A 56,693-nucleotide genomic window follows, 5' to 3' on the forward strand; every position below is an offset into this window, starting at 1 on the left:
CAAGGGCATCGGCGGCACGCGCGCGGGCGTCATCAAGACGACCTTCACCGAGGAGACCGAGACCGACCTCTTCGGCGAGCAGGCCGTGCTGTGCGGCGGTACGGCCGCGCTGGTGAAGGCGGGCTTCGAGACGCTGACCGAGGCCGGCTACCAGCCGGAGATCGCGTACTTCGAGTGCCTGCACGAGCTGAAGCTGATCGTGGACCTCATGTACGAGGGCGGCCTGGAGAAGATGCGCTGGTCGATCTCCGAGACCGCCGAGTGGGGCGACTACGTCACCGGCCCGCGCATCATCACGGACGCCACCAAGGCCGAGATGAAGAAGGTCCTCGCGGAGATCCAGGACGGCACCTTCGCCCGTGAGTGGATGGCCGAGTACCACGGCGGTCTGAAGAAGTACAACGAGTACAAGACGCGGGACTCCGAGCACCTGCTGGAGACCACCGGCAAGCAGCTGCGCAAGCTGATGAGCTGGGTGAACGAGGAGGCGTAGACCTCCGACGGACGGGGCCGGAGCGGACTGCTCCGGCCCCTTTGTCCAACCCGTCGCATCACGGACGGGTGATCCTTCCGCGGAGGCGCAGGACGACCACCGCCGCGCCACTACACTGCCGTACTACATACGCGTCAGGCCCACAGCGTCGTGCGTCTTCCACGCGGCCCAGCGACACCGAGGAATCGCGAGCTACACCCGCCCTTCCCCGGCGCCGCTTCCCTCCACCGCCTGCGGCCGTCGGGACGGCCGTCCGCAATGGACTTGTGAGGACTCACGTGAGCTCGAAACCCGTCGTACTCATCGCCGAAGAGCTGTCGCCCGCCACCGTGGACGCGCTCGGCCCCGACTTCGAGATCCGGCACTGCAACGGAGCGGACCGAGCCGAACTGCTCCCGGCCATCGCCGACGTCGACGCCATCCTGATCCGCTCGGCCACCAAGGTCGACGCCGAGGCGATCGCCGCCGCCCGCAAGCTCAAGGTCGTCGCGCGAGCCGGCGTCGGCCTGGACAACGTCGACGTCTCCGCCGCCACCAAGGCCGGCGTGATGGTCGTCAACGCGCCGACCTCCAACATCGTGACCGCCGCCGAGCTCGCCTGCGGTCTCCTCATCGCCACCGCCCGCCACATCCCGCAGGCCAACGCCGCGCTGAAGAACGGCGAGTGGAAGCGCAGCAAGTACACGGGTGTGGAGCTCGCCGAGAAGACGCTCGGCGTCGTGGGCCTGGGCCGCATCGGCGCGCTCGTCGCCCAGCGCATGTCCGCCTTCGGCATGAAGGTCGTCGCCTACGACCCCTACATCCAGCCCGCGCGCGCCGCGCAGATGGGCGTGAAGGTGCTGTCGCTGGACGAGCTGCTCGAGGTCTCCGACTTCATCACCGTCCACCTGCCCAAGACCCCCGAGACCCTCGGCCTCATCGGCGAGGAGGCGCTGCGCAAGGTCAAGCCGAGCGTGCGCATCGTCAACGCCGCGCGCGGCGGGATCGTCGACGAGGAGGCGCTGTACTCGGCGCTGAAGGAGGGCCGCGTCGCCGGCGCCGGCCTGGACGTGTACGCCAAGGAGCCGTGCACGGACTCGCCGCTGTTCGAGTTCGACCAGGTCGTCTCCACCCCGCACCTCGGTGCCTCGACGGACGAGGCGCAGGAGAAGGCCGGTATCGCGGTGGCCCGGTCGGTGCGCCTCGCCCTCGCCGGTGAGCTGGTGCCGGACGCGGTGAACGTCCAGGGCGGCGTCATCGCCCAGGACGTCAAGCCGGGCCTGCCCCTCGCCGAGCGCCTCGGCCGGATCTTCACCGCGCTCGCGGGCGAGGTCGCGGCCCGCCTCGACGTCGAGGTGTACGGCGAGATCACCCAGCACGACGTGAAGGTGCTGGAGCTGTCCGCCCTCAAGGGCGTCTTCGAGGACGTCGTCGACGAGACGGTGTCGTACGTCAACGCCCCGCTGTTCGCGCAGGAGCGCGGCGTCGAGGTGCGGCTGACCACCAGCTCGGAGGCCACCGACCACCGCAACGTCGTCACCGTGCGCGGCACGCTCACCGACGGCGAGGAGGTGTCGGTCTCCGGCACGCTGGCCGGACCGAAGCACCTCCAGAAGATCGTGGCCGTGGGCGAGTACGACGTCGACCTGGCGCTCGCCGAGCACATGGTGGTGCTGCGGTACGAGGACCGCCCCGGTGTCGTCGGTACGGTGGGCCGCGTCTTCGGCGAGGCGGGCATCAACATCGCCGGTATGCAGGTCGCCCGTGCGGCGGCGGGCGGGGAGGCGCTGGCGATTCTCACCGTCGACGACACGGTGGCCTCCGGCGTGCTGGCCGAGGTCGCCGAGGAGATCGGGGCGACGTTCGCCCGCTCGGTCAACCTCGTCTGACACCGCGAAGAACGACACGCCGGACGGGCTGAAACAGCTCGTCCGGCGTTCGCCCGTGCCGCTACGTGTCGGCGACGTGGATCCCCCGCAGCGACCGCGCCGCCAGCAGCGCCGCTCCTGCGAGGAGTACCGCCCCCGCGATCGCCGCACCCCGCATGCCGCTGGTGAAGGCCTCGCGGGCCGCGGTGACCAGGGCGTCTCCCGTGCGCCCCGGGAGGTGGCCGGCGACGGCGAGGGCGCCGCCCAGGGTCTCGCGGGCCGCGTCCGGGGCCGTGGAGGGCATGTCGTGGCGGTAGACCGCCGTGCCGATCGAGCCGAGGACCGCCATGCCCAGGGCGCCGCCGAACTCCGCGCCGGTCTCCATCAGGGAGGCCGCGGAACCGGCCCGCTCGACGGGGGCGCTGCTCAGGGCGAGGTCGGTGATCTGGGAGATGACCACGACGATGCCGGAGGCGAGGACGCCGCACGCGGCCAGGACCAGCCAGAGGGCGTCGGTGTCCGCGAGGGCCAGCATCGCGTAGCCGGCGGCGGCGATCGTGAAGCCCGCCGTGACGACGTGGGCGCGGCCCACGCCCCCGCGGACCAGCGCGGTGGCCGCCGGGGCGGCCATGCCGATCGGCACCGAGGGGAGCAGCGCCCACAGGGCCGCCTCCATCGCGCTCTTGCCGAGCACCGACTGCAGGTACTGCGTGGTGAAGAAGGCGGAGCCCAGCATGCCGAACGAGGCGACGAGGTTGAGGACCACCGAGGGGGCGAAGCCGCGGCCGCGGAACAGCGCCGGGTCGATCATCGGTGAGGCGGTGGTGCGCTGGCGGTGGACGAAGAGGGCCGCGAAGAGCAGGCCGACGGTGATCGAGACGACGTACAGCGCGTGCCAGCCCTCGGACGGGATCTCCTTGAGGCCGTAGACGACGGGCAGTACGGCGGCCATCGACAGCGGGACGCTCGGCCAGTCGAAGCGGCCCGGGCGCGGGTCCCTGGACTCGGGGAGCAGGAACGGGCCCAGGAGCAGCAGCAGTGCCATCGCGGGCAGGTTGACCAGGAAGACCGAGCCCCACCAGAAGTACTGGACCAGGACGCCGCTCATGACCGAGCCGAGCGCGATGCCGGCCGTCATCACGCCGGACCACAGGCCGATCGCCTTCGCGCGCTGGCCGGGGTCGGTGAACATCGTGCGGAGCAGCGCCATCGTCGACGGCATCAGGGTCGCGCCACCGATGCCGAGCACCGCGCGGGCCGCTATCAGCGTCCCGGCGCTGTTCGCGTAGGCGGCGACCAGGGAGGCGGTGCCGAACGCGGCGGCGCCGGCCAGGAGCAGCCGGCGGCGTCCGACGCGGTCGCCGAGCGAGCCCATCGTCATCAGCAGGCCGGCCAGGACGAAGGCGTAGATGTCGAAGATCCACAGCTGCTGGGTGCCGCTGGGCGCCAGGTCCGCGCTGATCGCCGGGATGGCGAAGTACAGGACCGAGACGTCCATCGAGACCAGCAGCAGCGGGAGCATCAGCACGCCCAGTGCGGTCCATTCGCGGCGCCCGGCGAGCCGGGCCGGGGCGGTGGTGGTGCGCGTCGGGTTCGTCATGCCAGTGACTGTACGAGCGTATTAAACACTTGTCTAGAACGATCGTATAAGTCATGCGTATAGGACGGCTGTATGGATCGGCGGTAGGGTGGCGGCCATGGGACACCGTGAGGATCTGCTCGAGGGCGCCAGGCGCTGCCTGCTTCAGAAGGGGTTCGTGCGGACGACCGCGCGGGACATCGTCAAGGAGTCGGGGACGAACCTGGCCTCCATCGGCTACCACTACGGGTCGAAGGACGCGCTGCTGGTGCAGGCCTACGTCTCGCTGATCGAGGGGCTCGGCGACAGCTTCGACCCGGGCCGGGGCGGCACGGAGGGCGGGGCGACGGCCCCGCCCGGATCGCTGGAGCGCTTCCAGGAGGTGTGGGCGAACATCATCCGCTCGGTCCCGGCCTCCCGGGGCATCTGGCTGCTGAGCTTCGAACTCATCCTGCAGGGCGACCGGTTGCCCGAGGTGCGCAAGCTGCTGGCCGCGGCCCAGGAGGAGGGGCGCTCGGGCATCGTGCCGCTGTTCAACGGCGTGCCCGAGGAGGAGCTGGACAAGGACACCGTCGACACGGAAGGCCGCTTCTACCAGACCCTGCTCAACGGGCTGATGGTCCAGTGGCTCTTCGACCCCGGCACCGCGACCGACGCGGCGCAGCTCACCGAGGGGCTGCGCCGCGTGATCGAGGGCGCCGGGAACGGCTGACGGTCAGGCGCGGGCGGCCCGCCGGTCGCCCAGCACCGGCGCCAGCGCGCCCAGCATCAGGACCGCGGTCACCGCGAAGGCCCACGGGTAGCCGGTCAGGCCGGCGAGGACGCCGAAGCCCGCCGCGCCGGCGCCCATGCCGCCGTCGTAGGCGAGGTTCCACAGGGCGCTCACGGTGCCGTAGGAGGAGGCGGAGACCCGGGCGTACATCAGGGTCAGGGTGGCGTTCTGGGCGATGCCGAAGCCGGCGCCGAAGAGGGCGGTGCCCGCGACGACGGCGGTCGCGCTGCCCGTCGCGGCGATGACCAGGACGCCCGCCGCCGACAGGAGCAGGCCGGGCAGGACGAGGCGGGCGCTGCCGTGCCGGTCGCCGTGGCGGCCCGCGATCCAGCGGAACACGGTCGAGGCGGCGGGCTGCACGAACAGGGCCACCGTCACGACGCCGGCCGAGGCGTGCGGCACGGCCAGCGGCAGGAACGTGACCAGGATGCCCGCCGCGGTCGCGGTGGCGGCGAACACGATCACCGGGCGCAGGAGGGCGCCGGTGCGCAGCCCGCGGACGACGCCCACCGGTTCCTTCGCCCCTGTCTCGCGCTCCGGCAGCCCGAGCACCGAGACGATCGCGGCCAGGGCCGCCGCGCCGCCGGTCACGGCCACCGGCCCGTACCCGACGTGCCCCACCAGCCACAGCCCCAGCGGCAGCGCGATCAGCGACGGCACCCCGGAGACGACGCCCACGACCGCCAGGCCCTCGCCCCTGCGCCGTGCCGGGATCAGGGACGCCGTCAGGGCGCCGCCCGCGACGATCGTCAGCGCGAAGCCCAGCCCGCGCACCAGGCACATCGCCACGATCCACGCCACGTTCCCGGAGACCGTCAGCACCACGGCCGGGGCGCCGAGCAGGAACAGGCCCGCCATCAGCGTCGCCCGGTAGCCGAAGCGGCCGACCAGCCGGGGCGTGATCAGCTCGCCGAGGACCGTGGCCAGCATCAGCGAGCCGGTCGCGAGGCCCGCGCCGCCCTTGCCGCCGGACTCGGCCGCGTAGGCGGGCACCACCGACAGCAGCAGGAAGAAGCTGACGCTCGCGCCGATCATGCTCACGAAGCGGAGCAGCAGGGGCCGGGTCAGCAGCGGGGGAGCCGGGGCGATCACCTGGGGAGGGCACGGGGCCGAAGTCGTCATACCGAAGACGTTAGGGATCGACCGGCTCCCCGCTAAGCTCCAATTCCATGCCAGTGCAGTGGGCCGGTTTGTCACCCGAGCTGCTCCTGACCGTCGACCGGGACAGCGGGGAGCGCCTGTGCGCCCAGCTGGAGGGGCAGCTGCGCGACGCGATCCGCTCGGGCCGCGTGCAGGCCGGCGAGCGCCTCCCGTCCTCCCGCGAGCTCGCCCGCATCCTGGGCCTGTCCCGCGGTCTCGTCCAGGACTGCTACGCGCAGCTCCAGGCCGAGGGCTACCTGGTCACCCGCGTCGGCTCCGCCACCCGGGTCGCGGCCTGCGCACCGGTGGAGCCGGTCCCCGCGGCACCCCGGCCACCGACCCGGCCCCGGACGGTCGCCGACTTCCGGCACGGCGTGCCGGACCTGGCCTCCTTCCCGGTCGCCGACTGGCTGTGGGCGACCCGGGAGGCGGCCCGCACCCTCCCGACCGCCGACCTCGACTACGGCGATCCGCGCGGCAGTCCGGCCCTGCGCGAGGTGGTGGCCGGATACCTGCGCCGGGTGCGCGGAGCCGCCGCCGACCCCGCCCGCACCGTCGTCTGCTCCGGCTACGCGCAGGGCCTGAACCTCGCGCTGCGCGCCCTCGCGGGCACGGGCGTGCGGGTCGTGGCGTACGAGGACCCGGGCGGCCCGGGGACCGCCCGTGCGGCCGCGCGGGCGTCGGGCCTCACGGCCGTACCGGTACCGGTCGACGCGTCCGGCGTCGACGTGCGGGCGCTGGACGCCACCGGAGCCCGCGCGGTGATCGTCACGCCCGCCCACCAGTGGCCGACGGGCGTGGTGCTGGCACCCGACCGCCGCCACGCGCTGACCGAGTGGGCGCGGCGCCGGGACGCGTACGTCGTCGAGGACGACTACGACGCCGAGTTCCGCTACGACCGCGAACCGGTGGGCTCCCTGCAGGGGCTCGCGGCCGACCGGGTGATCTGCGTCGGCACGGTCAGCAAGTCCCTCGCCCCGGCCCTGCGGCTGGGCTGGCTGGTCTGCCCGCCCGCGCTCGCCGGACCGCTCGCCGACCTCAAACGCATCGCCGACCGCGGCTCACCGGCCCTCGACCAGCTCGCCCTCGCCCGCCTGATCGAATCCGGCCGCTACGACCGCCATCTGCGCCGCATGCGCACCACGTACGCCGGCCGGCGCACCACACTCGTCGCGGCCCTCGCCCAACACGCCCCGGCGGTGGGGCTGTCGGGGCTCGCGGCGGGCTTCCACGCGGTGGCGCACCTGCCCGCCGGCGTCGAGGAGCAGGCGGTCGTGGCGGCGGCGCGCGAGCGCGGGGTGGGGCTGTACGGCATGAGCGAGTGCCGTACCTCGAAGGCCACGACTCCGCCTCAACTGGTGCTGGGCTTCGGCAATGTGACGGAGCATGCGATCACCGAGGGGATCGGCAGGGTGGCGGAACTCCTGGACGGGGGGCGGTAGTCACAGCCGCGCCCCCTTCAGGGCCATGTGCAGCAGCAGCCGGTCCTCGCCGTCGTCCAGGTCGAGGCCCGTGAGCTGCTCCACGCGGGAGAGGCGGTAGTAGAGGGTCTGGCGGTGGATGCCCAGTTCGGCGGCGGTGCGGCCGGCCTGGCCCGCGCGGTCGAGGTAGATCTCGGCGGTGCGCGCGAGTTCGCGGTGGGCGGGGGAGAGGAGGGCACCGACCGCCGGGTCGTGGGCCACCTCCGGGGGCAGCGAGGTCAGCAGGCGGAAGGGGCCGATGTGCGACCACTCCGCGACCGGGCCGAGCCGCGGTTCCGCGAGCGCGGCCCGGGCCGCCGCCGAGGCCTGCCGCCAGGCCGTCGCCAGCTCCCCGAGGCCGGTACGTGCCGGGGCGACGCCGGCCGCGGCGGCGGCCCCCGGCTCCAGCTGCCGCGTCCGCTCCAGCATCCGCCCGGCCGCCGAGGTCGCCGGGGCCAGGACGTCCGCCGAGCGCAGCCGTACCAGCAGGGCCAGGGACACGGACGCCGTCGCCCACGGCACCGTGCACAGGGCCGTCGCGCCCGGCACCGTACGGACCGAGGGCACGTCGTCCGGGTCCGCGGACGGCCAGGGGGTCACACAGACCACCGTGTGCGGGGCGTCCGCGCGTGGGCCCAGCGCCGCGCGCAGCTCGGCCACCGCCATGTCCTGCTGCCAGCCGTGCTCGGCGACCAGCACGGCGTGCAGTTCCCGGCTCAGATCCGCCCCGTGCTGGGCCTCGTCCGCCAGCAGGGCGCCGATGCGCAGCGTCACGTCCATGGCCGCGGCCAGTTGCCGCTCGCTCGGGCCGGGGTCGGAGTCCAGCAGCCAGACGTAGCCGAGGACGACACCCCGATGGCGTACCGGAAGGCAGATGCGTCCCCGGTACACGCCCGCCTCGGGGGTCGGCGGGATGCGCACCGGGCCCGTCGCCCGGGTGATGCCGAAGCCCTCGAACCAGGAGCGGACGGCGGACGTGGAGCGGCGCGTCAGGATCGAGCGGGTGCGGACCGGGTCCAGCGCCGAGGCGTCCAGATCGCCCTCGCTGTCGTAGGCACCGAAGGCGATCAGCTCGAAGTCCCGGCTCTCCAGGGTCGCGGGGGCGCCGAGGAGCTCCGAGATCTCGTCGACCAGCTCCTGGTAGTCACCTTTGTAGTCCGCCGTCACTCGGGCATTCTCCCGCATTTCCTCAGGCGTCTCATACATCTGTCTGAGATCTGCGGCACGGATGCGTGACAGCTGTCGATGGCCGACGATCGGAGGAATCCTTAGGTTTCACGGTGGTTCTATCTGCTGGTTTGTGGAGGTGCCCCGTGCTGGGTCCCGTGATTCTTGCCGCGTCGCGCAGCGACCGGATGCGACGCCTGATCTCGGCGGCCCCGGTGACCAAGCAGGTCGTCGACCGCTTCATCCCCGGCGAGTCCGTCGACGACGTCGTGCCGATCATCGAGGACCTCACCGGCCGGGGCCTGGAGCTGACGATGGACGTCGTCGGCGAGGACATCACCACCGCCGAGCAGTCCCACGCCGCCCGCGACGCCTACCTCGCGCTCATCTACCGGCTGGGGGAGCTGGAGCTGGGCGAGCGGGTCGAGATGTCGGTGAAGCTGTCCATGTTCGGTCAGGCCCTCCCCGACGGCCACGAACTCGCGCTCGCGAACGTCCGGCCCGTCGTCGAGGCGGCCGCCGCCATCGGCACCACGGTCACCCTCGACGCCGAGGACCACACCACCCTCGACTCGATGTTCGCCATCCACGAGGAACTGCGGAAGGACTTCCCGCAGACCGGCTGCGTCATCCAGGCCTACCTCTTCCGCACCGAGGCCGACGCCCGCCGGCTCGCCGCGGCCGGCAGCCGGGTGCGGCTGGTGAAGGGGGCGTACAAGGAGCCCGCCGAGGTCGCGTACCAGAACAAGCACGAGATCGACAAGGCGTACGTCCGCGTCCTGAGGATCCTCATGGACGGCGAGGGGTACCCGATGATCGGCTCCCACGACCCGCGCCTGATCTCCATCGCCCAGGAACTCGCCCACCGGGCCGGCCGAAAGCCCGACGAGTACGAGTTCCAGATGCTGTACGGCATCCGCGGCGACGAGCACCTGCGGCTGGCCGCCGAGGGCCACCGCATGCGCGTCTACACGGCCTACGGCACCGACTGGTACGGCTACTTCATGCGCAGGCTCGCGGAGAAGCCGGCGAACCTGCGGTTCTTCGCCCGCAGCATGATCAGCAAAGGCTGAGCCCGAACACCCGCTCACGTACAAGGAGTTACGGATCTCATGGACGCTGTGACCCAGGTCCCCACCCCCGTCAACGAGCCGGTGCACGGCTACGCCCCCGGCTCGCCCGAGCGCGCCCGGCTGGAGGCCAGGCTCAAGGAGCTGGCCGAGAACCCGGTCGACCTGCCGATGACCATCGGCGGCGAGAAGCGCCTCGGCGGCGGCGAACCCTTCCAGGTGGTCCAGCCGCACCACCACAAGTCCGTCCTCGGCACCGGCCGGCACGCCACCCGGCAGGACGCGCGGGACGCGATCGACGCGGCCCTCGCCGCCGCGCCCGCCTGGCGCGCGATGTCCTTCGACGACCGCGCCGCGATCATCCTGCGCGCCGCCGAGCTGCTGTCCGGCCCGTGGCGCGAGACCATCGCCGCGTCCACCATGCTCGGCCAGTCGAAGACGGCCCAGCAGGCCGAGATCGACAGCCCCTGCGAGCTGATCGACTTCTGGCGCTTCAACGTCCACTACGCCCGCAACATCCTGGCCGAGCAGCCGCCGGCCAACTCCCCGGGCGTCTGGAACCGCATGGACCACCGCCCGCTGGAGGGCTTCGTCTACGCGATCACGCCGTTCAACTTCAGCGCGATCGCGGGCAACCTGCCCACCGCCCCCGCGCTCATGGGCAACGTGGTGGTCTGGAAGCCGTCCCCGACGCAGACCCACGCCGCCGTGCTGCTGATGCAGCTCCTGGAGGAGGCGGGCCTGCCCAAGGGCGTCATCAACCTCGTCACCGGCGACGGCATCGAGGTCTCCGAGGTCGCCCTGGAGCACCGGGACCTCGCGGGCATCCACTTCACCGGCTCGACCAAGACCTTCCAGTACCTGTGGAAGACGGTCGGCAACAACATCGAGAAGTACCGCACCTACCCGCGCCTGGTCGGCGAGACCGGCGGCAAGGACTTCCTGGTCGCGCATCCGAGCGCCGACCGCGCGGTGCTGAAGACCGCCCTGACCCGCGGTGCCTTCGAGTACCAGGGCCAGAAGTGCTCGGCGACCTCCCGCGCCTACATCCCGGCGTCCATCTGGAACTCCGGCTTCAAGGAGGAGTTCGCGGCCGAGGTCGACTACCTGACCATGGGCGACGTCACGGACCTGTCGAACTTCATCGGCGCCGTGATCGACGACCGCGCCTTCGCCAAGAACAAGGCCGCGATCGACCGCGCCAAGTCCGACCCGGCCTGCACGATCGTCGCGGGCGGCTCCTACGACGACTCGGTGGGCTACTTCGTCCGCCCGACCGTCGTCGAGTGCACCGACCCGGAGAACGAGGTCTTCCGCACCGAGTACTTCGGCCCGTTCCTCGCCGTGCACGTCTACGAGGACGACGCGTACGACGCGATGCTGACGCAGATGGAGTCGGTCTCCGACTACGCGCTCACCGGCTCGGTCATCTCCAACGACCGTGCGGCGGCGGCGTACACGATGGAGAAGCTGCGCTACGCGGCGGGCAACTTCTACATCAACGACAAGTCGACCGGCGCCGTCGTCGGCCAGCAGCCCTTCGGCGGCGGCCGTGCCTCCGGCACCGACGACAAGGCCGGCGCCCCGCAGAACCTGCTGCGCTGGACGCTGACCCGCGCCATCAAGGAGACGCTGGTCCCGCCGACCGACTACGCGTACCCGCACATGGGCTGACGCCCGCGGACACCCGCACGGGCCGGGTCCCACGACCCGGCCCGTGCGTCCGCTCAGCCGGGCATCTCCGTCCGCTCCCACCACTCGTACACGGGCAGCTGGCCCTCGGGCGTCTCCGCGTGCCGCGCCGTCTGCCGGAAGTGCTCGTAGCCGTTGCGCAGTTCGATCTTCAGGTCCACCTCGGGGGCCGTGATCGGGACGATCCGTTCGGGCAGGTCCTGCGGGCCGCCCTCCAGCAGTGCCTTCGCCGTGTCCTTCATGGCCTCTCCATCTCCTTCGGTCGGTCCGGGATCAGTCCGGCAGGACCAGCACGAGCCTGCCCTTCGCGTGGCCCGCCTCGCCCAGCTCGTGCGCCTTGGCGGCCTCCTCGAAGGGGAGCGCCGCCTCCACGTGGACGCGGATGCGGTGGTTCGCGAGCAGAGCCGCCGCCCTGGCCAGCGTCTGCCCGGAGGGTTCCGTCCGCACGGCGACGAAGCGCATGCCGCGGGCCTCCACCTCCTCCGGCGCGAGACCGGGGTCGCCGGGGACGGCCGAGATCAGCAGGCCGCCCGGCCGCAGGGTGCCGAGTGTGCGGGGGCCGTAGTCGCCGCCGATCAGGTCCAGGGCGGCGTCGATGGCGTGCACGGCCTCGGTGAAGTCGGTGACCGTGTAGTCGATCAGCTCGTCCGCGCCGAGGTCGCGCAGGAAGCCGTGCCGGTCGGCGCGGGCGGTCGCGACGACGTGGGCGCCCTCCGCCTTGGCGAGCTGCACCGCCACATGGCCGACGCCGCCGGCCGCCGCGTGGATCAGGACGCGGGTGCCGGGGCCGGCCTGCGCCACGTCGATCAGGGCCTGCCAGGCGGTGAGCACGGCCGTGGGCGCCGCGGCGGCATGGACGTGGTCGAGCGTGGCGGGCTTCGGGGCGAAGTGGGCGGCCGGGGCCGTGACATGGGTGGCGTACCCGCCGGAGTCGATCCTGCCGAAGACCTCGTCACCCGGGCGGAGGCCGGTGACCTCGGCCCCGACGGCCTCCACGGTGCCGGAGACGTCGTGGCCGAGGGTGAAGGGCGGGTCTCCGTAGAGCGGGTCGGTGCCCGAACGGATCAGGAGATCCACGGGGTCGACGCCGGCCGCGCGCACACGGAGCAGGATCTCGCCCGGGGCGGGCGCGGGGCGCGGCCGTTCCTCCAGCTCCAGGACCTCGGGGCCGCCGAACCGGTGCTGGGTGATCGCCTGTGTGCGGGGACGTTCCGTGGTCATCGGGTCTCCCTCCCGGATCCGGACCGGGCGGCGGTGCGCGGCCGCCTGGTTCCATCGTTGCTCCGGCGGGCGGGGTTGGGCACCCCCTTCGGGCGCCGACATCGAAACAGCAGGTCGGCGCGGTGTGGCCCCGTCGGCCGTCTCAGATAGTAGGAAGTCCGACTAACTGTGGAGACAGACCGGGAGCGGTCCCTTACTTTTGTAGGAGCCGAACGTCTCGCTCGACCAAGCGAACGGCGGTCGTGAGCCGGGCCCCGTGCAGGCAACCCCTGCGGCACCGCTCCCCGCCACCACCCGGCGTCTCGTAACCCCTTGTCTGCACTCCCGGATGCCGAAGGAGTCGATTTCCCATGGCCGAGACGACCGCCCGCCGCCGCCGTCACCTCTCCCGTACGAGCGAGTCCGACCGCAAGAACGCCGCCGCCGCCCTCCAGCGCGCCCTCGACCGCAGGGACAACGGCGGCTCGACGGGCCACTGAGCGGCGGTGATCCACGGACGCCAGGACGTTGCCGCCGGGGACGTCCCCGCAAGGGGGGCGTCCCCGGCGCGTCCCAACACCCGCCAGGCGTACGGCTGAACGCGCCGCGGCCGCTCGGGGTCGCAGGGGGTGACACTGTCCGTATCGCGGACACCGCATGTCATCCCATGGGACGAGGAGTAGGGTGCGGACATGTCTCGCAGCATCAATCTCGCAGTGATCCCCGGTGACGGCATCGGCCAGGAGGTCGTGGCCGAAGGCCTGAAGGTCCTCTCCGCCGTCCTTCCGCAGGATGTGAAGCTGGAGACCAAGGAGTACGACTTCGGCGCCCGGCGCTACCACGCCACCGGTGAGACCCTCACCGACGCCGACCTCGACGCGCTGAAGCGGCACGACGCCATTCTGCTCGGCGCGATCGGCGACCCGTCGGTCCCCTCCGGCGTCCTGGAGCGCGGTTTCCTGCTCAAGCTCCGCTTCGCCTTCGACCACCACGTCAACCTGCGTCCCTCGAAGCTCCTCCCGGGCGTGGCCACCCCGCTCGCCGGTGAGCCGAGCATCGACTTCGTCGTGGTCCGCGAGGGCACCGAGGGCCCGTACACCGGCAACGGCGGCACGATCCGCAAGGGCACCCCGCACGAGGTCGCCACCGAGGTCTCCGTGAACACGGCCTTCGGTGTCGAGCGGGTCGTCCGCGACGCCTTCGCGCGGGCCCAGGCCCGGCCGCGCAAGAAGCTCGCGCTGATCCACAAGAACAACGTGCTGACCTTCGCGGGTCACCTGTGGACGAACACCTTCAACAAGGTGGCCGCGGAGTTCCCCGAGGTCACCACCGAGTACATGCACGTGGACGCGGCGACCATCTACCTGGTCACGCAGCCCGAGCGGTTCGACGTGATCGTCACCGACAACCTCTTCGGCGACATCGTCACCGACCTCGCCGCGGCCGTCTCCGGCGGCATCGGCGTCGCCGCGAGCGGGAACATCAACCCCTCCGGCGAGTTCCCGTCCATGTTCGAGCCGGTCCACGGCTCGGCCCCGGACATCGCGGGCCAGGGCAAGGCCGACCCCACCGCCACGGTGCTGTCCGTCGCCCTGCTCCTGCGTCACCTCGGCCACGAGACCGAGGCCGCCCGTATCGACGAGGCGGTCTCCGCCGACCTGGCCGAGCGCACCAGCGGCCCCGCCCGCAGCACGTCGGAGATCGGCGACGCGCTGGCCGTACGAGTAGCCGGCTGACCCGGGGCTCGCTCGACATCACTCGAAGCCGCCGGGTCGCATCCGCACCCGGCGGCTTTCGCTCTGTCCCCGCCGGGTGCCACCATCATCCCTGGGCCGCTTTCACGCCGTTTTCGTCCACGGTTCCCCGCTTGCGATAATCGAACGCGGAGCCGCGGATGAGGCAATGCTCGGACGTCCTAGTACTGGCCACGGCCAGTGCGGGCGTGAGCGCGGCCCGTCACACACAACCGGTGAAGGACAACCACTCATGACGACGCCCACGATCGAGCTCAAGCCCTCCGCCAGCCCGCTCTCCGACGCCGAGCGCGCGGCGATCCTGGCGAACCCCGGGTTCGGCCGCCACTTCACCGACCACATGGTGACGATCAAGTGGACCGAGGGCCGCGGCTGGCACGACGGCCAGCTCGTCCCGTACGCCCCGCTGTCGATCGACCCCGCCACGATGGTCCTGCACTACGCGCAGGAGATCTTCGAGGGCCTGAAGGCCTACCGCCGGCCCGACGGTTCCGTCGCCACCTTCCGCCCCGAGATGAACGCCCGCCGCTTCCAGCGCTCGGCGCACCGCCTCGGGATGCCCGAGCTGCCGGTCGAGACGTTCATCGACGCCTGCGACGCCCTGGTCCGGCAGGACAAGTCCTGGGTGCCCGCGCACGGTGGCGAGGAGTCCCTCTATCTCCGCCCGTTCATGATCGCGACGGAGGTCGGCCTGGGCGTGAAGCCCGCGGGCGAGTACCTCTTCCTGGTCATCGCCTCCCCGGCCGGCGCCTACTTCCCGGGCGGCGTCAAGCCGGTCTCCATCTGGCTCTCCGAGGACCGCGTCCGCGCCGTCCCCGGCGGCATGGGCGACGCCAAGACCGGCGGCAACTACGCCGCCTCCCTGCTCGCCCAGGCCGAGGCCGCCGCCAAGGGCTGCGACCAGGTGTGCTACCTCGACGCGGTCGAGCACAAGTGGGTCGAGGAACTCGGCGGGATGAACCTCTACTTCGTCTACGGCGACAAGATCGTCACGCCGTCCCTGACCGGCTCCATCCTGGAGGGCGTCACCCGCGACAGCCTCCTCACCGTCGCCCGTGACCTGGGCTACACGGCCGAGGAGGGCCGCGTCTCCATCGACCAGTGGCAGCGCGACGCCGAGAACGGCACCCTCACCGAGGTCTTCGCCTGCGGCACCGCCGCCGTCATCACCCCGGTCGGCACGGTCAAGCGCGACGGCACCGAGTGGCAGCAGTCCGCGGGCGAGCCCGGCGAGGTCACCGTGCGGCTCCGCGAGGCCCTGCTCGACATCCAGCGCGGCACGGCGGACGACACGCACGGCTGGATGCACCCGCTCGGCTAGGGCAGCCCTAGATACCGCTCGACACCTTGGGGGCCGCCTCGGACGCACCGTCCGGGGCGGCCCCCGCCCGCTGCGGCACGTTCGCCGTCAGCAGCAGGTACACCACGCCGCCGACCAGCCCCGACAGCAGGAAGCTGCAGTCCACCCCGCCCGTCAGGGACAGCAGCGGGCCCTCGTAGGAGGGGAGGGAGACGGCGAGCAGGCCGACCGCCGCACCCAGGGCCCAGGAGACGGTGGCGCGGACGTTCCAGCCGGCCCGGTACCAGTAGACGCCGCCCCGCGAGCGCCGGTTGAACACCTGGAGGGCGTCCGCGTCGTACACACCGCGGCAGCGGGCGAAGCCGATGAGGGTGATGACCGCCCAGGGGGTGCCGATGGCCGTCAGCAGCAGCACGAAGGACGTCATCGCGTCCTGGGTGCTGGAGTAGTAGTGGCCGATGAAGACGCAGGCCGTCGCGACGATCGCGACCGTGTAGGTGGCGCGGGCGCGGGAGGCGCGCGGGAGGATGGCGTCGAGGTCGAGGCCCATGGAGTAGAGCATCAGACCCGCGTTGCCGACGGAGCCGGCGGAGGCGGACAGCAGCAGCGGGACCAGGTACCAGGTGGGGGACGCCGAGACCAGCGGGCCCGCGTAGTCCGTGGCCGCGCGTGCCGCGAACGCCGTGAAGGTGCCGAAGAGCTGGGGGACCAGCAGGCCGAGGATCAGGCCGAGCCAGGTCGCGTGCAGGACCCGGCGCGAGGCGTGGCGGGCCGGCGAGATGTAGCGGGTGTAGTCGCCGAGCAGCGTGATGAAGGCGATCGGGCCGGACAGGCCCGCGGCCACCGTGGCCAGGAGCCAGGTCGGCCAGAAACCGCCGAGCAGGTAACCGCCGGCCGCGGGGAGCGCCGACGTCGTGAAGTGCGGGCCGTAGGCGACGACGCCCAGGATCAGCAGGGCCGTCATGCCGATGGCCAGGACGCGGGACATGGTCAGCAGGACCCGGTAGCCGTACACCGCGCCGGCCACCGTCGCCGCGGCCAGCAGGGCGTAGACGACGGCGTAGGAGACGCCGTTCCCCGGCAGGCCGGTCAGGCGGCCCAGCACGCTCACCATCACGTCGCCGCCGATCCAGACGGTCAGCGCGGTGTAGCCGAGCGCCAGCAGCAGGCCGACGACCGAGCCGACCAGCCGGCCGCGCACGCCGAACTGCGCCCCGGAGGAGGTGGAGAGGTTCGTCGCGGTGCGCAGCGAGATCAGCGCCAGCGGGGCCGTCAGCGCCGTGCCGACCAGTGTGCCCACGACGATCGAGCTCAACGAGCCCCACCAGTCGAGGCCGAACGACGGCGGCAGCCAGCCGAAGATGATCACGCCCAGGCAGAGGTTGGAACCGAGCAGGATCGACACGAGATCGCGTGGGCCGCTGGTGCGTTCCTCGTCGGGGATGGTGTCGACTCCGCGCTGTTCTATCGGCATGGCTGGTCTCCTTCGATCGGCCGCCTCATGAAGTTTGAGCGACGTTCAATGTGACCTGTCGGCCGTGCTGAGTCAATGCTGTGGGCTTGCGAATATGACGTTTAGAGTGTTGTTCTAATTCTGGAAAGGCAAGGAGGTGTCGTGGCGTGAGACTGACCCCCACGGAACGTGACCGGCTGTTGCTCTTCGGAGCCGCCGAGCTGGCCCGCGCCCGCCGCGCGCGCGGGCTGCGGCTCAACGTCCCGGAAGCGACCGCGCTGATCGCGGACACCGTCTGCGAGGCCGCCCGCGACGGCGCCCGGCTGGCCGAGGCCATCGAGCGCGCCCGCTCCGTGCTCGGCCCGTCCGACGTGCTGCCCGGCGTCGCCGACGTCGTCACCGAGGTGCACGTCGAGGCCGTCTTCGACGACGGCTCGCGCCTCGCCGTGGTCGGTGACCCGATCGGGGGCGGGCTCGGCAGCGAGGCGCCCGGCGCGCTGCTGCCGGGGCCCGAGCACGGCGACCCCGAGCCGGCGCTGCGGGTGACGGTCACCAACACCGCCACCGTGCCGGTCTCCGTCACCTCCCACTTCCACTTCTTCGAGGCCAACCCGCGCCTCGACTTCGCCCGCGGCGACGCCTACGGCATGCGGCTCGCGGTGCCCGCCGGCGCCTCGGTGCGCTTCGGGCCGGGGGAGTCGCTGGAGGTCGGTCTGGTGCCCATCGGCGGCGCCCGCGTCGCCATCGGCTTCGCCGGTCTCGTCGACGGGCCGCTGGACGCGCCCGGCGCCCGCGAGGAGGCCCTGCGCCGCGCCGCCGCCTGCGGCTACCTCGGCGTACCCGGGACCACGCAACAGGAGGCCCGACGATGAGCCGTCCCGGAGGCCACCCGGCGCAGGCCCGCCGGCTCACCCCGTACGAGTACGCCGCGACCCACGGACCCCGCGCCGGCGACCGCATCCGCCTCGGCGACTCCGGGCTGACGGTCCGGGTCGAGTCCGACTCCCAGCGCCACGGCGACGAATTCCTCGCCGGCTTCGGCAAGACCGCGCGCGACGGGCTGCACCTCAAGGCCGCGGCCGTGCGCGAGACGTGCGACGTCGTCATCAGCAACGTCGTCGTGATCGACGCGGTGCAGGGCATCCGCAAGGTGTCCATCGGCATCCGGGAGGGCCGGATCCGCGCGATCGGGCGGGCCGGGAACCCGGACACCCTCGACGGGGTCGACGTCGTGGTCGGCACGGGCACGTCCATCGTCTCCGGCGAAGGGCTCATCGCCACCGCGGGCGCCGTCGACACCCACGTCCACCTGCTGTCGCCGCGCATCATGGAGGCCTCGCTGGCCTCCGGCGTGACGACGATCGTCGGCCAGGAGTTCGGGCCGGTGTGGGGCGTCGGCGTCAACTCGCCGTGGGCGCTGCGGCACGCCTTCGACGCCTTCGACGCCTGGCCGGTCAACATCGGCTTCCTGGGCCGGGGTTCGTCCTCGCACGAGGCACCGCTGGTCGAGGCGCTCGCCGAGGGCGGGGCGAGCGGCTTCAAGGTGCACGAGGACATGGGCGCCCACACCCGCGCCCTGGACACGGCGCTGCGCGTCGCCGAGGAGCACGACGTCCAGGTCGCCCTGCACAGCGACGGGCTGAACGAGTGCCTGTCGGTCGAGGACACCCTCAAGGTGCTGGAGGGCCGCACCATCCACGCCTTCCACATCGAGGGCTGCGGCGGCGGACACGTGCCGAACGTGCTGAAGATGGCCGGCGTCGCGAACGTCATCGGCTCCTCCACCAACCCCACCCTGCCCTTCGGCCGGGACGCGGTCGCCGAGCACTACGGCATGATCGTCTCCGTCCACGACCTGAAGACCGACCTGCCCGGTGACGCCGCCATGGCCCGCGACCGCATCCGCGCCGGGACCATGGGTGCCGAGGACGTGCTGCACGACCTCGGCGCGATCGGCATCACCTCGTCCGACGCGCAGGGCATGGGACGGGCGGGCGAGACGGTCCGCCGCACCTTCGCCATGGCCGGGAAGATGAAGGCCGAGTTCGGCGCCCCGGACGAGCACGACAACGAACGCGTCCTGCGCTACATGGCGAAGCTGACCATCAACCCGGCCATCGCCCACGGGCTCGCGCACGAGGTGGGCTCGATCGAGGTCGGCAAGCTGGCGGACATCGTGCTGTGGAGCCCGGAGTACTTCGGGGCCAAGCCGCAGCTCGTCCTGAAGTCCGGATTCCCGGCCTACGGCGTCACCGGCGACCCGAACGCGGCCACCGACACCTGTGAACCCCTCGTCCTGGGGCCGCAGTTCGGCGCCCACGGCGCGGCCCCCGCCGACCTCTCGGTGGCCTTCGTGGCACGGGCCGCCCTCGACCAGGGGCGTGACTCGATGCCGACGCGCAGAAGGCGGGTCGCCGTGCGCGGAACCCGCGGCATCGGCCCCGCCGACCTGCGCCTCAACTCCCGCACCGGAACGGTCGACGTGGACCGGCGCACCGGTCTCGTCACCCTCGACGGCGACCCGATCCGCTCCGAGCCCGCCGACTCCGTCTCCCTCAACCGCCTCTACTTCCTCTGAGGACTCCACCATGGACAAGGACCCCACCCCGGGCACGCCCGCCTCCGACGGCTTCCGGATGCCCGCCGAATGGACCCCGCACGAGCGCACCTGGATGGCGTGGCCGGGCCCCAACACCACCTTCGACGACCCGGACGACCTGATCGCCGCCCGCATGGCCTGGGCCTCCGTCGCCCGCACCGTCCTGCGCTTCGAACCGGTCACCGTCGTGTGCGGTCCCGGTCAGTCGGCGGCCGCCCAGACCCTGCTCGGCCCCGGGGTCGACACCGTCGAGCGCGATCTCGACGACGCCTGGATGCGGGACGTCGGGCCCACCTTCCTGACCGACGGCAACGGCGGACTCGCCGCCGTGGACTGGACGTTCAACGGGTGGGGCGCCCAGCACTGGGCCCGCTGGGAGCACGACGCGAAGATCGCCGCGCATGTCTCGGACCTCACCGGCGCGAAGACGTACGCCTCGAAGCTCGTCAACGAGGGCGGCGCGATCCACGTCGACGGCGAGGGAACCGTGCTGCTGACGGAGACCGTGCAGCTCGGCCCCGAGCGCAACCCGGGCTGGTCGAAGGAGCAGGTCGAGGCGGAGATCCACGCGATGCTCGGCACCCGCAAGGCCGTCTGGCTGCCGCGCGGCCTCACCGGCGACTACCCCCCGCACGGCTTCGGCACCCTCGGGCACGTCGACATCGTCGCCGCGTTCGCCCGCCCGGGCGTCGTGGTCGCGCACTCCCAGCCGGACCCGGCGCACCCCGACCACGAGGTGACGCAGGAGGTCATCGGGCTGCTGAGGGCGCAGAAGGACGCGCGCGGCCGCAGCCTCGAGGTCGTCGAGGTCCCGGCCCCGACCGTCCTGGAGGCCGACGGCCACTGGGCCGACTACTCCTACATCAACCACTACCTCTGCAACGGCGGGGTCGTGCTGTGCGGCTTCGACGACCCGCGCGACGAGATCGCGGCCGGGATCTTCCGCCGCCTTTTCCCCGGGCGGACCGTGACGCCGGTGGACGCCCGTACGATCTTCGCGGGTGGTGGCGGTATCCACTGCATCACACAACAGCAGCCGAGGATCTAGGAGCCCGAACATGGCCGGTGCGCGCAGGAACGCCCCGCCGCGCGAGGACGTGCTCGCCGCCGCCATGGAGATGATCGCCGACCGCGGGCTGGAGAAGCTCACGATGGCGGCGCTCGGCCGTGAGGTCGGAATGAGCAGCGGCCATCTGCTCTACTACTTCGGCTCCAAGGACGAGCTGCTGCTGCGGACCCTGGAGTGGAGCGAGGGCCGGCTGGGCGCGGAGCGCGGCCGGCTGCTGGGCCGCACCGGCACGGCCCGCGAACGGCTCGACGCCTACGTCGACCTGTACGTCCCCGACGGCCACCGCGACCCGCACTGGACCCTGTGGCTGGAGGTCTGGAACCGCTCGCAGAACGCCGGGGTGGACGCCCGCGACCGGCAGGCCGCGATCGAGGGCGCCTGGCACCGCGACCTGGTGGCGCTCATCGCGGAGGGGATGTCGCGGGGCGAGTTCCGGCGGGTCGACCCCGACCGCTTCGCGGCCCGGCTGCGGGCCCTCCTGGACGGCCTCTCCATCCACGTGGCGATCGGACTGCGCGGCACGGACCGGCCGCAGGTTCTCGGCCACGTACGGGAATTCCTGGACGAGACGCTGCTCGCGGACGCCTGACCTGCCGGCCGGGCCGGCCGCCAGGGGGGGGAGGGCGTGTCCACGGCCGCCGTGGACGGTGGACCGCATCCTGAGACGGGCGGTGAGCGCGGGGGCGACATGTGCCAGACTGCCCCCGTGCTCTCGTTCGCCATGATTATTGGCAGCAGGCGCGCCGGTCCGCAGTGACCGCCACGTACGACCAGGTACGGGTGGACACCGTCGTCCTCGACCCGCGCGCAGACCTCTCGCACCCGCGAGGGGTTTTTCGCTTTTTCTGGCCCACCTTCAGCCGGGAGCAAAGCGCGAGGGATTCGAGGACGGTGGAGCCGGTCATTCCGGTACTGACCGAGATCCAGCGGGATCCAACAGCAGGAGCCTTGACACCATGACCGCAACCAGCGAGCTCGACGATTCGTTCCACGTCTTCGACACGACGCTGCGCGACGGCGCGCAGCGTGAGGGCATCAACCTCACCGTGGCGGACAAGCTGGCCATCGCACGGCACCTGGACGACTTCGGCGTGGGCTTCATCGAGGGCGGCTGGCCCGGCGCCAATCCGCGGGACACCGAGTTCTTCGCCCGCGCCCGCAAGGAGATCGACTTCCGGCACGCGCGCCTGGTCGCCTTCGGCGCCACCCGCCGCGCCGGCGCCAGGGCGTCCGAGGACCCGCAGGTCAAGGCGCTCCTGGACGCGGGCGCCGAGGTGATCACCCTGGTCGCCAAGTCGCACGACCGGCACGTCGAACTGGCGCTGCGCACCACCCTGGAGGAGAACCTGGAGATGGTCCGCGACACCGTCTCCCATCTGGTCGCCCACGGACGGCGGGTGTTCGTGGACTGCGAGCACTTCTTCGACGGCTACCGCGCCAACCCCGAGTACGCGAAGGCCGTCGTACGGGCCGCCTCGGAAGCCGGCGCCTCCGTGGTGATCCTCTGCGACACCAACGGCGGCATGCTGCCGGCGCAGGTGCAGGCGGTCGTCTCCACGGTCCTGGCCGACACCGGGGCCCGGCTCGGCATCCACGCCCAGGACGACACCGGCTGCGCGGTCGCCAACACCCTCGCCGCCGTCGACGCCGGCGCCACCCACGTCCAGTGCACCGCCAACGGCTACGGCGAGCGCGTCGGCAACGCCAACCTCTTCCCCGTCGTCGCCGCCCTGGAGCTGAAGTACGGCAAGCGGGTGCTGCCCGAGGGGGCGCTGCGCGAGATGACCCGGATCTCGCACGCCATCGCCGAGGTCGTGAATCTGACGCCCTCCACCCACCAGCCCTACGTCGGCGTCTCGGCCTTCGCCCACAAGGCCGGCCTGCACGCCTCCGCGATCAAGGTCGACCCCGACCTCTACCAGCACATCGACCCCGAACTGGTCGGCAACACCATGCGGATGCTCGTCTCCGACATGGCCGGCCGTGCCTCCATCGAGCTGAAGGGCAAGGAGTTGGGCGTCGACCTGGGCGGCGACCGCGAACTGGTCGGCCGGGTGGTCGAGCGGGTCAAGGAGCGTGAGCTCAGGGGCTACACCTACGAGGCCGCCGACGCCAGCTTCGAGCTCCTCCTCCGCGCCGAGGCGCAGGGCAGGCCGCTGCGCTACTTCGAGGTCGAGTCCTGGCGGGCCATCGTCGAGGACCGCCCCGACGGCACCCACGCCAACGAGGCGACGGTCAAGCTGTGGGCCAAGGGCGAGCGGATCGTCGCCACCGCGGAGGGCAACGGCCCGGTCAACGCCCTGGACCGCTCCCTGCGCGTCGCGCTGGAGAAGATCTACCCGCAGCTCGCCAAGCTCGACCTCGTCGACTACAAGGTCCGCATCCTCGAAGGCGTGCACGGCACCCAGTCCACCACCCGCGTGCTGATCTCCACCTCGGACGGTACGGGCGAGTGGTCCACGGTGGGCGTCGCGGAGAACGTCATCGCGGCGTCGTGGCAGGCACTGGAGGACGCGTACACGTACGGTCTGCTGCGGGCCGGGGTGGAGCCGGCGGAGTGACGCCGGCGCCGGTCGCCGGCGCCCGGTGGGGAACCGCACGCCCGGCCCGTGCGGTTCCCGATCCGTCAGTTCCTGCTGAGCGTCCGCGTCTCCTCGTGCCCGGACCGGGGGTAGTACGAGGCGAGCTGTTCGTACGGCTGCGGTGCGTAGACCGGCTGGTGACGCAGCCAGGCCAGCCGGTTCACGACGTCCTCGCGGCGCGTGTCGGCCGTCTCGCCGAGCCATTCGTACGTCAGCCCGTCAAGTCCCAGCGTGGCCGGCCAGGTCGCATCCACGGCCCGCCGGGCAACTCGGCTGTCGACCGCCGCACATCAAGTCGCCCCCCGACACGGGCGGTTGAGGCCCGCACCACCGGCAGCACGCACTCGACCGGCTCAAGCGCGGGTACTGGTCCCCTCCAGGGTCACCGCCTCGTCGAACCAGCACCCCTCAGGAACGACCGTCGACACAGGTACCCAGGAAAGCGGTCCAGCTGGCGGGGGAGACGGTGAGTACGTCCCCGGTGGCGGGGTCGTTCTTGGAGTCGCGGACGTGGACGGCACGGGGCTGGGTGGCCACCTCGATGCAGTTGCCGCCCTCGCTGCCGCTGTAGCTGGACTTGATCCACTGAAGTGCGGTGCTCATCGGTCTCCTAGCAATCCGTGCAAGTAGCGCACGCTCGCCTCGGGCGAGAGGGCCTGTGACCGCAGCATTCCATACTTGTGGTGATAGTCGCTGACCTCGTCGGGATCGTCCACGAGGAAGCTGGCACGCTGCACTTCCAGGTAGACCAGACGCTGGAACTCGGGTGTTTCCAGCAGCACCATGGGACCGTCGAGGCAGGCGTGCGGGGTCCGGTCGCCGGGCATGATCTGAACGCTCATGTGGACGGGCTCGGTGTTCTCCAGGATCCGGCGGATCTGGTCCCGCATGACGTCCGGGCCGCCGACCTGCCGTCGCAGGACGCTCTCCTCGATGACGAAGTGGCCCACGGGCGGCCGCTCCCGCTGCCACACCAACTGCCGCTCCATGCGGGACTCCACCCACTGTTCGGCCGTCTCGCTGCCGAGGGCCGGATAGCGGTAGCCGACGACGGAGTGACAGTAGTCCCGGGTCTGCAGCAGCCCAGGGACCACCAGTGTCTCGTACGACAGCAGACTCATGGCCTCCTGCTCGTGGTCCACCAACGACTGCGCGAACTGCACCACCTTCTCCCGCACCGGCATCCGCGCCACCAGCAGCGCCAACGCCCCCTTCGTGTCCAGCAGTTCGTCGAACTGCTCCGCACGGTCCGGCTGCAGCGCCAGTCTCCCCTGCTCGATCGACCCCACCGTGTCGACGTGAACGCTGGCCGCTTCGGCGAACTGCTCCTGTGTCAGACGGGCCCGCTTGCGAAAGTGCGCCACGAGCGCACCGACCGCCTGCCACGCACCGACCTTCTTCGACATGGCCAACCTCTTCCCCCGTGGGCACCCCGAGTCCTCGTAGCGCACTCGTAGCAATCAGAACTACGACGTCACTCACTGCCCCAGAGTAGTCACTGCCTGTGACAGTCGGCTCGTGAATCCGCAAGCTCAACTCCTTCGCGCCCGCACCGCCCTCTACCCCCGCGATCGCAGGTCGGTGGCCGTGGCCCGAGACCTCACCCGCATCACCCTCGCCGACTGGGGCCTGACCCGGCGGGGCGACGACGTACTGCTCTGCGTGAGCGAACTCGCCACCAACGCCCTGCTGCACGGTGTCCCGCCGAACCGCTGTCTCCGCCTCTGCCTGACCCTCACCACCGACGAGGTCCTCCGCGTCGAGGTGCACGACAGCGGCTCCGGCGAAGTGCTGGTGCCGGAGCCGCTGCTGGACGCGGAGGGCGGGCGCGGCCTGTGCCTGGTCCGCGCCCTCTCCGACGCGTGGGGTGTGCGGGAGCGGGAGCCGGGCAAGGTCGTCTGGTGCGAGTTCAGGCTCGGCGCGTCACCTCCGCCCTACTGAAGTCGCCACTTCTGGTTGGCGGCGCCCGTGCAGCTCCAGATCTGCGCGCGGGCGCCGTTCGCCGAGGAGTTGTCCGTCACGTCCAGGCACTTGTTCGCGGCCGTGTTCACGACATCGCCGGTCGAGGAGTTGTACGACCACTGCTGGGCGCCGGTGCCGTTGCAGTCGTACAGCTGGACCTTCGCCCCGTCGGCCGTCGAGGCGGACGTCACGTCCAGGCACTTGCCCAGCGCCCCGATCGACCCGTCGGACTGCACGGTCCACCGCTGGGCGGCGGAGCCGTTGCAGTCGTAGAGCTGGACGGCCGTGCCGTTGGCGGCCGAGCCGCCCGCCACGTCGAGGCACTTGCCGGCCAGCCCCACGAAGGAGCCGGAGGTGCCGCCACCGCCGGACTGCGTGCCGTTCCAGGTGAAGGTGGCCGAGGTCTTGCCCGGCAGGGAGTAGGTGGCGTGCTGCGAGCCCCAGTCGATCGTCACCGTCTTGGCACCGGAGGCGTCGTTGTAGGCGATCAGCGCCTTGGAGCCGTCGGGGTTGCGCCAGGCCACGTTCGGCACCGACGAGGACGCCGTCGAGGCGATGCGCTGGGCGCCGGGCCGGACGAACTTCGTGAGCTGGCCCATCGTGTAGTACTCGACGGTGTAGTCGACGGTTCCGCTCGCGCCGTCCCCGTCGTGCACGGTGATCAGACCGCTGCAGGTGCCGCAACCGCCGTTGTGCGGGCCCCTGTTCTGGTCCACCGCCAGGGACCACTTGGTCACCGACTTCGCCCAGTTGCGGGTGTAGTCGATGATGTTGTTCATGTCCTCGCGCTGCTGGTTGGCGATCCAGGTGCCGCCGGAGTGCTCGGTGCCGAACGCGTCCAGGCTCGGGTACCGGTTGTGCACCGAGGTCTGCTTGGAGACGTCCCCGCCGTAGCCGTGCCAGGCGATGCCGCCGAAGTTGGGGTGGTTGCGGATCGCGGCGTCGTCCACGGACGCGGCCGCGTAGGAGTCGTAGACGTCCCAGTTCCAGTCGTGCGCCAGGACCTTGGTGGACAGGCCCGCGGACTGGAGCTTCGGCAGCAGCTCGCTCTTCAGGAAGTACTGGATGCCGGAGGCGTTCCAGCTCATCGACGGATAGCCGGAGCAGCAGGTCGGCTCGTTCTGCGGGGTGACGTAGGAGACGTGCACGCCCTGGTTCTCGTACGCCTGGAGGTACTTCACGAAGTAGTCCGCGTAGGCGCCGTAGTCCTCGGCCTTCAGCCAGCCGCCGTTGAGCGAGCCGCTGTCCTTCATCCAGGCCGGAGCCGTCCATGGCGAGGCCATGACAGTCAGAGAGGGGTTGAGCCGGAGCGCCTGCTCGGTCAGCGGGACGACGTCCGCCAGGTCGTGTGCGATGGAGAAGCTGTTCAGGTTCGGGTCGGTCTGGCCGGCCGGCACGTCGTCGTAGGTGTAGCCGTAGCGCGCGAGGTCCGAGGCCCCCATCGGATTGCGCAGGAAGGACAGGCCGATCCCGTCCGTCGGCGAGAACAGCCTCCTCATGGTGGCGTCGCGCGTGGACTGCGAGAGCGCGCCGCTGGAGTTCATCAGCCAGGCCGCGGTGTCCGTGAAGGACGCGCCGCCGCCGGTGAAGGTCTGGTACCGCGTGTTCTCGTCGACGGTGATGTTCTCGCCGCCGCCGCCCGTGCCGGACTGGAAGGCGAACGGCGTCTGCGCCTGCAGTCCGCGCGTGACGTGGCGTCCGGCGGCGTCGTCGGTGGTGGTGAGCCAGGCGGTGACCTGCTCGCCGGCCGCGTGTGCGGGGGGAACGGCCGCGGTGAAGCCGGCCGCCGAGAGCACGCCGGCCAGCAGCAGCCGGAGTGCGTGGGGGGTTCTTCTCATGGGGGGTGCATCCCTTCCTGACGAGACGTCTTGACGGGTCTGCGGGGCCTTAGTTAACTCACGGCGTGATCTAAGTCATGAGTGAACTGCTCGAGCCAGAGTGAACCAGAGAGTCGAGGGAAGGTCTATGCCAAGAACCGCCCTGCTCGTCTCCACGGCCGTGCTCGCCGCACTGCTCTCGCCGACCGTGTCACAGGCGGCCGACGACCCCGCCCCGGTCCCCGTCGACCGTTTCGAGGGCGAGGTCCCCTTCGCGTCCCAGCCCGCCGAGGGCATCTTCACCTGGGGCAGCGACTCCGACGACCCGCCTGCCCTGCAGCTGACCGCCCGCCCGGACGCCCCCGAGGGCGAGAAGGTCCTCACCGGCACCTACGACATCAGCGGCTACGGCGGCTTCACCCACGACTTCGCCGCGACCGCGCCCGGCCACGACTGGTCCGCCCACAAGGGCATCCGCTTCTGGTGGGACGGCCAGGACAACGGCAGGAAGATCGCCTTCGAGATCAAGGACGGCGGCGCGAACGGCGAGGCGTCCGAGCTGTGGACCACCTCCTTCACCGACGACTTCACCGGCTGGAAGCAGATCGAGATCCCCTTCGCCGACTTCGTCTACCGCACCGACTACCAGCCGGTCGGCGGCATCGACCACGTCCTCGGCCTGACCTCGATGTGGGGTTACGCCGTCACCCTCCCCGTCGGCGTCGAAGGCCGGTTCGCCATGGACGACGTGGAGCTCTACGGCAAGGCGGACCAGTCCCTGCGCGCCTCCGTCACCACCGACGCCGCCGTCCACCCGGTCAAGGAGGGCGGCACCGCCACCGTCGAGGTCACCCTCGCCACCACCGGCTCCGCGCCGGTCGACGAGCCGGTGACCGTCGCCTACCGCACCGCCGGCGGCACCGCCGAGCCGGGCAAGGACTACGTCCCCGTCTCCGGCACCCTCACCTTCCCGGCGGGCACGGCCTCCGGCGCGACGCGGACCGTCACGGTGCACACCCTCAAGGACAGGTCGGCCGAGCCGGCCGAGACGATCCCGCTGGAGCTCACGGTCACCGGCGCCAAGCCGCCCGCCGAGACCCCGCAGGTCGTCGTCGACGCGCACGGACTGCCCTACCTGAACCCGAAGCTGCCCGTGCGGCGGCGCGTCGCGGATCTCCTGTCCCGGATGTCCCTTCAGGAGAAGGCCGGCCAGATGACGCAGGCCGAGCGCGGGGCCGTCGGCGAAGGCGGCGACATCGCGGCCTACGACCTCGGCTCGCTGCTCTCCGGCGGCGGCTCGACACCCACGCCCAACACCCCGGCGGCCTGGGCGAAGATGATCGACGGCTTCCAGCTGCGGGCGCAGGCGACCCGGTTCCAGATCCCGCTGATCTACGGCGTGGACGCGGTGCACGGCCACAACAACCTGGTCGGCGCCACGATCATGCCGCACAACATCGGCATCGGCGCCACCCGCGATCCCGGGCTCGCCGAGCAGGCGGGCGCGGTGACCGCCTCCGAGGTCCGCGCCACCGGCATCCCCTGGGACTTCGCCCCCTGCCTGTGCGTCTCCCGCGACGAACGCTGGGGCCGCTCCTACGAGTCCTTCGGCGAGGACCCGGCGCTGGTGACGTCCATGGAGACGGTCGTCCAGGGCCTCCAAGGGGCCGCGAACGGCAAGGACCTGAAGCGGAACGACAAGGTCCTCGCCACCGCCAAGCACTTCGTCGGCGACGGCGGCACCGAGTACGGCTCCTCCACGACCGGCAGCTACACCATCGACCAGGGCGTCACCAAGGTCACCCGGCAGCAGCTGGAGGCCGTGCACCTGGCGCCGTACCGGACCGCGGTGGACCGGGGCGTGGGCACGGTCATGCCGTCGTACTCCTCGCTCGACATCCTCGGCGACGGCCGGGGCCCGGTGAAGATGCACGCCCGCGCCGACATGATCAACGGCGTGCTCAAGGGCCGGATGGGCTTCGGCGGGTTCGTCATCAGCGACTGGAACGCGATCGACCAGCTGCCCGGCGACTATCCCGCCCACGTGCGCACCGCGGTGAACGCGGGCGTCGACATGATGATGGTGCCCTACGGCTACCGGGACTTCACCGCGGCACTGATCGCCGAGGTCAAGGCCGGCCGCGTCACCGAGCGGCGGATCGACGACGCCGTGTCCCGCATCCTCACGCAGAAGTTCCGGCTCGGCCTCTTCGAGAAGCCGTACGCGGACACGAGCAACGCCGCACGGATCGGCTCCGCCGCGCACCGGGCCGTCGCCCGCCGGGCGGCCGCCGAGTCGCAGGTCCTGCTGAAGAACGCGGGCGGCGTCCTGCCGCTGAGGAAGAGCCAGAAGGTCTACGTCGCCGGATCCAACGCCGACGACATCGGCAACCAGAGCGGCGGCTGGACCGTCACCTGGCAGGGCTCCTCCGGGAACATCGTCCCCGGCACGACGATCCTCCAGGGCATGCGGAACGCGGGCGGCCACGTCACCTGGTCCAAGGACGCCTCCGCGCCGACCGGCGGCTACGACGTGGGCGTGGTCGTCGTCGGCGAGACCCCGTACGCCGAGGGCGTCGGCGACGTCGGCAACGGCCACGACCTCCAGCTGTCCGCCGCGGACAAGGCGGCCGTGGACAAGGTGTGCGCGGCCATGAAGTGCGCGGTCCTGATCGTCTCCGGGCGGCCGCAGCTCATCGGGGACCGGCTCGGTGGCATCGACGCGCTGGTGGCCTCCTGGCTGCCGGGCACCGAGGGCGACGGCGTGGCCGACGTGCTCTACGGCAAGCGCCCCTTCACCGGCCAACTCCCGGTCACCTGGCCGAAGTCGGAGGCCCAGCTGCCGATCAACGTCGGCGACGCCTCCTACGACCCGCAGTTCCCCTACGGCTGGGGCCTGACGACGCTCACCAAGGCGCCGCACGGCGGTGCGATCACGCTGAGGGCGCTCGCGGTGGCGGCCGCGGTCGCCGAGCGGGCCGGCGCCGACCACGCGGGCCGCGCGCTCGTCACCAGGGCGCGGCTGATCGTCCAGGAGAAGGTGGGCGAGGACATGACGGCGGCGGTCGCCAAGCCCTTCGCCGACGCCGACCACCTCTCGCTCACCGGGAAGTACGGCGCCGCCGTACGGCGTCTGGAGGTGGCGTACAGGGCGGCGTGAGCCGGCCCTGCCGGTCGGCCACCCGGCCACGAACCCGCCGCCGTCGGCGGCGGGTTCGTGGCCGGCCTCAGTCCGGCAGATCGGCGAGCCGCTCCAGCAGCGTGCCCGCCAGCTCCAGCACCCCGCGCTCGGTAGGGCTCAGCGAGGTCAGCGCGCCGGCCAGCCAGGCGTCCCGGTCCGCCATGTCCCGCTCCAGGGCCCGGCGTCCCGCGCCGGTGAGCGACAGCACCGACCGGCGCCGGTCCGCCGTGCCCGCCTCGCGCTCGATCAGCCCCTCCGTCTCCAGCTCGGCGAAGACCCGGGTCAGCGACTGCGGAAGCTGCCGCTCGGCCGCCGCCACCGCGCCGGGCGTGGACGGGCCGTGCCGGTTCAGATGGCCGAGCACCGAGAGCTGGTTGGGGCTGAGACTCCCGTCGCCGCGCTCCTGCCGCAGCCGGCGGTTGAGACGGACGACACCGCGACGGAGCCGGGCGGCTTCGGGAAGATGGCTCATGGCACAGATAGTACGCTTGCGCTTACTTTCGCAGGCGGAGTGGTCCCCGTAATATCGGCCAAGTGACCGCACAACTGATACGCAACGCGTACGAAGCGGCGCTGACCATGACCGCCGTGCTCATCAGCTGGGCCGCCGCCCTGGCCATCGAGGGTGCCGCCGGGCTCCACACCGACGTGCTCGTCCTCGCGGTCGTGCTGACCCTCACCCTCGCCTCCGGGCAGCGCGGCGCGGGCACGCGACGCCGGCTCACCGCACTGGTGGTGCTGCCCGTCGCGGCCGGTGCCTCGATCTTCGTGGGCCGCCTGATCGCCTCGCACCACGTGGTCGGCGCCGCCGTCTTCACGGCCGGGATCGCGCTGGCCATCTGGATCCGCCGGTACGGCCCCGCCGCCACCAGAGCCGGCACCCTGCTGACCCTGCCGCTGATCGCCCTCCTCGTCGTGCCCGGGCCCGCCCTGCCGCCCGGCGCGCAGAGCGGACTGGTGACCTGGCTGTGGTCGGCGCTGACCGGGGTGCTGGCGTGCTGCTCGGTCTGGCTGGTGCAGGCGCTCGGCGACCGGTTCGGGCCGTGGCGCGCGGAGCCCGTGCCCGAGCGGCCGGCGCGCCGCTCCCGGCTCCACCCCCGGCCCAGCACCCGCATGGCGCTGCAGATGGCGGCCGGGGTGGCCGCCGCCTTCACCGTCGGGTACCTGCTGTTCGACGACCACTGGCCCTGGGTGGTGCTCACCGCGTACGTCGCCGCGAGCGGCAACCGAGGCCGGACCGACGTGCTGCGCAAGGGGATCGAGCGCCTCGCCGGGGCCTGCGCCGGCACGCTGCTGGCGGCGGGTGTCGCCGCGGCCGGCAGTACCGGGCACACCTCCGTGGCGCTGACGTTCGCCGTCCTGGCGGTGGCCCTGTGGCTGCGCCCCCTCGCCTACGCCTACTGGGCCGCCGGCATGACCTGCGCCCTGTCCCTGCTGCTCGGCTACTACGGCCAGAACGCGCAGCACCTCCTCCCGACCCGGCTGGAGGGCATCGCGGCCGGCGCGGTGCTGTCGGTGGCGTCCGCCTGGTGGCTGCTGCCGGTGCCGCGCCGGCGTACGGCCACATGAGGGGACGAAAAGGTTCGATCGGCTGATATCAATCGACTTGCCGGGCTCGTACGCTCACCTCATGGCGAGTCCACCCGAGGGGGACGGCCTGAGCACCGTGGAGGTCCTCGGAGAGGACCGGCCCCTGGTCCGAGAGCGCTGGCAGGCGCTGTCACGCCGAGCGCGCCTCACGCTCGCCGCCACGACGTGCGTCCTCGTGCTCGGCGGGGTCCTCGCCCACATCGCCGTGAACCGCCACCCGTCCCCGCCGCCCGATCCGGGCGACGCCACCTCCGCCCGGATCACCGGCGTGGAGATGCCGCACCGCACCAGCCCGGACTTCGACATCACCTTCCGCCTGGCCGCCACCTCCCGCGTCACCTACGTGGGCCTGACCGTGGGATACGGCAACGTCTCCGTCCACGAACGCCCCCTTCCCGGCGCCGTGCTGCGCCCCGGCCACGCCCGCACCCTGCGCGCCCGGGTCGACGTCTACTGCGGGGTCCCGCACGTCCGCCGGGACACCCCTCTCCTGTACGACGCCCCCGATCCGCAGGCCGGCATGCCCCTGCTCTTCGCGATCGTCAGCAACGCCGAAGGCCGGGGCGTGACGCCGATCATCCCGACCGCCTCGCAGTTCGACAGCATCAGCCGTGCCGTGCGGGAGGTGTGCGCCTGACGCGGGTCAGCCGGTGCGCGGCACCACCAGCCCGGTCTCGTACGCCGTCACGACCGCCTGCGTCCGGTCCCGCAGGCCCAGTTTGGACAGGATGCGGCTGACGTGGGTCTTCACGGTCTGCTCGCCCAGATGCAGGCGGGCGGCGACCTCCGGGTTGGACAGGCCCTCGGCGAGCAGGCGCAGGACGTCCGTCTCGCGGGGGGTGAGGACGTCGAGCGTGCCCCGGGCGGGGGCCCTCGGGCGCAGCCGGGCGAACTCCGCGATCAGGCGGCGGGTGATGCCGGGTGCGAGCAGGGCCTCGCCGGCGGCGACCACCCGGACCGCGTCGAAGAGCCGTTCCGCGGTCACGTCCTTGAGCAGGAACCCGCTGGCGCCCGCGGTCAGGGCGTCGTAGACGTGCTCGTCGAGGTCGAAGGTGGTGAGCACCAGGACGCGCGGCGCGTCCGGGTCCCGCTGCAGCCGGGCGGTCGCCCGGATGCCGTCCATGACCGGCATGCGCACGTCCATGAGGACGACGTCGGGCGCCTGCTCCCGGCACACGCGCACCGCCTCGGCGCCGTCGCGGGCCGTACCGACGACCCTGAAGTCGGCCTGGGTGGCGAGGAGCCCGGCGTATCCGGCGCGGACCACCTCGTGGTCGTCGGCGACGACGATGCGGATGCTCATGCCAGGGCCTGCGCACGCACCGGCAGCCGCGCCTCGACCAGGAACCCGCCGCCGGGCGCCGGCCCGGTGCGCAGCGTGCCGCCCACGGTCGCCACCCGCTCGCGCATGCCGAGCAGGCCGTGACCGGGGGTGCCGGCGGCCGCGGGCCCCGGCCCGTTGTCGCGGACGCGGACGGCCAGGTCGGCGTCGCCGTAGCGGAGTTCCACGTCCACGGCCGCCCCCGGAGCGTGCCGCCGCGCGTTCGTCAGCGCCTCCTGGACGATCCGGTACGCGGTGACCTCGATCCCCGGATCGAGCGCCGCGACCGGCCCGCTCACGATCAGCCGCGTCGCCGCACCCGCCGCGTCCCGTGCCTCGTCGAGCAGTTCCATCAGCTGGCCGAGTCCCGGCTGGGGCGTGCGCCGGGTGCCCGTGCCCTCCGCGCCCCGGGCGTCCTCCCGCAGCACCCCCAGCAGCCGGCGCATCTCCGTCAGGGCGGTGCGCGCGGTGTCCCCGATCGCCAGGAAGCGGGCGGCGCCCTCGGGCGGCAGGCCGGACGTGGTCAGCCGCGCGTTCTCCGCCTGCACGGCGATCATCGAGATGTGGTGCGCCACGACGTCGTGCAACTCCCTCGCGATACGCGCCCGTTCACCCCGGGCCGCGTGCTCCAGCAACGTGTCCGCGAACGCCCGCTCGGTCACGCTGTGGGCCAGCGCGGTGCTGCGCGCATGCTGTGCCACCCCCGTCGCCGCGGCGGCGGAGGCGAGCGTGGCCAGCAGCACGGCGACGATGCGGGTGGCGTCCTGCGGGCCGAACAGCGCGACGCTCACGTACGGCACGACCAGCAGCCCGCCGAGCCGGGGCCGGCCGCCGCGGGTGAGGACGTAGACGCAGGTCAGCTGAGCGACGACGCCTCCGGCCGTGAGGGCGCGGAACGGGACCAGGGCGAGCACGCACGCGGCGCTGAGCGCGACGGCGGTGCCGGTGCGGCCGATCCCGTCGCTGCGGAGCACGAAGGCGAGCGGAAGGGTCGTGGCGAGCGCGAGCAGCAGGACGGCGGCGAGGTCGCCGTGCGGCCCCGGGCCCCGCACCAGGGCCTCCCCGGCGGCCGGAACGGCGAGGGCGCAGCCGGCCGCCACCGCCGGGACGCTCTCCCCGGCCCGCAGCCGCCTCCACGCGGCGGCCGGGACCGATCTCTCCTCACCCACTCCGTCATTGTGCCCACCCCCCTCCCGCCCGGCGTCCCCCGCGGGAGGGACCTCCCCGGCGGGACGACACCTCGCACGGCCGCCCCTAGCCTCCCTCCTCATGAGCGACGCAACGATCGAAGTCCTCGGCCTGCGCAAGCGGTTCGGCCGGACCCTCGCCGTCGACGGCCTCTCCTTCCGGGTCGAGCCCGGCACGGTCACCGGCTTCGTGGGGCCCAACGGCGCCGGCAAGTCCACCACCATGCGGGCCCTGCTCGGCCTGGACGCCCCCGACGAGGGCGCCGCCCTCATCGGGGGCCGGCCCTATCACGCCCTGCGCACCCCGCTCCTGGAGGTCGGCGCCCTGCTCGACGCCGCCGCGCTGCACCCCGCCCGCCGCGGCCGTGACCACCTGCGCTGGCTGGCGCACTCCCACGGACTGCCCGCCGCCCGGGTCGACGAGGTGCTGGCGCAGGTCGGCATGGAGACGGCGGCCCGCCGCAGGGCGGGCGGCTACTCCCTCGGCATGCGCCAGCGCCTCGGCATCGCGGCCGCCCTCCTCGGCGACCCCCCGGTCCTGCTCCTCGACGAGCCCGTCAACGGTCTCGACCCCGAGGGCATCCAGTGGGTGCGGGGCCTGCTGCGCACGCTCGCCGCCGAGGGCCGCGCCGTCCTCGTCTCCAGCCATCTGATGAGCGAGCTGGAGGACACCGCGGACCACCTGGTGGTGATCGGCCGGGGCCGCCTCATCGCCGACACGGCCGTCTCCGACCTCCTGGCCGCCGCCTCCGGCGACCGGGTCCGGCTGCGGACCGACGCCCGTGCCGAGGCGATGGAGCTGCTCGCCCGCTCGGGCGCCACCGTCGCCGTCACCGGCCGCGACACCCTCACCGTCGGCGGCCTGCCGGCCCGCCGGATCGTGGAGCTGCTGAACGGGGCCGACGTCCCCTTCGCCGAGGTCGGCGCCCACCGGGCGACCCTGGAGGAGGCGTACATGGAACTCACCCGGGACGCGGCCGAGTTCACGGCGCCCACCGGCACCGACGAGGTGACCTCATGACGACGTCCCTCACCCCCTACCGCTCCCGGCTCCACCCGGCGAAGGCGGGCTTTCGGCGGCTGCTGCACGCGGAGTGGACCAAGTTCCGCACGGTGCGGGTCTGGCCGATCGTGCTGGCGGTGGCGTCCGTCGTCATCGTCGTGATCTGCCAGCTCTCCGCGAGCGGCTCCACCACCAGCGGCGACCGCGAGATCGTCCTCGGCCCGGACGGCACGGTGGTCGTCGACAGCTTCCGCTTCGCCCACCGCCCGCTGACCGGCGACGGCACCGTCACCGTCCGCGTCGCGTCCCTGAGGAGCGCCGACGGCAAGGCCGTCGAGCCCTGGGCGAAGGCCGGTGTCATGGTCAAGTCGAGCCTGAAGGAGGGCTCCGCGTACGCGGCCGTGCTGACCACCCCCGGCCACGGCGTCCGCATGCAGTGGAACTTCACGCACGACAGAGCGGGTTCGGGCGACGGCTCCCGCTGGCTGCGCCTGACGAGGAAGGGCGACCACCTCACCGGCTACGACTCGGAAGACGGCCGCACCTGGTCGAGGATCGGGGACGTACGGCTGCCGGGCCTGCCGCGGACCGTGCAGGCGGGGGCGTTCGCGGGCACCCCGGCCCACAACGTCGTGCACCGCGCTTTCGGCGGCACGAGCGAGACGTACGGCGGCGGCGAGGTCACCGCGACGTACGACCACCTGACCCTGGACGGCACCTCGGCCGCCCGCCGCTGGGCGAGCACGGACGTGGGCGGCCCGAGGCCCAACGGCCCGGCACCCGAGAACGGCCGGCCCGGCGCCACCGCCGTCTCCCCGGCCGGCACCTACACCCTCACCGGACACGGGGACATCGCCCCCGACGAGAACCGCCCCGACATGGTCCAGATGAGCTTCCAGGGGGTCTTCGTGGGCGTCCTGTTCATGGTCGCCCTGGGCGCGCTCTTCGTGACGGCCGAGTACAAGCGCGGCATGATCCGCACGACGTTCACGGCGACACCGGCCCGGCTGAAGGTGCTGGCCGCGAAGACGACGGTGATCGCCGCCGTCACCTTCACGGCGGGCCTCGTGGCCACCGCCGTGGGCTTCACCCTGGCCCAGCGGCAGCTGCGCGCGAACGGCTTCCGGCCGCCCGAGTTCCCGGACCTCTCCGTCCTGGACGACCCGGCCCTGCGGGCGGTGGCCGGCAGCGCCGTCCTGCTGTCCCTGGTGGCGGTCCTGGCCCTGGCGGTGGGCGTGGCGCTGCGGAGCACCGCGGGCGCCCTCGCGACCGTCGTGGTGCTGGTCATCCTTCCCCAGATCCTGTCCTTCGCCTTCCCGCTCCCCGCCGCGCAGTGGCTGCTGCGGGTGACACCGGCGGCGGCGTTCGCGGTCCAGCAGGGGCTGCCCCGCTATCCGCAGGTCGAGCACAACTGCCTTCCGGAGAGCGGCTGCTACCCCCTGTCCCCGGGGCCGGGCCTCGCCGTCCTCGCGGCCTACGCGGCGGCCGCGCTGCTGCTCGCCGCCCGGCGGCTGCGCCGGAGGGACGCATGAGGTGGCTGCACGCGGAGTGGACCAAGCACCGCACCCTGCCGAGCACCTGGTGGCTGCTGGCGGCGACCGTGGTCCTGACCGTGGCGACGGGCGCGGCGGCGGCCTCCTCCCTGACCACCGAGGTCTGCCCGACCCCGGAGGCCTGCCACGAGGACACGGTGAAGCTGAGCCTGTCGGGGGTGTGGCTGGGCCAGGCGACCTGTCTGGTCCTGGGCGCCCTGTCGATGGGCGCGGAGTACGGCACGGGCACCGTGCGCACCACGCTCATGGCGATGCCGGTGCGCCGGCGGGTCCTGGCCGCGAAGGCGGCGGCCCTGTCCCTGCTCACGGCGGCGACGGCGGCGGTGGCGATCCCGCTGTCGCTGTGGACGGCGAGCCTGATCCTCCCGCTGCGCGGCCCCACGCTCCGCGCGACGGCGGGCTCGATCCTCATCCTCACCCTCGTCGCCCTGCTGGGCCTGGGCCTGACCACCCTCCTCAGGGACACCGCGGCCGGCATCACCTCGGGCCTGGCCCTTCTCTACGTCGTCCCGCTGCTGGCCGACATCCTGGCCTCTCCCGCCTGGCAGCAGCGCCTCCAGCGCTGGACGCCCATGCCCGCGGCCCTCTCCGTCCAGGCGACCCGAGACCTCGACCGCCTTCCGATCGCCCCCTGGCCGGGGCTGGGGGTACTGGCGGCCTACGCGGCCGGGCTGCTGCTGGCCGGGGGAGTGGTGTTCGCGGTGCGCGACGCCTGACCGGGCCCGCGGCAGCCGGCCGCGGAAAGAGGACAGGATCCGGCCTCATCGCCGTCTACGGTCGCCGTATGACCCTCCCCGACACCGCGGCGGCCCGGCCGTTCGCCTCGGCCGCTGATCTGGACGCCTGGCTCGCCGCCCACCCCGCACCGCACCCCGGCCTGTGGGTGAAAGTGGCCAAGAAGGGCTCGGGCCTGGCCTCCGTCGACTGGACCGAGGTCAACGACGTCGCCCTGTGCCACGGCTGGATCACCGGTCAGCGCAAGGCACTCGACGCCACGCACTACCTCCAGAAGATCACCCCGCGCCGGCCGGGCAGCCTCTGGTCGATGGTCAACGTGCGCCGGGTGGCCGAGCTGACCACCGCCGGCCGGATGCGCCCCGCGGGCCTCGCCGAGGTGGCGGCCGCCCGGGCGGACGGGCGCTGGGCGGCGGCGTACGCCTCCCAGCGGGAGGCCGGGGTCCCCGCGGACCTGGCGGCGGCCCTCGAACGCGACCCGCGGGCGGCGGCGGCCTTCGGAGCGCTCGGCCGCACCGACCGCTACCAGGTGATCTTCGGCCTGCTCACGGCCCGCACCGCGCGGGGCCGGGCGGCCCGTCTGGAGGCGGCCCTCGCCCGGCTCGGCCGTCCCGGGTGAGGCCGCGGAACGCCGGGCGCCCGCCCCCCGGGGGAAGGGGGAGCGGGCGCTGTGGGACGCGGGTGCCGTGCGGGCTCGGCTCGGCCCTGCCGCGTCAGGCGTTCTTGATCGCCGAGATGTCGAAGTTCAGCTTGATCTTGTCGGAGACCAGCACACCGCCCGTCTCCAGTGCGGCGTTCCAGGTCAGGCCCCACTCGGAGCGCAGGATCTCCGCCTTGCCCTCGAAGCCGACGCGCTCGTTGCCGAAGGGGTCCTTCGCGGCGCCGTTGAACTCGAGGTCGATGGTGACCGGCTTGGTGGTGCCGAGGATCTCCAGGTCGCCGGTGATCCGGTAGTCGTCGCCGCCGAGCGATTCCGCCTTGGTCGAGCGGAAGGTCATGGTCGGGAACTCGTCGGTCTTGAAGAAGTCGGCACTCTTCAGGTGGCCGTCGCGGTCGGCGGACCCGGTGTCGATGCTCTCCATCTTGACGTCGATGGACGCCGAGGACGCCGACGGGTCGCTGCCGTCCAGGTGCAGCGAGCCGCTGAAGTCGAGGAACTTGCCCTTGACGTTCGTGACCATGGCGTGGCGGACGGTGAAGCCGATCGTCGAGTGGGCGGCGTCGATGGTGTAGTCGCCGGTCAGCGCGGTCAGCTCGGGGGTCGCCATGACGTACTCCTTCGGGTTGATGTTGAACGTTGAACTAATCAACGGGAACGACCGTAGACCTATTCCCTTCAAGTTTCAACATCATCCGCAGGGTGTCGACGGGAGTTCGCAGAGTGTTGGCGAACGGCTCCCGTGGTGGTAGATGCCCAGTGCATGAACCCCCATCGCAGAGGCTCCCTGAGGCCCACCCGCAGAGCCGTGTTACTCGCGGCCGCCCTCGTCGCCGCGGCCGCTCCCGCCGCACGCGCCGCCACCGAGGACCCCTACGACACCCTCCGCCGCCGCTGGCTCGGCATCGCCCTCGGCACCGGCTACGACGCCACGGCGGAGCCCTACGCCTCCCGCCTCGCCCGGACCGGCGAACTCGCCCGCGCCTTCCGGGCGACCATGGCCCCCACCCCCTCCTCGCTGTGGCCCGGCCACCCCTACGACCCGCCCGCCGGCATCACCCAGAGCTACAGCCGCCTGTGGACCATGGCCCAGGCCCACGTCCAGCCGGGCACCGGCTCCACCGGCGACCCGGCCCTCCTCGCGGACGTCCTGCGCGGCCTCGACCACCTCTCCGCCACGGTCTACAACCCCTCCACCACCCGCTACGGCAACTGGTGGGAGTGGCAGATCGGCAGCCCCCGCCTGCTCATGGACATCGTCGCCGCCCTCCACGACCACCTCGGCGGCGCGCGGGTGGACGCGGCCTGCGCCGCCGTGGACCACTTCGTCCCCGACTCGATGCTCACCGACTACTCCGGCACCTCCACCGGCGCCAACCGAGTCGACCTGTGCCGCTCGGTCGCCCTGCGCGGCGTCCTGGGACGCACGGACGCCAAGATCGCGCTCGCCCGGGACGCCCTGTCCCCGGTCTTCCCCTACGTCGTCCAGGGGGACGGGCTGTACGCGGACGGTTCGTTCGTGCAGCACACCCGGGTCGCGTACTCCGGGACGTACGGACAGGTCATGCTCGACGGCCTCGGGCGCCTGTTCACCCTCCTCGCGGGCTCGGCCTGGGAGGTGACCGACCCGAACCGGCAGATCGTCCTCGACAGCGTCGAGCACGCCTACGCGCCCCTGATCCACGACGGGTTGGCGATGGACTGCGTCAACGGCCGGGCCATCAGCCGGGGTTACCTCAAGAACGACGACCTGCACGTCATGCGCAGCGATCACTTCCACGGCCACGGCCTCATCGCCGCGATCGCGCTCCTGGCCGGCGGGGCGAGCGACGCCGAACGCGAGCGCTGGCAGTCGTATGTCAAGGGATGGATCGAACGGGACACGGTGACACCGGTCCTGACGGCACCTCAGTTCGGCGTCGCCGACCTGGCCCGGCTGCACACGGCCGCCGCCGCGCCGGTCCCGGCCGCCCCCGAGCCCCTCGGCCACCGCCTCTTCCCGGCGATGGACCGCGCCGTGCACCGCGGCCGGGACTTCACGGCGAGCATCGCGATGTGCAGCGACCGCATCACCTACTACGAGTGCGGCAACGGCGAGAACCCGCGCGGCTGGCACACCGGCGCGGGGATGCTCTCCTGGTGGCCGGCCGGGCGGTCCGGCCGGGCCGACCAGTACACGGACTGGTTCTGGCCCACCGTCGACTGGTACCGGCTGCCCGGCACCACCGTCTCCACCCGGCGGCTGGCCGACAACGCCGGCGGCGAGTGGGGTGCGCCCAGGCCGGACGTGCGCTGGGTGGGCGGCACGACGGACGGCACGTACGCGGCCGTCGGCCAGCACCTCCAGGGCCTTGGCTCGACGCTCCGGGCGCGTAAGTCCTGGTTCTGCGTCACGGACGCGGTGATCTGCCTCGGCGCGGACATCACCGCCGCGGACGGCGTCCCGGTGGAGACCGTCGTCGACAACCGCAATCTGGGCGAGGGCGGGACCCAGGAGTTCGTCCGCGGGCACGGCTGGGCCCACCTGGAGGGCCACGGCGGCTGGCTGGTGCCCGGCGGCGGACTGCGCACCCTGCGCGAGGACCGCACGGGCGCCTGGTCCGACATCAACGCCACCAGCACACCGGAGCGGGCCACCCGCCGCTGGCAGACCCTCTGGCTCGACCACGGCACGGACCCGGTGGACGCCTCCTACCTCTACGTCGTCATGCCCGGCGCCTCCCGGCGGGCGGTCGCCGCCCGCGCCGCCGACCGCCACTGGCTGGCGCCGCTCGCCAACGACGGTGCCCGCCAGGCCGTCCGCGTCCCCTCGCTCGGCCTCACGGCCGCCAACTTCTGGCGGGGCGGCACCGCGGGCCCGCTGACCGCCTCCGCGGCGGCGAGCGTGCTGCTCCGCGAGGACGGCCGCACCGCTACCCTCTGCGTGAGCGAGCCACCCCGAACGGGGGAACCGCTGGAGATCGTCTGGAACCGTCCGGTCCGGGCGGTCGTGCGGGCCGACGAGACGGTGGAGGTGCTGTCCACCGGCCGCCGGCTGCGGCTCAGGATTACCCCAGGCGTGTCATGTGCGACGCACCGATGTGAGCTGACTCTCGGCTGACGGCTTTGTGTGACCTCTACAAGCCGGATGCCCTCTGAGCAGTCGGAATGCCTGCACGCCGTCGAGGTTCTGTTCAGGGGTACCAGGAAAACGGGCCGGAGACTGTACGGAGTCGACGGCTCGCATTCCTCGGTGGGCTTCGTAAGGTCACTACATGACCGTTTTGGATGAGGCGCCGAGTGATTCGACGGGTGAGCCGGCGGACGCGCGCGGACGAGTCGCCGAGCTGCACGAGATCCGTGCCCAGGCGCTGGCCGGGCCGAGCGAGAAGGCGACCGAGGCGCAGCACGCCAAGGGCAAGCTGACCGCGCGGGAGCGCATCGAGCTGCTGCTGGACGCGGATTCCTTCCAGGAGGTCGAGCAGCTGCGCCGGCACCGTGCCACCGGCTTCGGCCTGGATGCCAAGAAGCCGCACACGGACGGTGTGATCACCGGCTGGGGCACGGTGGAGGGCCGCACGGTCTTCGTCTACGCCCACGACTTCCGCATCTTCGGCGGCGCGCTGGGCGAGGCCCACGCCACGAAGATCCACAAGATCATGGACATGGCCATCGCGGCCGGTGCCCCGCTGGTCTCCCTCAACGACGGCGCGGGCGCCCGTATCCAGGAGGGCGTCTCCGCCCTGGCCGGATACGGCGGCATCTTCCAGCGCAACACCAAGGCGTCCGGCGTCATCCCGCAGATCAGCGTGATGCTCGGCCCGTGCGCCGGCGGTGCGGCCTACAGCCCCGCGCTGACCGACTTCGTGTTCATGGTCCGCGAGACCTCGCAGATGTTCATCACCGGCCCGGACGTGGTCAAGGCGGTGACCGGCGAGGAGATCACGCAGAACGGCCTCGGCGGCGCCGACGTCCACGCGGAGACCTCCGGTGTCTGTCACTTCGCCTACGACGACGAGGAGACCTGCATCGCCGAGGTCCGCTACCTCCTCTCCCTCCTCCCGCAGAACAACCGGGAGAACCCGCCGCGGGTGGAGTCCACGGACGCGGTGGACCGGCGCAGCGACGTGCTGCTCGACCTGGTCCCCGCGGACGGCAACCGGCCGTACGACATGGCCAAGGTGATCGAGGAGATCGTCGACGACGGCGAGTACCTCGAGGTCCACGAGCGCTGGGCCCGCAACATCATCTGCGCGCTGGCCCGCCTGGACGGCCAGGTGGTCGGCATCGTGGCCAACCAGCCGCAGTCCCTCGCGGGTGTGCTGGACATCGAGGCCAGCGAAAAAGCTGCGCGCTTCGTCCAGATGTGTGACGCTTTCAACATCCCGATCGTCACCTTCCTGGACGTCCCCGGGTTCCTGCCCGGCGTCGACCAGGAGCACGGCGGCATCATCCGCCACGGCGCGAAGCTCCTCTACGCCTACTGCAACGCGACCGTGCCCCGGATCTCGCTGATCCTGCGCAAGGCGTACGGAGGCGCCTACATCGTCATGGACAGCCAGTCCATCGGCGCCGACCTCACCTACGCCTGGCCGACGAACGAGATCGCCGTGATGGGCGCGGAAGGTGCCGCCAACGTCATCTTCCGCCGGCAGATCGCCGGTGCCGAGGACCCCGAGGCCATGCGGGCCCGCATGGTCAAGGAGTACAAGTCCGAGCTGATGCACCCCTACTACGCGGCCGAGCGAGGCCTGGTCGACGACGTCATCGACCCGAGCGAGACCCGCGAGATCCTCGTCCGCTCCCTGGCGATGCTGCAGACCAAGCACGCCGATCTGCCCTCGCGCAAGCACGGCAACCCCCCGCAGTAACCCCGCGGACCCTCCGCGACACCCTCGCGGAAACCTCTCTCACGGAGACTGAGACCTATGAGCACTCCTGACATTCGCGTCGAGAAGGGCCACGCCGAGCCCGAGGAGGTGGCCGCCATCACGGCCGTCCTGCTCGCCCGTGCCGCGGCCGCCCCGTCGGACGCGCAGCCGCACCCCGGTCGCCCCAAGGCCGGCTGGCGCCGCCTGGAGCGCGAGGGCGGCTTCCGCGCCCCGCACAGCTGGCACGGCTAGGCCGCGCCCGCTCAGCAGGTTCCACGCGTGCAGCAGCATGCGGAAGGGCCCCTCTCCCGGAGAGGGGCCCTTCCGCATGCTGCAAGGGGCGCGGGCAACCGCGCGACCGGCCACCGGGCCGCCGCAGACGGCCAGACGGCCGTCAGGGCGGCCCGGTGGCCGCACGTCCACTACCGCAGTCGTGCCATCAGCGCATGCTCCACGAGCGTGATCAGGGCGGACTTCGCGTCGGCGCGATGGCGGGCGTCGGTGGTGATGATGGGGGTGTCCGGGCCGATCTGCAGAGCCTCACGCACCTCGTCCGGGCTGTACGGCTGGTTGCCGTCGAAGCCGTTCAGGGCGATCACGAACGGCAGTCCGCTGTTCTCGAAGTAGTCGACGGCCGGGAAGCAGTCGGCCAGGCGCCGGGTGTCCACCAGCACGATCGCGCCGATCGCACCGCGGACCAGGTCGTCCCACATGAACCAGAAGCGGTCCTGACCGGGTGTACCGAAGAGGTACAGGATCAGGTCCTGGTCCAGGGTGATGCGGCCGAAGTCCATGGCCACCGTGGTGGTGGTCTTGTCCCCGGTGTGGGTGAGGTCGTCGATGCCCGCGCTGGCGGACGTCATGACGGCCTCGGTACGCAGCGGGTTGATCTCCGAGACGGCCCCGACGAACGTGGTCTTGCCCACGCCGAAGCCACCCGCCACCACGATCTTCGCCGAGGTGGTGGAGCGGGAAGGACCGCCGCTAGAGCTTGCGAAGTCCACTGAGCACCCTTTCGAGCAGTGTCACGTCTGGCTGGCCGCCGGCGTTCTCGTCGCCGCCGGGCTGATGAATCGCGACCAGACCCGCCTCCGCCAAGTCGGCGACGAGAATTCTGGCCACGCCGAGAGGGATCGTCAGGAGCGCGGAGATTTCCGCCACCGACTTGATCTCGCGGCAGAGGTTGCAGATCCGCTGATGCTCGGGCAGCTGGCCCTGCATCTGGTGCGGCTGTGCGGTGGTGTGCACCAGCGCCTCGATGGCGAGCTGGTAGCGGGGCCTGGTGCGGCCGCCCGTCATGGCGTACGGGCGCACCAGGGGGTTGTTCGACGACCCCGCGGGCGCCGGCTCGGGAGCGCGTCGCTGCGGCTGCACGGGCTGGATGCGCGGCGCCGGCGGCTGGTCGTACGGCGAAGGGCCGGGGCCCTGCGGCGCGTACGGCTGCTGACGCCGGTGGCTGGGAGTGGAGGGAAAGTTGTAACGGTTCGGGTTCTGCGAACCGTCGCCCTGGCCCTGGGCAGGGCCGTACGACCAGTTGCCCGAAGACGAACCGTCTGGGGGTGTTGCCACTTTCTCCTCCTCCGACTGTGCCGGGGCACCCGATCCTGTGGAGCCGCGTCCCGAAACTTTACGGCCCCGGGACGTCAAACCGCACCGATTGTCTGTCAGTTGAGCAGGCTGCCCTGGAGCTCCGCACGCAGATCCGGTGTCAGGACGGTACCGGCACGGTCCACCAGAAGTGCCATCTCGTACCCGATGAGGCCGATGTCCGCCTCGGGATGTGCAAGAACCGCGAGTGAGGAACCGTCGGAGATGGACATGAGGAACAGGAATCCCCGCTCCATCTCCACAACCGTCTGGTTCACGCTGCCACCCTCGAAGATGCGCGAGGCACCGGCGGTCAGCGAGGTCAGACCGGAGGCGACCGCCGCGAGCTGATCGGCGCGGTCGCGCGGAAACCCTTCGGACATCGCCAGAAGGAGTCCGTCGGCGGAGACCACCACCGTGTGGGACACCCCCGGGGTGTTGTCCACGAAGTTGGTGATCAACCAGTTCAGGTTCTGTGCCGCCTGGCTCATCGGGCTCACACTAACGCTCCTGGTTGTAGGTGCTGTCAGGACCGAAGCCCTGACCGTTCGTTTCCCTGCCTGCGCCCGCGTTGCGTCCTCGCTGGACGCCCCGGCGCAGGTTGCTCAGCCTGCCCCGGACGTCCTCCGGGGCGCGGGAGACCTGTGGGCCTCCCTGGGGGGTCGACTCCGCGGTCCCCTCGACCAGATTGGCCCTGGGAACCCGCCGCGGCAGGCCGGAGGAGGTGACCCCACCCGCCTTGGGCTTCCTCAGTGCGGAGGCCTGCTGCCAGCGCTCGTCGTTGGCCGAGCGCCAGTCGCCGTTGCCGTTGCCGGAGGGAGCCGGAGTCGCTGCCGGGGCCGGTGCTTCCTGGTTGGCCGGCCGCGCGCCGTTCGAGCCGTTCGTTCCGCCGAGGGATCCTCGGCGGGGCAGTCCGGCGTCGGTGAGCGCGTGGCCCGCGGCGGAGGCCGGTCCCGGACGGTCGAAGCCTACGCGGTCGTGCTCCCCCGCGTCAGGGCCCTGAGCACGTTCCGTTTCCGGAGCGTAATCGGGCGCGTAACCGTTCTGGTAACCGTCCTGCTGCGGCCAGTCGTCCTGGTAGCGCCGCTCTTCGAAGGCCGCGAAGGGCTCGGAGGACGGGGCACCGGCGGCTGCGGGCTCCTCACGGGCAGGCTCCGCATATCCGGGATCGGGGTAGCCGCCGCTGGGCGAGAAGGTGTCGTTCTGCGGCAGGACGTCGCCCGGCGAGTAGTACGGCTCCTCGTACGACGGGCGCGATTCGGGCTCCTCGTACGAAGAGCGCTGCGGCTCCTCGTACGGGGTCTGCCCGAGCTCGTCGTAGGCGGGCTGCGCGTCGTAGCCGGCGGGCTGCTGCTCCGGGTAGGCACCGGTGCCGTTGTCGTAGGACGGCTGCGCCTCGAACGGCTCGCCGTACGGGTCGTCGGGGGCGTCCGGGTCGTGCGGCCGCTGGGCCTCCAGGGCGGCCCGGCGCTCCTCGCGCATCAGCGAGCGGCCCACCGGGTCCAGTTCCCGGATGTCGTCCGGGATGTCGGCGTAGCGGCTGTCGTCGAAGCCGAGCTCCGCGGCCGTGCGCATCGGCTGGCCGCTGAAGTCCTCACCCTGGAAGTTCTGCTCCGGGATGATCTGCGAGACCGTGAACTCGTCACGGCCCGCCTGCTGCTCGCCGCCACCGCCGTGGGTGATGGCGTCGGGGAGCATGACCAGCGAGGTGGTGCCGGCCTGCTCGCCGGAGGGGCGCAGCTGCACGCGGATGCCGTGCCGGTCGGACAGCCGGCCGACCACGAACAGGCCCATGCGCTGCGAGATCGCGGCGTCCACGGTCGGCGGGTTGGCCAGCTTGTGGTTGATGTCCGCGAAGTCCTCGGCGGTGAGGCCGATGCCCTTGTCGTGGATCTCGATCATGATGCGGCCGTCGGGCAGCCGGGTCGCGGTGACGCGGACCTTGGTCTGCGGGGAGGAGAACGTCGTGGCGTTCTCCAGCAGCTCCGCGAGCAGGTGCACGAGGTCGGTGACCGCGCGGCCGTGGATCTCGGCCTCCGGGACGCCGGAGAGCTCGATGCGCTCGTACTGCTCCACCTCGGAGGAGGCGGCGCGCACGACGTCGATGAGCGGCACCGGCTGGTCCCAGCGGCGGCCGGGCTCCTCGCCGGCGAGGACCAGGAGGTTCTCGCCGTTGCGGCGCATACGGGTCGCGAGGTGGTCCAGACGGAAGAGGTTCTCCAGCTGGTCCGGGTCGGCCTCGTTGTTCTCCAGGTCGGTGATCAGGGTCAGCTGGCCCTCGATCAGCGACTGGTTGCGGCGCGAGAGGTTGGTGAAGATCGCGTTGATGTTGCCCCGCAGCAGGGCCTGCTCGGCCGCGAGACGGACCGCCTCGCGGTGCACCTGGTCGAAGGCGCGGGCGACCTCGCCGATCTCGTCGCGGGTGTTGATCGGGATGGGCGCGACCCGGGTGTCGACCCGTCCGGGGTCGGTGCGGGAGAGCTGGTCGACCAGCATCGGCAGGCGCTGCTCGGCGATGCCGAAGGCGGCGTTGCGCAGCTGGCGCATCGAGCGGGACATCTGGCGGGCGACGGCGCCGGCCAGGATGAACGCCAGCAGCAGGGCGACCACGACCGCGGCACCCGTGATGAGGGCGTCGCGCTTGGCGTTGTCCGCGATGTCCGAGGCCTCGTTCACGGCCGTGTCGGCCATGTCCGCCTGGATCTTGCGGTAGACGTCGTAGCGGAGGGTGTTGACCGCCCACCAGTTCTGGGCCGTGATGCCCTTCTGGGCGAGCAGGGCGCGCTCGGTGGTGTCGGTGCTCTTCAGCGTCGCCAGGGCGTTGACCATGTCGGTCGGCTTGGACGGCGGCGGCACGTAGGTCTGGTTGGCCGCGGCGGCCTGTGCGGCGGCCTCCTTGGCCTGCGCCTTGCCCTTCTCGGTGGCCTTCGCCTCGAGGTCGACGAGCTTCTGGGCGTCGGCCTCGGTGCCGCCGGCCTTGTACTCCTCGATGGCGATGCCCTCGAGGTAGGCGTAGGAGGAGAGGGCCACGCGCTGCTTGGCGAGGTCGCTGTCCTTGGGGCCGGGGCTGATCAGCAGATGCATGCCGATCGACCGCTCCAGCGACAGGGCGGCCTGGGTCAGCGAGATCGCGTAGACGGTACGGCCGTAGCTGGTGATGTTGCCGGTGCCCAGACCGAGCTCGTTGGCGAACTCCATCAGGGGGTGGGCGATGGCCACGTAGCCCTCTTCGGTCTGCACGCCGGAGCCCTTGTAGGCCGTCTCGCGCAGCTTGGCCAGCTGCGGCTCGGCCTGGCGGAACAGCTTCAGCCGGCGCTTCAGGCCGGCCTTCTGCGGCATGTTCTGCGCCGCCTCGTCGAAGCCGTCGGCGGCCTGGTCGGTGGCCTTGCGGGCCGCCGCGACCGTCTGCTTGTCCTTGGCGGTCTCCAGCTTGCCCTTGAGGAGAGGTGCCGCGGTGATGTCGCGCTCGTTGTTGACCGCGTTGGCATACGTCAGGGAGGCCCGCACCAGGCGCGCGGTCTTCTCCGCGTCCTGGGCCTCCTGCCAGGTGTCGATCGAGCCCTTGACCTGGAAGCCACCCATGACCAGGCCGACGGCCACGGGTATGAGCAGGATCGCGTTCAGCCGGGTCGGCACCCGCCAGTTGCGGGGGGAGAAACGACCGCCGCTCGGAGCGGGGGCGGCCGTCGGCTCCGGACCGGACACAGGGGCGGGCGCCGCTCCGCGCGGCGGCGGGGTGAAGTTGCCCCGGGCCGACGGCTCGGGACCGTTCTTGCTTCGCCTCACTCGACCAACAACCTCTCGGCGGCGGGCACCAACGTTGTGCCGCAGTGTCTCAGAGCCCGGTACGCCACTGAGTACGCAGTACTACTGAGTACGTCTTTGACTATTGGGCAGTTCAGGCATTCCAGCACGACGACCAGCGCTCTTCCAAACAGTGGAAGGCGTGGATTCGGTGTGATGTAAGCCCCAGATAAAACGGTCATAAAGAGCGAGCCCCGTCAAAAGACGGGGCCTGTGTGTGCGCAGCGGTACCGGGTGGCAACGACGCGTGGCCGTACCACCCGATTCCTCTGCCGAAACGTTATGAACACCGGGGCCGACCGTGTCAAAGGCCACAGTCGGCTCCGGCTGGTCTACGACAACTGCCGTACGCCATCACTGATTTGGAGTTGATCTACCGCAGTCGTGCCATCAGCGCGTGCTCGACCAAAGTGATGAGCGCGCTCTTGGCGTCGGCACGATGGCGGGCGTCGGTGGTGATGATGGGGGTGTCGGGCCCGATCTGCAGGGCCTCGCGGACCTCCTCGGGCGCGTAGGGCTGGTGCCCGTCGAAGCCGTTCAGGGCGACGACGAACGGCAGTCCGCTGTTCTCGAAGTAGTCGACGGCCGGGAAGCAGTCGGCCAGGCGCCGGGTGTCCACGAGCACCACCGCGCCGATCGCACCGCGGACCAGGTCGTCCCACATGAACCAGAAGCGGTCCTGACCGGGTGTACCGAAGAGGTACAGGATCAGGTCCTGGTCCAGGGTGATGCGGCCGAAGTCCATGGCCACCGTGGTGGTGGTCTTGTCCCCGGTGTGGGTGAGGTCGTCGATGCCCGCGCTGGCGGACGTCATGACGGCCTCCGTGCGCAGCGGGTTGATCTCGGAGACGGCGCCCACGAACGTGGTCTTGCCGACGCCGAAGCCACCGGCCACCACGATTTTCGCGGAGGTGGTCGCCCGCCCTCCGTCAGAGCTTGCGAAGTCCACTGAGCACCCTTTCGAGCAGGGTCACGTCCGGTGCACCGGTTGTCTCGTCGCCACCCGGCTGGTGGATGGCGACGAGCCCGGCCTCGGCCAGATCCGCGACGAGAATGCGGGCCACACCCAGCGGCATGGCCAAAAGCGCCGACACCTCGGCCACCGACTTGACCTCGCGGCACAAATGGCAGATGCGCTGGTGCTCCGGGAGCAGCCCCATGAGTGCTGCCGGGTCGGCAGTCGTGCTGATCAGCGCCTCGATGGCGAGCTGGTAGCGCGGCCGCGTCCGGCCACCGGTCATCGCGTAAGGACGTACCAGCGGCTGGTCGCCCTCATCCTCGTACGGCTCCGCGTACGGATCATGAGAGGCGGTGGGCGGGGTCATGAATCCTCCGGGCGGGACAGCATGTCGGTCAGTCGTGCCGTCGTTGGGGCCGATGGGGGGATTGTGGCGGCCGGACGGTGATTTGGTGAGACGGGTGGTGCCGGTGGGGTTCAGTGGAGCAGACTGCCTTGCAGTTCGGCGCGCAGGTCAGGCGTGAGCACGGCGCCCGCGCGGTCGACCAGCAGCGCCATCTCGTAGCCGACCAGGCCGATGTCGCACTCGGGGTGAGCGAGTACGGCGAGGGACGAGCCGTCCGAGACGGACATGAGGAAGAGGAATCCCCTCTCCATCTCGACGACCGTCTGCGCCACGTTGCCGCCCTCGAAGATCCGGGAGGCCCCGGCCGTCAGCGAGGTGAGGCCGGACGCGACGGCCGCCAGTTGATCCGCGCGGTCGCGGGGGAAGCCTTCCGACATCGCCAGAAGAAGACCGTCGGCGGACACGACGACGGTGTGGGACACACCCGGGGTGTTGTCCACGAAGTTGGTGATCAACCAGTTGAGATTCTGTGCCGCCTGGCTCATCTGGCTCAACTAACGCTCCTGCTGGTGAGTGGGGCTCGGGAAGCTGCCCGTCTGGCCTGTGCCGGCCTGGCGACCCTGCGCGATACCCCGACGGAGATTGGTCAGCCGGCCGCGAACGTCATCAGGCGAACGCGAGACCTGCGGACCGGACTGGTGCTGTTGCTGCTGAGCCGTGCCCGGGACGAGGTTCGCCCGGGGAACCCGGCGCGGCAGGCCGGAGGTGGTGACACCGCCCGCGGCCGGCTGCCGGACGCGCTCCGCCTGCCGGACGAGATCGTCGTTCGGCGAGGCGCGCCAGGATGAGGTGGCGGGCTGCTGCGCACCGGTGGGGCGCTGCGCCGCCGCGGGAGAGACGGGTGCCTGCGGCTGCTGCGGGGCGGAGCCGTTGCTCTGCTGACCGCCCGCCTGGCCGCGGAACCAGTTGGTCTCCAGCGTGTCGTACAGCGGCGTACGCCCGTCGCCCGGGCCGGACGCCGGCGGCAGCGCCTCGGGCTCCTGGCGGGCGGGTCGCGGCGGCACCTGCTGCCGCGGGACGCCGAAGTCGCTGTGGTTGCCGTTCGTCTGCGGACGCTCGAACTGCCCGCTGTCGCCGGGGTTGTGACGGCCCGGCAGGTTGTGCCGGCCGGTGGAGCCGTTGTCGTAGCCCGGTGCGGCGAACTGGCCCGTGGAGCCCGTGTCGTAGGACTGCGGGATCGCGAACTGGCCCGTGTTGGAAGGGCTGTTCGGGTTGTTCGCGTTGCCGTAGTTGTTCTGGGCGGGCGGCGAGCCGAAGACGTCCGAGCGGACGAACTGGCCCTGGTCCTGCGAGCCGTTGGCGGGCTGCTGCGGCACACCGAAGTCCTGCCGACCGTACTGGTCCTGCTGCTGCGGGGCGGCCGGAGCCGGGGCGCCGAAGTCGGGACGTTGGAACTCCGAGGTGGAGCTCTGACGCTCGTCGCCCCGCGGGACGGCGGGCATCTCCGACGTCGAACCCGGGCCGTGACGGTCGTCGAAGCGCGGCATCCGGGAGGTCTCGTCGTGACCGCGCGGGGTGTCGAGCGAGGCACGCGGCACCGGCGGCTGCGCGTTCTCGTCGCTCCAGCTCGGACGGGGCTGCTGGTTGCTGCCCGGCAGTTCGGCACGCGGGCCGCCACGGCCCGGCAGCTGCGGGCGGCGGCTGCGGCGGCCGGTGCCCGGCTGCTCACCCGCGGGAGCCTGGGACTGCGGCGACGAGGCGCCACGAGCGCCGCCGAAGCTGTCCTGGTCCTGGCCCGATGCCTGCAGGCCCTGCGGTGCGCCCGGCGCCTGGCCGAACGCGGAGCCCGCGCCCGCGGGGGCCGGCCGGCCCTGCTGCGGGGCGGCGGGGGACTGCGGCCCGCGTGCTCCGCCGGGAGCACCCGGACGGCCACCGCCCGGGCCACCGGCGCCCGGCAGCGCGGCCCGCGGCCCCTGACCGGCCCCGAGCCGGCCACCGCCGGGCGACGTACCGGCGCCGAGGGCGCCACCGCCCGGAGCACCGGCGCCGTTCGCCTGGCGCCGGGCCGCGGCCATACCGGCGGCGGCCTGCGCGGCGGCGGGGCCGCCGGAGTTGCCGGCGCCCTGGCCGGACTTGCCCTGGGGCTTCTTGCCGCCCTGGGCGACGTCCACGGGCAGCATGACCAGCGCGGTCGTACCACCGGAGTCGGAGGGGCGCAGCTGGATGCGGATGCCGTGCCGCTGGGACAGCCGGCCGACCACGAACAGACCCATGCGGCGGGAGACGGAGACGTCCACGGTGGGCGGCGAGGCGAGCCGCTCGTTGATCGCCGCGAGGTCCTCGGGGGAGAGGCCGATACCGGTGTCGTGGATCTCGATCAGCACGCGGCCGTCGGGCAGCGCGTGACCGGTGACCTTGACTTTCGTCTGCGGCGAGGAGAAGGAGGTCGCGTTCTCCAGCAGCTCGGCGAGCAGGTGCACGAGGTCGTTGACCACGCGGCCGGCCACTTCGGTGGTCGGCACGGCGGCCAGTTCGATGCGCTCGTACTGCTCCACCTCGGACGCGGCGGCGCGGAGCACGTCGACCAGCGGGACCGGGCGGGTCCAGCGGCGGCCGGGCTCCTCACCGGCGAGGACGAGGAGGTTCTCACCGTTACGGCGCATACGCGTCGCGAGGTGGTCGAGCTTGAACAGCGAGGAGAGCTGGTCCGGGTCGGCCTCGCGGGACTCCAGTTCGGAGATGAGCGAGAGCTGACGCTGGATGAGGCCCTGGGAGCGGCGCGAGAGGTTGGTGAACATCGCGTTGACGTTGCCCCGCAGCAGGGCCTGCTCGGCGGCGAGGCGGACCGCCTCGCGGTGGACGTCGTCGAAGGCCGCGGCCACCTGGCCGATCTCGTCCCGGGAGTGCACACCGACCGACTCGACGGAGGTGTCGACGTCCTGCGGGTCCGACTCCGACAGCTGCTTGACCAGCTCGGGCAGCCGGTCCTGGGCGACCTTGTTGGCGGTCTCCTGCAGACGGCGCAGCGAGCGGATCATGGACCGGGCGATGACGAAGGCGCCGACGAGCGAGACGCCGAGCACGAGCAGGATCAGCGCACCGGAGATGATCGCCTCGCGCTCGGAGGCGGCACGCAGCTCGCGGGCCTTCTGCTCCATGTCCTCGAGCAGTGTGTGCTCGATCTTCTGCATCTGCTCGATCTTGGTCGAGCTGTCGTCCACCCAGTCCTGGTACGACCGCTTCTGCAGGTCTTGCAGGCCGTCCTGACCGGCCAGCGCGCGGCCGGCGTAGGTGTCGGTGGCCTTGATGGTCGCGTTGTTCTCCTCGATGGGCTTGAGGAGGGCGGCCGCGCTGTCCGTGCCGTAGATGCTCTTGAAGCTGCGCAGCTCCGAGCCCTGGCTCTGCAGCGCCGACTGGGCGTAGAGCCGGTCGTTCTCGGAGAGCTTGCCGACCGTGGTGTTGTTGGCGGGCAGGGCCGCCGCGAGGACCGCGCGCTGGATGGAGGCGTACTCCTTGGCGGACGAGAAGGCCGCCAGGGAGCGCGTGCGCTGGATCATCTGGGGGTTGCTGGTGGCCTCCGCCATGTCCTGCGAGAGGTCCAGCAGGTGGGTGATGAGGCGGTGGTACGACTCGACCGTCTGCGAGGAGTTGAGCCGGGTCTCGTAGGCGCCGGCGCGGATCTTCTCCAGCGTGCCCAGGTCGCTGACGACACTGACGAGGCTCTCGCGGACGCCCTGGAGGCTGTTGTCCTTGCCGGAGACATCGATTTCCTCGGCGGCGTCCTTGAAGTTCTGCTCGGCCCGGTCCGTCTTGTCGCGGTAGCCCTTGACCGTGTAGTCGCTCGCCTTGGACCCGTGCGCCAGCGGGCCGGCCGACTGGTCGCGCTCCTCCTGGAGCGCGGCCGCCAGCTCGGTGGCCTGCTTGGTCATGTCCGTCAGCAGCTTCATGTTGTCGAGCTGCTGGATGTCGTTCATGTTGTCGCTGATGCGCAGGGCGCCCAGCGAGGTGGCGGCCACCACGGGGAGCGCGAGCAGCGACACCAGACGCGTGGAGATGCGCCAGTTGCGCAGTGCCACGCGCGATCCGGGGCCGCTCGGGCCCTTCGGCGGCTTGATCACCGGGGCGGCGGCACCGGGCGTCCCGGATGCTGTCGCCGGCCCGGGGCGCCCAGAGTGGTCTCCGCCGTCACCGGACGGCGCCGATCCCGGGTTCTGGGCGTGCTGGGGCGAGGAACTGCCGACATTGGGGCCAGTCCCGCCGTGCGGCTCCGGCTCCGCCGAAGCACTGCCATCCCTCTTGAAACGTCCCTGCACTAGCGTCGCAACCTCTGGACCAGGCGCCCCTCCGCGCGAGCGGAAGGACACGGTGTCGGCGTTTGAGGGGCGCCCTGAATGCGCCCCCCTGATGGTCGTGAGTGACCGGCGCCGGTTCCCCCTTCTCGCCGTCACTCGGCGCTCGTTGCGCCCCCTGTGCGCCGGCTCGATCCCGCGGCGGTCCGTGGCATTCCAGCACAGTGCAGGATCTCCAACAAGGTTCCCGTGTGATGCCGTGACCTAGGTGACACCATGTGAGTGCGGAGTCACCAGCCGTAGAGAGGGATCTCCCGCAAAAAGGGCGTATGACCGCGAGTTGTGCCGGTGCGGGCGGTGTCCCAGTCGCCATGATCAGGAGCGGAATGATGGCTTCAGGAGCCCAATGTCCGTTTCGTCAGGGTGGATTGCGGGCCTGAATTGCGCGCTTTGTCCTCGACTCAGTGAGCAAACTCACATGTACGTCGAGGGGTTCATCGGACTTCCGCGGGGAATGGCGCGTCTAGCCTGGCGCTTTACAAGATGTAGGAAAATGCCGAACCGCGACCGAGAACAGGGCTCAGAACAACCGTGAAGACGACGATGATGTTCCACAACATAGCCAACCCGCGGCGCACCACCCTCGCCCACCTCGAGGGCGCCGGCGAACTGCAGATCCCGCAGCAGCCGCAGCACTCCGTCGATCTTCCCACGCACACCGCCAATCCCCGGCGCACGGTTCTGGAAGAGGTCCCGGTCGCGGCCGCCGTTTCCGAGTAGTACGCGCACGGGGCGCCGATCACTCAAGGCGCCCCCGGTGGTCGTGCGCACGTGGGCGGCCCCCTGCCGCGCTAGCCTGGAGCGTCAGACTCCAGCAGGCTCAGTGAGGGGCGCAAGGATCCCGTGCGCATCGCCAGATTCTCCATCGACGGGAACGTCGCCTTCGGCGCGGTCGAGGGCGACAAGCCCGACGAGCTCGTCCTCGACATCATCAAGGGCATTCCGTTCGCGGACTTCGAGCTCTCCGGCACGAAGGTCCCGCTGAGCAAGGTCCGGCTGCTGCCGCCGGTGCTCCCCAACAAGGTCGTGGCCTTCGGCCGCAACTACGCGGACCACGCGCGCGAGCTGGGCCACGAGGTGCCCGACGCCCCGTTCGCCTTCTTCAAGCCCTCGACCTCGGTGATCGGCCCGGGTGACGAGATCCGGTACCCCTCCTTCACCGAGGAGCTGCACCACGAGGCCGAGCTGGCCGTGGTCATCGGCCGCATGTGCCGCGAGGTTCCGCGCGAGCGCGCCAGGGACGTGATCTTCGGCTACACCTGCGCCAACGACATCACCGCGCGTGATGTGCAGAAGCGCGAGAAGCAGTGGGCGCGGGCCAAGGGCTTCGACAACTCCTGCCCGCTCGGCCCGTGGGTGGAGACCGGCCTGGACATCACCGCCGCCGGTGATCTGACCATCCAGCTCACGGTCAACGGCGAACAGCGCCAGCTCGGCCGCACCAGCGAGATGATCCATCCGATCGAGGACCTGATCGTCAACATCACCGAGGCCATGACGCTGCTCCCCGGCGACGTGATCCTCACGGGCACCCCGGCAGGCGTCGGGCCGCTCACCGTCGGCGACGAGGTCGCCGTCACCATCGAAGGCATCGGCACTCTCACCAACAAGGTTGTCAAGCGTGGCTAGCGCACCCGGCTCTCCCGTACGCGTCCGTTTCTGTCCGTCCCCCACCGGTAACCCCCACGTGGGCCTGGTCCGCACCGCCCTGTTCAACTGGGCGTTCGCCCGGCACCACCAGGGCACGCTGGTCTTCCGCATCGAGGACACCGACGCCGCCCGCGACTCCGAGGAGTCCTACGGCCAGCTGCTCGACGCGATGCGCTGGCTGGGCTTCGACTGGGACGAGGGCCCCGAGGTCGGCGGCCCGCACGCGCCGTACCGGCAGTCGCAGCGCATGGACATCTACCAGGACGTCGCGCGCAAGCTCCTGGACGCCGGACACGCGTACCACTGCTACTGCTCCCAGGAGGAGCTGGACACCCGCCGCGAGGCCGCCCGCGCCGCCGGCAGGCCGTCCGGCTACGACGGGCACTGCCGCGCCCTGAGCGCGGAGCAGGTCGCGGAGTACCAGGCCATGGGCCGTGCCCCGATCGTCCGCTTCCGCATGCCCGACGAGACGATCACCTTCACGGACCTGGTCCGCGGCGAGCTGACGTTCACGCCGGAGAACGTGCCGGACTACGGGATCGTACGAGCCAACGGCGCGCCGCTGTACACGCTCGTCAACCCCGTCGACGACGCCCTGATGGAGATCACCCACGTCCTGCGCGGCGAGGACCTGCTCTCCTCCACCCCCCGGCAGATCGCCCTCTACAAGGCGCTGACCGAGCTGGGCATCGCCAAGGAGACCCCGGCCTTCGGCCATCTGCCGTACGTGATGGGCGAGGGCAACAAGAAGCTCTCCAAGCGTGATCCGCAGTCCTCGCTCAACCTCTACCGCGAGCGCGGCTTCCTGTCCGAGGGCCTGCTCAACTACCTCTCGCTGCTGGGCTGGTCGCTCTCGGCGGACCAGGACATCTTCACCGTCGAGGAGATGGTGGCGGCGTTCGACATCGCGGACGTGAACCCCAACCCGGCCCGCTTCGACCTCAAGAAGTGCGAGGCGATCAACG

Annotated in this window: 50 protein-coding genes (2 of these 50 only partly in view); 28 read left to right on the top strand and 22 right to left on the bottom strand. The window is 71.7% G+C overall.

Annotation, left to right across the window (positions count from 1 at the left end):
• Together ilvC and serA are read left to right on the top strand one after the other, a co-directional pair.
• Positions 1-493, top strand: the 3' end of a protein-coding gene (gene ilvC, locus ACIRPX_RS15435) for a ketol-acid reductoisomerase (RefSeq protein ID WP_404193780.1). The gene continues 506 nt to the left of window position 1, outside the view; only the last 493 of its 999 coding nucleotides appear in the window; its start codon lies beyond the left edge, outside the window; the stop codon is at positions 491-493.
• A gap of 278 nt (positions 494-771) precedes the next feature.
• Positions 772-2,361 (top strand): phosphoglycerate dehydrogenase, encoded by a 1,590-nt coding sequence (gene serA / locus ACIRPX_RS15440; protein ID WP_404193783.1) that lies wholly within the window; start codon positions 772-774, stop codon positions 2,359-2,361.
• A gap of 61 nt (positions 2,362-2,422) precedes the next feature.
• On the opposite strand, the gene ACIRPX_RS15445 is transcribed toward serA, so the two are convergent.
• Positions 2,423-3,940 carry an MFS transporter gene (locus ACIRPX_RS15445; RefSeq protein WP_404193785.1) on the bottom strand — a complete coding sequence of 506 codons (1,518 nt, stop codon included), beginning with the start codon at positions 3,938-3,940 and terminating at the stop codon, positions 2,423-2,425.
• A 97-nt stretch (positions 3,941-4,037) separates the two neighbouring features.
• Here ACIRPX_RS15445 and ACIRPX_RS15450 point away from each other — a divergent pair, with 97 nt between their 5' ends.
• On the top strand, positions 4,038-4,631 hold the full coding sequence (locus ACIRPX_RS15450; RefSeq protein WP_404193787.1) for a TetR/AcrR family transcriptional regulator: 594 nt from the start codon (positions 4,038-4,040) through the stop codon (positions 4,629-4,631).
• Between the two features lie 3 nt (positions 4,632-4,634).
• Here ACIRPX_RS15450 and ACIRPX_RS15455 read toward each other — a convergent pair whose 3' ends face one another.
• Positions 4,635-5,813 carry an MFS transporter gene (locus tag ACIRPX_RS15455; protein ID WP_404193790.1) on the bottom strand — a complete coding sequence of 393 codons (1,179 nt, stop codon included), beginning with the start codon at positions 5,811-5,813 and terminating at the stop codon, positions 4,635-4,637.
• A gap of 47 nt (positions 5,814-5,860) precedes the next feature.
• Between ACIRPX_RS15455 and ACIRPX_RS15460 the strand changes: the two genes are divergently transcribed.
• Positions 5,861-7,273, top strand: a complete 1,413-nt coding sequence (locus ACIRPX_RS15460; protein ID WP_404193792.1) for a PLP-dependent aminotransferase family protein — start codon at positions 5,861-5,863, stop codon at positions 7,271-7,273.
• Here ACIRPX_RS15460 and ACIRPX_RS15465 read toward each other — a convergent pair whose 3' ends face one another.
• Positions 7,274-8,476 carry a PucR family transcriptional regulator gene (locus ACIRPX_RS15465; RefSeq protein ID WP_404193795.1) on the bottom strand — a complete coding sequence of 401 codons (1,203 nt, stop codon included), beginning with the start codon at positions 8,474-8,476 and terminating at the stop codon, positions 7,274-7,276.
• A gap of 128 nt (positions 8,477-8,604) precedes the next feature.
• Between ACIRPX_RS15465 and ACIRPX_RS15470 the strand changes: the two genes are divergently transcribed.
• Both ACIRPX_RS15470 and pruA read left to right on the top strand, forming a co-directional pair.
• Positions 8,605-9,531, top strand: a complete 927-nt coding sequence (locus ACIRPX_RS15470; RefSeq protein ID WP_404193797.1) for a proline dehydrogenase family protein — start codon at positions 8,605-8,607, stop codon at positions 9,529-9,531.
• Between the two features lie 39 nt (positions 9,532-9,570).
• A complete protein-coding gene (gene pruA / locus ACIRPX_RS15475; RefSeq protein ID WP_404193800.1) occupies positions 9,571-11,202 on the top strand; it encodes an L-glutamate gamma-semialdehyde dehydrogenase in 1,632 nt (543 codons plus the stop codon).
• A gap of 53 nt (positions 11,203-11,255) precedes the next feature.
• On the opposite strand, the gene ACIRPX_RS15480 is transcribed toward pruA, so the two are convergent.
• Positions 11,256-11,462 (bottom strand): DUF5988 family protein, encoded by a 207-nt coding sequence (locus ACIRPX_RS15480; protein ID WP_404193802.1) that lies wholly within the window; start codon positions 11,460-11,462, stop codon positions 11,256-11,258.
• 31 nt (positions 11,463-11,493) lie between these two features.
• Entirely contained in the window at positions 11,494-12,441 is a 948-nt protein-coding gene (locus ACIRPX_RS15485; RefSeq protein ID WP_404193805.1) for an NADP-dependent oxidoreductase, read from the bottom strand.
• Between the two features lie 350 nt (positions 12,442-12,791).
• Here ACIRPX_RS15485 and ACIRPX_RS15490 point away from each other — a divergent pair, with 350 nt between their 5' ends.
• From ACIRPX_RS15490 to ACIRPX_RS15500, 3 genes are all read left to right on the top strand, one after another.
• Positions 12,792-12,920: a hypothetical protein gene (locus tag ACIRPX_RS15490; protein ID WP_016432484.1), complete on the top strand. Its 129-nt coding sequence runs from the start codon at positions 12,792-12,794 to the stop codon at positions 12,918-12,920.
• Positions 12,921-13,112: 192 nt separating this feature from the next.
• Positions 13,113-14,156, top strand: coding sequence for a 3-isopropylmalate dehydrogenase (locus ACIRPX_RS15495; protein WP_404193807.1), 1,044 nt, complete (start codon positions 13,113-13,115; stop codon positions 14,154-14,156).
• A 250-nt stretch (positions 14,157-14,406) separates the two neighbouring features.
• On the top strand, positions 14,407-15,495 hold the full coding sequence (locus ACIRPX_RS15500) for a branched-chain amino acid aminotransferase (RefSeq protein WP_404193810.1): 1,089 nt from the start codon (positions 14,407-14,409) through the stop codon (positions 15,493-15,495).
• Positions 15,496-15,502: 7 nt separating this feature from the next.
• Here the strand turns inward: ACIRPX_RS15500 and ACIRPX_RS15505 are convergent, their stop codons facing one another.
• Complete coding sequence (locus ACIRPX_RS15505) at positions 15,503-16,948, bottom strand: cytosine permease (protein ID WP_404193813.1); 1,446 nt, start codon at positions 16,946-16,948, stop codon at positions 15,503-15,505.
• A 146-nt stretch (positions 16,949-17,094) separates the two neighbouring features.
• Here ACIRPX_RS15505 and ureA point away from each other — a divergent pair, with 146 nt between their 5' ends.
• From ureA to cimA, 5 genes are all read left to right on the top strand, one after another.
• Positions 17,095-17,799 (top strand): urease subunit gamma, encoded by a 705-nt coding sequence (gene ureA, locus ACIRPX_RS15510; protein WP_404193816.1) that lies wholly within the window; start codon positions 17,095-17,097, stop codon positions 17,797-17,799.
• Positions 17,796-19,505 (top strand): urease subunit alpha, encoded by a 1,710-nt coding sequence (locus ACIRPX_RS15515; protein ID WP_404193819.1) that lies wholly within the window; start codon positions 17,796-17,798, stop codon positions 19,503-19,505. Before ureA ends, ACIRPX_RS15515 begins: the two co-directional genes overlap by 4 nt.
• A 10-nt stretch (positions 19,506-19,515) precedes the next feature.
• Positions 19,516-20,574 carry an agmatine/peptidylarginine deiminase gene (locus tag ACIRPX_RS15520; protein WP_404193822.1) on the top strand — a complete coding sequence of 353 codons (1,059 nt, stop codon included), beginning with the start codon at positions 19,516-19,518 and terminating at the stop codon, positions 20,572-20,574.
• Positions 20,575-20,584: 10 nt separating this feature from the next.
• Positions 20,585-21,184 carry a TetR/AcrR family transcriptional regulator gene (locus tag ACIRPX_RS15525; protein ID WP_404193824.1) on the top strand — a complete coding sequence of 200 codons (600 nt, stop codon included), beginning with the start codon at positions 20,585-20,587 and terminating at the stop codon, positions 21,182-21,184.
• A gap of 367 nt (positions 21,185-21,551) precedes the next feature.
• A complete protein-coding gene (gene cimA, locus ACIRPX_RS15530) occupies positions 21,552-23,156 on the top strand; it encodes a citramalate synthase (protein ID WP_404193826.1) in 1,605 nt (534 codons plus the stop codon).
• A gap of 65 nt (positions 23,157-23,221) precedes the next feature.
• Here cimA and ACIRPX_RS15535 read toward each other — a convergent pair whose 3' ends face one another.
• From ACIRPX_RS15535 to ACIRPX_RS15545, 3 genes are all read right to left on the bottom strand, one after another.
• Complete coding sequence (locus tag ACIRPX_RS15535) at positions 23,222-23,431, bottom strand: hypothetical protein (protein ID WP_404193829.1); 210 nt, start codon at positions 23,429-23,431, stop codon at positions 23,222-23,224.
• A gap of 154 nt (positions 23,432-23,585) precedes the next feature.
• The gene (locus ACIRPX_RS15540; protein WP_404193831.1) at positions 23,586-23,780 is read right to left on the bottom strand and encodes a DUF397 domain-containing protein; all 195 of its coding nucleotides are present in this window, start codon (positions 23,778-23,780) and stop codon (positions 23,586-23,588) included.
• Positions 23,777-24,583 carry a Scr1 family TA system antitoxin-like transcriptional regulator gene (locus tag ACIRPX_RS15545; RefSeq protein WP_404193834.1) on the bottom strand — a complete coding sequence of 269 codons (807 nt, stop codon included), beginning with the start codon at positions 24,581-24,583 and terminating at the stop codon, positions 23,777-23,779. Before ACIRPX_RS15545 ends, ACIRPX_RS15540 begins: the two co-directional genes overlap by 4 nt.
• A 112-nt stretch (positions 24,584-24,695) precedes the next feature.
• Between ACIRPX_RS15545 and ACIRPX_RS15550 the strand changes: the two genes are divergently transcribed.
• Positions 24,696-25,118, top strand: a complete 423-nt coding sequence (locus tag ACIRPX_RS15550) for an ATP-binding protein (protein WP_404193836.1) — start codon at positions 24,696-24,698, stop codon at positions 25,116-25,118.
• Here ACIRPX_RS15550 and ACIRPX_RS15555 read toward each other — a convergent pair.
• Positions 25,112-26,977: a ricin-type beta-trefoil lectin domain protein gene (locus ACIRPX_RS15555; protein ID WP_404193838.1), complete on the bottom strand. Its 1,866-nt coding sequence runs from the start codon at positions 26,975-26,977 to the stop codon at positions 25,112-25,114. The genes ACIRPX_RS15550 and ACIRPX_RS15555 overlap by 7 nt on opposite strands.
• Positions 26,978-27,104: 127 nt before the next feature.
• Here ACIRPX_RS15555 and ACIRPX_RS15560 point away from each other — a divergent pair, with 127 nt between their 5' ends.
• The gene (locus ACIRPX_RS15560; RefSeq protein ID WP_404193841.1) at positions 27,105-30,116 is read left to right on the top strand and encodes a glycoside hydrolase family 3 protein; all 3,012 of its coding nucleotides are present in this window, start codon (positions 27,105-27,107) and stop codon (positions 30,114-30,116) included.
• 67 nt (positions 30,117-30,183) lie between these two features.
• On the opposite strand, the gene ACIRPX_RS15565 is transcribed toward ACIRPX_RS15560, so the two are convergent.
• Positions 30,184-30,609 carry a MarR family winged helix-turn-helix transcriptional regulator gene (locus ACIRPX_RS15565; protein ID WP_404193844.1) on the bottom strand — a complete coding sequence of 142 codons (426 nt, stop codon included), beginning with the start codon at positions 30,607-30,609 and terminating at the stop codon, positions 30,184-30,186.
• 62 nt (positions 30,610-30,671) lie between these two features.
• Between ACIRPX_RS15565 and ACIRPX_RS15570 the strand changes: the two genes are divergently transcribed.
• Both ACIRPX_RS15570 and ACIRPX_RS15575 read left to right on the top strand, forming a co-directional pair.
• A complete protein-coding gene (locus ACIRPX_RS15570) occupies positions 30,672-31,706 on the top strand; it encodes an FUSC family protein (RefSeq protein WP_404193846.1) in 1,035 nt (344 codons plus the stop codon).
• A 61-nt stretch (positions 31,707-31,767) separates the two neighbouring features.
• Entirely contained in the window at positions 31,768-32,364 is a 597-nt protein-coding gene (locus tag ACIRPX_RS15575; protein ID WP_404193848.1) for a hypothetical protein, read from the top strand.
• A 6-nt stretch (positions 32,365-32,370) separates the two neighbouring features.
• Here ACIRPX_RS15575 and ACIRPX_RS15580 read toward each other — a convergent pair whose 3' ends face one another.
• The gene (locus tag ACIRPX_RS15580; RefSeq protein WP_404193850.1) at positions 32,371-33,030 is read right to left on the bottom strand and encodes a response regulator; all 660 of its coding nucleotides are present in this window, start codon (positions 33,028-33,030) and stop codon (positions 32,371-32,373) included.
• Entirely contained in the window at positions 33,027-34,148 is a 1,122-nt protein-coding gene (locus tag ACIRPX_RS15585) for a sensor histidine kinase (RefSeq protein ID WP_404194253.1), read from the bottom strand. The genes ACIRPX_RS15580 and ACIRPX_RS15585 overlap by 4 nt, the downstream gene beginning before the upstream one ends.
• Positions 34,149-34,317: 169 nt before the next feature.
• On the opposite strand from ACIRPX_RS15585, the gene ACIRPX_RS15590 reads away from it, so the two are divergent.
• From ACIRPX_RS15590 to ACIRPX_RS15605, 4 genes are all read left to right on the top strand, one after another.
• Positions 34,318-35,256, top strand: coding sequence for an ABC transporter ATP-binding protein (locus ACIRPX_RS15590; RefSeq protein ID WP_404193853.1), 939 nt, complete (start codon positions 34,318-34,320; stop codon positions 35,254-35,256).
• Complete coding sequence (locus tag ACIRPX_RS15595; RefSeq protein ID WP_404193856.1) at positions 35,253-36,770, top strand: hypothetical protein; 1,518 nt, start codon at positions 35,253-35,255, stop codon at positions 36,768-36,770. The genes ACIRPX_RS15590 and ACIRPX_RS15595 overlap by 4 nt, the downstream gene beginning before the upstream one ends.
• Positions 36,767-37,507 (top strand): ABC transporter permease, encoded by a 741-nt coding sequence (locus ACIRPX_RS15600; protein WP_404193859.1) that lies wholly within the window; start codon positions 36,767-36,769, stop codon positions 37,505-37,507. The genes ACIRPX_RS15595 and ACIRPX_RS15600 overlap by 4 nt, the downstream gene beginning before the upstream one ends.
• A gap of 68 nt (positions 37,508-37,575) precedes the next feature.
• A complete protein-coding gene (locus tag ACIRPX_RS15605; RefSeq protein ID WP_404193861.1) occupies positions 37,576-38,145 on the top strand; it encodes a YdeI family protein in 570 nt (189 codons plus the stop codon).
• A gap of 94 nt (positions 38,146-38,239) precedes the next feature.
• On the opposite strand, the gene ACIRPX_RS15610 is transcribed toward ACIRPX_RS15605, so the two are convergent.
• Entirely contained in the window at positions 38,240-38,794 is a 555-nt protein-coding gene (locus ACIRPX_RS15610) for a YceI family protein (RefSeq protein ID WP_404194255.1), read from the bottom strand.
• 153 nt (positions 38,795-38,947) lie between these two features.
• On the opposite strand from ACIRPX_RS15610, the gene ACIRPX_RS15615 reads away from it, so the two are divergent.
• From ACIRPX_RS15615 to ACIRPX_RS15625, 3 genes are all read left to right on the top strand, one after another.
• On the top strand, positions 38,948-41,284 hold the full coding sequence (locus tag ACIRPX_RS15615) for a polysaccharide lyase 8 family protein (RefSeq protein ID WP_404193863.1): 2,337 nt from the start codon (positions 38,948-38,950) through the stop codon (positions 41,282-41,284).
• A gap of 154 nt (positions 41,285-41,438) precedes the next feature.
• The gene (locus ACIRPX_RS15620; RefSeq protein WP_404193866.1) at positions 41,439-43,034 is read left to right on the top strand and encodes an acyl-CoA carboxylase subunit beta; all 1,596 of its coding nucleotides are present in this window, start codon (positions 41,439-41,441) and stop codon (positions 43,032-43,034) included.
• Positions 43,035-43,091: 57 nt separating this feature from the next.
• The gene (locus ACIRPX_RS15625; protein WP_404193869.1) at positions 43,092-43,286 is read left to right on the top strand and encodes an acyl-CoA carboxylase subunit epsilon; all 195 of its coding nucleotides are present in this window, start codon (positions 43,092-43,094) and stop codon (positions 43,284-43,286) included.
• A gap of 170 nt (positions 43,287-43,456) precedes the next feature.
• Here ACIRPX_RS15625 and ACIRPX_RS15630 read toward each other — a convergent pair whose 3' ends face one another.
• From ACIRPX_RS15630 to ACIRPX_RS15665, 8 genes are all read right to left on the bottom strand, one after another.
• A complete protein-coding gene (locus ACIRPX_RS15630; protein ID WP_029183992.1) occupies positions 43,457-44,038 on the bottom strand; it encodes an ATP/GTP-binding protein in 582 nt (193 codons plus the stop codon).
• Positions 44,019-44,603, bottom strand: a complete 585-nt coding sequence (locus ACIRPX_RS15635; RefSeq protein WP_404193872.1) for a DUF742 domain-containing protein — start codon at positions 44,601-44,603, stop codon at positions 44,019-44,021. Before ACIRPX_RS15635 ends, ACIRPX_RS15630 begins: the two co-directional genes overlap by 20 nt.
• A gap of 95 nt (positions 44,604-44,698) precedes the next feature.
• Positions 44,699-45,112, bottom strand: coding sequence for a roadblock/LC7 domain-containing protein (locus ACIRPX_RS15640; RefSeq protein ID WP_030948713.1), 414 nt, complete (start codon positions 45,110-45,112; stop codon positions 44,699-44,701).
• Between the two features lie 10 nt (positions 45,113-45,122).
• On the bottom strand, positions 45,123-48,407 hold the full coding sequence (locus ACIRPX_RS15645; protein ID WP_404193875.1) for a nitrate- and nitrite sensing domain-containing protein: 3,285 nt from the start codon (positions 48,405-48,407) through the stop codon (positions 45,123-45,125).
• 391 nt (positions 48,408-48,798) lie between these two features.
• Entirely contained in the window at positions 48,799-49,374 is a 576-nt protein-coding gene (locus ACIRPX_RS15650; RefSeq protein WP_058922977.1) for an ATP/GTP-binding protein, read from the bottom strand.
• On the bottom strand, positions 49,355-49,750 hold the full coding sequence (locus ACIRPX_RS15655) for a DUF742 domain-containing protein (RefSeq protein ID WP_016432454.1): 396 nt from the start codon (positions 49,748-49,750) through the stop codon (positions 49,355-49,357). The genes ACIRPX_RS15650 and ACIRPX_RS15655 overlap by 20 nt, the downstream gene beginning before the upstream one ends.
• A gap of 110 nt (positions 49,751-49,860) precedes the next feature.
• On the bottom strand, positions 49,861-50,274 hold the full coding sequence (locus tag ACIRPX_RS15660; protein WP_003973453.1) for a roadblock/LC7 domain-containing protein: 414 nt from the start codon (positions 50,272-50,274) through the stop codon (positions 49,861-49,863).
• Between the two features lie 9 nt (positions 50,275-50,283).
• Positions 50,284-54,042 (bottom strand): nitrate- and nitrite sensing domain-containing protein, encoded by a 3,759-nt coding sequence (locus ACIRPX_RS15665; protein WP_404193877.1) that lies wholly within the window; start codon positions 54,040-54,042, stop codon positions 50,284-50,286.
• A 567-nt stretch (positions 54,043-54,609) separates the two neighbouring features.
• On the opposite strand from ACIRPX_RS15665, the gene ACIRPX_RS15670 reads away from it, so the two are divergent.
• The 3 genes from ACIRPX_RS15670 to gltX form a co-directional block, all read left to right on the top strand.
• Positions 54,610-54,798, top strand: coding sequence for a hypothetical protein (locus ACIRPX_RS15670; RefSeq protein ID WP_404193880.1), 189 nt, complete (start codon positions 54,610-54,612; stop codon positions 54,796-54,798).
• Between the two features lie 123 nt (positions 54,799-54,921).
• Positions 54,922-55,707 carry a fumarylacetoacetate hydrolase family protein gene (locus tag ACIRPX_RS15675; RefSeq protein ID WP_404193882.1) on the top strand — a complete coding sequence of 262 codons (786 nt, stop codon included), beginning with the start codon at positions 54,922-54,924 and terminating at the stop codon, positions 55,705-55,707.
• Positions 55,700-56,693, top strand: the 5' portion of a protein-coding gene (gene gltX / locus ACIRPX_RS15680; RefSeq protein WP_404193885.1) for a glutamate--tRNA ligase. Its footprint extends 491 nt past the window's final position; 994 of the gene's 1,485 nt are visible here — the first part of the coding sequence; the start codon lies at positions 55,700-55,702; its stop codon lies off the right edge, out of view. Before ACIRPX_RS15675 ends, gltX begins: the two co-directional genes overlap by 8 nt.

This window comes from Streptomyces sp. NPDC101225 (assembly GCF_044767585.1).
Classification (GTDB): Bacteria; Actinomycetota; Actinomycetes; order Streptomycetales; family Streptomycetaceae; genus Streptomyces.

What these genes read in the sequence shown, in the direction of transcription:
- ACIRPX_RS15445 (WP_404193785.1), bottom strand. Translation starts at nt 3,940, where the DNA reads ATGACGAACCCGACGCGCACCACCACCGCCCCGGCCCGGCTCGCCGGG.
- ACIRPX_RS15450 (WP_404193787.1), top strand. Translation starts at nt 4,038, where the DNA reads ATGGGACACCGTGAGGATCTGCTCGAGGGCGCCAGGCGCTGCCTGCTT.
- ACIRPX_RS15455 (WP_404193790.1), bottom strand. Translation starts at nt 5,813, where the DNA reads ATGACGACTTCGGCCCCGTGCCCTCCCCAGGTGATCGCCCCGGCTCCC.
- ACIRPX_RS15460 (WP_404193792.1), top strand. Translation starts at nt 5,861, where the DNA reads ATGCCAGTGCAGTGGGCCGGTTTGTCACCCGAGCTGCTCCTGACCGTC.
- ACIRPX_RS15465 (WP_404193795.1), bottom strand. Translation starts at nt 8,476, where the DNA reads ATGCGGGAGAATGCCCGAGTGACGGCGGACTACAAAGGTGACTACCAG.
- pruA (WP_404193800.1), top strand. Translation starts at nt 9,571, where the DNA reads ATGGACGCTGTGACCCAGGTCCCCACCCCCGTCAACGAGCCGGTGCAC.
- ACIRPX_RS15480 (WP_404193802.1), bottom strand. Translation starts at nt 11,462, where the DNA reads ATGAAGGACACGGCGAAGGCACTGCTGGAGGGCGGCCCGCAGGACCTG.
- ACIRPX_RS15485 (WP_404193805.1), bottom strand. Translation starts at nt 12,441, where the DNA reads ATGACCACGGAACGTCCCCGCACACAGGCGATCACCCAGCACCGGTTC.
- ACIRPX_RS15490 (WP_016432484.1), top strand. Translation starts at nt 12,792, where the DNA reads ATGGCCGAGACGACCGCCCGCCGCCGCCGTCACCTCTCCCGTACGAGC.
- ACIRPX_RS15495 (WP_404193807.1), top strand. Translation starts at nt 13,113, where the DNA reads ATGTCTCGCAGCATCAATCTCGCAGTGATCCCCGGTGACGGCATCGGC.
- ACIRPX_RS15500 (WP_404193810.1), top strand. Translation starts at nt 14,407, where the DNA reads ATGACGACGCCCACGATCGAGCTCAAGCCCTCCGCCAGCCCGCTCTCC.
- ACIRPX_RS15505 (WP_404193813.1), bottom strand. Translation starts at nt 16,948, where the DNA reads ATGCCGATAGAACAGCGCGGAGTCGACACCATCCCCGACGAGGAACGC.
- ACIRPX_RS15515 (WP_404193819.1), top strand. Translation starts at nt 17,796, where the DNA reads ATGAGCCGTCCCGGAGGCCACCCGGCGCAGGCCCGCCGGCTCACCCCG.
- ACIRPX_RS15520 (WP_404193822.1), top strand. Translation starts at nt 19,516, where the DNA reads ATGGACAAGGACCCCACCCCGGGCACGCCCGCCTCCGACGGCTTCCGG.
- ACIRPX_RS15525 (WP_404193824.1), top strand. Translation starts at nt 20,585, where the DNA reads ATGGCCGGTGCGCGCAGGAACGCCCCGCCGCGCGAGGACGTGCTCGCC.
- cimA (WP_404193826.1), top strand. Translation starts at nt 21,552, where the DNA reads ATGACCGCAACCAGCGAGCTCGACGATTCGTTCCACGTCTTCGACACG.
- ACIRPX_RS15540 (WP_404193831.1), bottom strand. Translation starts at nt 23,780, where the DNA reads ATGAGCACCGCACTTCAGTGGATCAAGTCCAGCTACAGCGGCAGCGAG.
- ACIRPX_RS15545 (WP_404193834.1), bottom strand. Translation starts at nt 24,583, where the DNA reads ATGTCGAAGAAGGTCGGTGCGTGGCAGGCGGTCGGTGCGCTCGTGGCG.
- ACIRPX_RS15555 (WP_404193838.1), bottom strand. Translation starts at nt 26,977, where the DNA reads ATGAGAAGAACCCCCCACGCACTCCGGCTGCTGCTGGCCGGCGTGCTC.
- ACIRPX_RS15560 (WP_404193841.1), top strand. Translation starts at nt 27,105, where the DNA reads ATGCCAAGAACCGCCCTGCTCGTCTCCACGGCCGTGCTCGCCGCACTG.
- ACIRPX_RS15565 (WP_404193844.1), bottom strand. Translation starts at nt 30,609, where the DNA reads ATGAGCCATCTTCCCGAAGCCGCCCGGCTCCGTCGCGGTGTCGTCCGT.
- ACIRPX_RS15575 (WP_404193848.1), top strand. Translation starts at nt 31,768, where the DNA reads ATGGCGAGTCCACCCGAGGGGGACGGCCTGAGCACCGTGGAGGTCCTC.
- ACIRPX_RS15580 (WP_404193850.1), bottom strand. Translation starts at nt 33,030, where the DNA reads ATGAGCATCCGCATCGTCGTCGCCGACGACCACGAGGTGGTCCGCGCC.
- ACIRPX_RS15590 (WP_404193853.1), top strand. Translation starts at nt 34,318, where the DNA reads ATGAGCGACGCAACGATCGAAGTCCTCGGCCTGCGCAAGCGGTTCGGC.
- ACIRPX_RS15595 (WP_404193856.1), top strand. Translation starts at nt 35,253, where the DNA reads ATGACGACGTCCCTCACCCCCTACCGCTCCCGGCTCCACCCGGCGAAG.
- ACIRPX_RS15600 (WP_404193859.1), top strand. Translation starts at nt 36,767, where the DNA reads ATGAGGTGGCTGCACGCGGAGTGGACCAAGCACCGCACCCTGCCGAGC.
- ACIRPX_RS15605 (WP_404193861.1), top strand. Translation starts at nt 37,576, where the DNA reads ATGACCCTCCCCGACACCGCGGCGGCCCGGCCGTTCGCCTCGGCCGCT.
- ACIRPX_RS15610 (WP_404194255.1), bottom strand. Translation starts at nt 38,794, where the DNA reads ATGGCGACCCCCGAGCTGACCGCGCTGACCGGCGACTACACCATCGAC.
- ACIRPX_RS15615 (WP_404193863.1), top strand. Translation starts at nt 38,948, where the DNA reads ATGAACCCCCATCGCAGAGGCTCCCTGAGGCCCACCCGCAGAGCCGTG.
- ACIRPX_RS15620 (WP_404193866.1), top strand. Translation starts at nt 41,439, where the DNA reads ATGACCGTTTTGGATGAGGCGCCGAGTGATTCGACGGGTGAGCCGGCG.
- ACIRPX_RS15625 (WP_404193869.1), top strand. Translation starts at nt 43,092, where the DNA reads ATGAGCACTCCTGACATTCGCGTCGAGAAGGGCCACGCCGAGCCCGAG.
- ACIRPX_RS15640 (WP_030948713.1), bottom strand. Translation starts at nt 45,112, where the DNA reads ATGAGCCAGGCGGCACAGAACCTGAACTGGTTGATCACCAACTTCGTG.
- ACIRPX_RS15655 (WP_016432454.1), bottom strand. Translation starts at nt 49,750, where the DNA reads ATGACCCCGCCCACCGCCTCTCATGATCCGTACGCGGAGCCGTACGAG.
- ACIRPX_RS15660 (WP_003973453.1), bottom strand. Translation starts at nt 50,274, where the DNA reads ATGAGCCAGGCGGCACAGAATCTCAACTGGTTGATCACCAACTTCGTG.